The organism is Paracoccus sp. N5, assembly GCF_000371965.1.
Lineage (GTDB): Bacteria > Pseudomonadota > Alphaproteobacteria > Rhodobacterales > Rhodobacteraceae > Paracoccus.
Genome location: NZ_AQUO01000001.1, coordinates 1310001 through 1363767, shown reverse-complemented (window position 1 = coordinate 1363767; position 53767 = coordinate 1310001). Strand labels below are relative to the sequence as shown.

The window sequence follows — 53767 nt, the reverse complement described above, 5'->3', positions numbered from 1 at the left end:
AATCGCTTCGGCAGGCCATTCAAGCCCTGGCGGCGATGATTGGCCGGATCGGCGCGGAAGATTATCTGGACGAGATCTTCAGCTCGTTCTGCATCGGAAAGTAGGGTTTCACGTGAAACAATTCGATGTCGTAGTAATTGGTGGCGGCCATGCCGGGGTCGAGGCGGCAATGGCTTCGGCCCGCATGGGCGCGGAGACGGCGCTGGTTACGCTGCGCCTGGAAGACCTTGGCACGATGTCTTGCAATCCGGCGATCGGCGGTCTGGGCAAGGGCCATCTGGTGCGTGAAGTGGACGCGCTGGACGGCGTCATGGGCCGACTGGCTGATGCTGCCGGGATCCAGTTTCGCTTGCTGAACCGCCGCAAGGGGCCGGCGGTGCAAGGCCCGCGCGCTCAGGCGGATCGCCAACTTTACCGTTCTGCCGCCCAGGCGGTTGTGATCTCGCAGCCCAATCTTTCGCTTGTCACGGGCGAGGTGGCCGAGTTGCTGCATGAGAAAGGGCAGATTCACGGTGTCCGGCTGGCCGACGGCAGAGAACTCGCCGCCCGGCAAGTGGTGCTGACGACAGGAACATTCCTGAATGGGCTCATCCATATCGGCGATGTAACGCGCCAAGCAGGCCGCTGGGGCGATCCGGCTTCGCAATCCCTTGCCGCCTCGCTTCGCCCGCTGAATTTGCCTTTGGGGCGCCTGAAGACTGGCACGCCACCAAGGCTCGAACGGCACAGCATCGACTGGGATATTCTCGAGCAGCAGCCCGGGGACGAAGAGCCGGTCGTATTCTCCTATTTGAACAGCGGCCCGCAAGTGCGGCAGATCAGTTGCTCGATTACCCATACCAACGCCGGGACGCACCGGATCATACAGGATAATCTGAGCCGCTCTGCGATGTATGGCGGCCGCATCGACGGGGTTGGGCCGCGCTATTGCCCTTCAATCGAGGATAAGGTCGTCCGCTTCGCCGACAAGGAATCTCACCAGATTTTTCTGGAGCCTGAGGGCTTGGACAGTCACCTCGTCTATCCCAACGGCATTTCGACCTCGTTGCCTGAGGAAGTCCAGCTGGCTTATGTCCGCTCCATTCGGGGGCTTGAGGACGCAGTCATCGCGCAGCCCGGTTATGCCGTCGAATATGACTATGTCGACCCCCGCGCCTTGACGCCGAGTTTGCAAGTCAGATCGCTGGCCGGTCTGTTCTTGGCAGGACAGATCAACGGTACGACGGGATATGAGGAAGCCGCGGCACAGGGGCTCGTCGCCGGATTGAATGCGGCCCTGCTTGCGCAAGGCCGGCCGGCCCAGGTCTTCAGTCGTTCGCAAAGCTACATCGGCGTCATGATCGACGATCTGGTGACACGCGGGGTCAGCGAACCCTATCGCATGTTTACGTCCCGGGCCGAGTTCAGACTTTCCCTGCGCGCGGATAATGCCGACCAGCGCCTTACGCCGTTGGGACTGGAGATCGGCTGCGTCGGACAGGTCCGACGCGACGCCTTCACCGAAAAGATGCGGCGGTATTCTGCGGCGCGAACCCGTGCCGAAGCTGTCAGCTTCACGCCCACCGAATTGGCGCGGTTGGGCCTGGAGGTTCGGCGTGATGGAGCCCGGCGCAGTGTGTTTGCCTTGCTCGCGCAGCAGGAGTTTTCGACAGAGCAGGTTATGCAGCTGGATGAACAGCTTGCGCGCGAAGACCGGAGCATCCTCATGCAATTGGCAACCGACGCGCTGTATCAGCAATATACGCAGCGGCAGGAACGTGACGCAGAGATGCTTCGCAAGGAGGAAGCCGTGCGCATCCCGGAGAATTTCGACTATGCCGCGATTTCTGGGCTTTCCAACGAACTCAAGGCGAAGCTGCAACTTTTCCGCCCGCAAACCTTAGCGGCAGCGGGACATATCGAGGGGATGACGCCCGCCGCCTTGACGCTCATTCTAGCGCTCGTTCGGGCCGAGCAGCGGCGCAGTGCATGACTGTTTCACGTGAAACAGAGCGCCTTGAGGCGTTCGCGGGACTGCTCAGAAAGTGGAATCCGGCTATCAATCTGATCGCGCCGAGCACGGTGGATCAGCTCGAATCCAGACACATCGCCGATGCGCTTCAACTCGCGCGCCTTTCGCGACCGACGGATGGCCTCTGGCTGGATCTCGGGTCTGGTGGCGGCCTGCCAGGCTTGGTCCTTGCCATTGCACATCCCGAGAGTCCGGTGCGGCTGCTTGAAAGCGACCGCCGAAAAGCGGCATTTCTGCGCAACGCGATTCGAGAACTGGCGCTTGGGCATGCTGACGTGATTTGTCAGCGCATCGAAGTGACTGACGGGCAGAATGCCGCGAATATCAGTGCGCGGGCGCTTGCCCCGCTGCCCCAGCTCATGGCATATGTGGATCGGCATCTTTTGCCACAGGGGACGGCTTGGCTGATGAAGGGCCGGAATTGGCAGAAGGAAGTCGCTGAAGCTCGTCAAGCCTGGAGTTTCGACATGAAGGCGCATCAAAGCAGCACTGATCCAGATGCTGCCATTCTGGAGATCACGGGAATCCGCCATGTCTGAAGCTCGCATCGTCGCGGTGGCAAACCAGAAGGGTGGGGTCGGCAAGACCACCACCGCGATCAACCTGGGGGCTGCCTTGGCCGAGCAGGGCCAAAGGGTGATTATCATCGACCTTGACCCGCAAGGAAATGCCTCTACCGGTCTCGGCGTTCCATTGGAAGAGCGCCAGACCAATGCCTATGATCTGCTGTCCGGCGAGCAGGATCTGGCGCAGACGCTGCAGGACACGGATATCAACAATCTGCGTATCGTGCCGTCGAACCATGATCTCGCCTCGGCCGATTTCCAGCTTTCCAGCCGCCCGGGCCGCACCCAGCTTTTGCGTCGCAAACTGTCGCAAGCCACTGGATTCGATTACATTCTTATTGATTGCCCGCCGGCACTGGGTCTGCTGACCGTGAACGCCATGGTGGCCGCCGACAGCGTGTTGGTGCCCCTTCAGGCCGAGTTCTATGCATTGGAGGGTCTCTCGCAGCTGTTGATGACTGTGCGCGAAGTCAGGCAAGCGGCCAATCCCGATCTGCGGATCGAGGGCATCTTGCTGACCATGTCAGACAGTCGCAACAACCTCTCGCAGCAGGTCGAGGCGGACGCCCGCAGCACATTGTCCGGCCTGGTCTACAAGACCGTCATCCCGCGGAACGTGCGCCTGTCCGAGGCGCCGTCGCATGCCATGCCGGTCTTGCAATACGATCCGCATTCCAAGGGCAGCGCCGCCTATCGCGAACTCGCCAAGGAATTTCTGTCTCGTCAACTCGCCACGGCCTAGGGGGGATCATGTCCGATCATAAACTGGAAAAGCGCGGCCTTGGTCGCGGCCTGTCGGCGCTGATGGCGGATGTCGATCTGATTCCGTCGGAACGACCGGCGCCGCGGCAGGTCATTCCGGTCGAGCAGCTGACGCCCAATCCCGACCAGCCGCGGCGCAGCTTTGCGCCGGAGGCCTTGCAGGAACTGGCGGATTCGTTGAAGGCGCGGGGCATGCTGCAACCCCTGATCGTGCGGCCGCATCCGACCGATCAGGGCCTTTACCAGATCGTCGCCGGAGAGCGGCGCTGGCGGGCCGCGCAGATCGCGCAACTGCATGAGGTTCCGGCCATCGTGCGCGACTTCAGCGATACCGAGGTGCTGGAGGTGGCGATTGTCGAGAATATCCAGCGCGCCGACCTGAATGCGATCGAGGAGGCGGCCTCTTATCGCCAGCTCATGGACCGTTTCGGCCACACCCAGGAAAAGCTGGGCGAAGCTCTGAACAAGAGCCGGAGCCATATCGCCAACCTGCTGCGCTTGCTGAACCTGCCCGAACAGGTGCAGGCGTGGCTCAAGGAGGGCAAGCTGACTGCGGGCCACGCCCGTGCCCTGATCACCGCGCCGAATGCGGTGGAACTGGCGCGCAAGGTGATCGAGAAGAACCTCTCGGTGCGAGAGACCGAGGAACTCGTTCGCCGCCAAGCCGAAGGCACGCCTGCGAAACCCAAGGCCGTGAAGCCGGAAAAGGATGCCGATACCCGCGCGCTCGAGGGCGATCTTTCCGCGCATCTCAAGATGAAAGTGGCGATCAACCATGCCGGGAACGACGGCGGGCAGCTGGTCATCACCTATCGCGACCTGGATCAACTGGATCGGCTGTGCCAAGTGCTGGCCGGCAACTGAACCACATTTTGTATTCTGGCGAAAAGCCAATACAAGATAAACAAAAACCCCGGAGAAATCCGGGGTTTTTTCTGTTTCAGCGATCTCAGCTTGCCGGTGTCGAACTGACCCCGACCTTGGCCGGCCTCAAAAGCCGATCATGCAGCATGAAGCCATTGTCCATGACCTGGATGATGCTGCCCGCCACCGTGCCGGGAACCGGCGCCTCGAACATCGCCTCGTGCTGCTGCGGGTCGAACTTGTCGCCCACGGCCGGGGTGATGACATGGATGCCATGCTTGGCAAAGACGTTGTTCAGCTCGCGCAGCGTCAGTTCGACGCCCTCGATCAGCGCGGCAGCGGCGGCACGTTGCTCGTCGCCGGCGGCGTCCAGGGCGCGGCTCAGCGCGTCATGCACCGGCAGCAGGTCGCGGGCCAGGCGCGAGCCGCCATATTGCTCGGCGTCGCGGCGTTCCTTGTCGGCGCGCTTGCGGGCATTCTCGGCGTCGGCCAGCGCGCGCATGAACCGGTCGCGATATTCGTCCCGTTCGGCCACCAGCGCCTCGACATCGGGCGAGGGCACCTCATCGCTCAGCGGGTCAACGAAATCCTCGTCCAGCGGGCTGCCGTTCGGGTTGTCCTTGGTCATGTCCTTCATCCTTTCCGGCCAGAGATCATCCGGCCGACAAGCTGCGCAGTGTAATCGACGATCGGCACGATCCGGCCATAGTTCAGCCGCGTGGGCCCGATGACGCCGACCGCACCGACAATTTTTCGGTCAGCATTCATATAGGGCGAAACCACCAGAGAGGAACCGGAAAGTGAAAAAAGCTTGTTCTCGGAGCCGATGAAAATCCGCACCCCCTCGCCATGTTCGGCCAGCTCCAGGAATTCGGCGATGTCGCGCTTGCGCTCCAGGTCGTCGAACAGCGACCGCACCCGGTCGAGATCGGCCACCTCGTCCTCCAGCAGGTTGGCGCGGCCGCGCACGATCAGCCGCGCGTCCGACCCGTCGCCGTCCCACATCGCGAGGCCATGCGCGATCATCTGCGCCGCCATCAGGTCCAGCTTCTGCCGGCTCGCCTCGATCTCCTGGGCGATGCCGCGGCGCAGGTCGGCCAGGGTGCGGCCTTCGGCGACGGCGTTCAGGAAATTCGCCGCCTCGCGCATCGAGCTGGCGGTATGGCCGGGCGGCGGGGTAAAGACCCGGTTCTCGACCCGGCCATCGGCAAAGACCAGCACCACCAGCGCGCGGTCCGGCGCCAGGCTGACGAATTCGATATGGCGCACCGGCGCCTCCTGCTTCGGCATCAGCACCAGCGAGGCGCCATGCGTCAGCGCCGACAGCGCCGTGCTGACCCGGTCCAGCATGGCGCCGGTGTCGCCGCTGTCCTGGCCCAGGGTTTCCTCGATCATCTCGCGGTCGGTGGCCGAGACGGGGCCGGCCTCCATCAGCCCGTCGACGAACAGCCGCAGCCCCAACTGTGTCGGCATGCGCCCGGCCGAGACATGCGGATGGTCTAGAAGCCCCAGGTATTCCAGATCCTGCATCACGTTGCGGATCGTCGCGGCACTGACCTTTTCGGTCATGTCGCGGGTCAGGGTGCGCGAGCCGACCGGCTCGCCGGTGGCCAGATAGGATTCGACGACGCGGCGAAACACCTCGCGCGAACGGTCGTTCAGGTCGGAAAGCAGGGCGGTTTCTGGCATCGGCGGCGGTCGGGCGTTCTCGGGTTGCGGTTGGGGGGCTCTGGCCTGTATTTGAACAGCAAAACCCCCGAAAGGAATGACGGATGCGCCCCTCTGGCCGGAATTTAAGTGATATGCGACCGATTTCAATCGAAACCGGGGTGATGCGCCATGCCGAGGGCTCCTGCCTGATCTCTTGCGGCGATACCAGGGTGCTGTGCTCGGCCACCATCGAGGAAAAGGCGCCGCCCTTCCTGAAGGGCTCGGGGCAGGGCTGGGTCACGGCCGAATACGGCATGCTGCCGCGCGCGACCAACAGCCGCAACCGGCGCGAGGCAGCGGCGGGCAAGCAATCCGGCCGCACCCAGGAAATCCAGCGCCTGATCGGCCGCGCTCTGCGCGCCGGCGTCGACCGCCGCGCCCTGGGCGAGCGGCAGATCGTCATCGACTGCGACGTGATCCAGGCCGATGGCGGCACCCGCTGCGCCTCGATCACCGGCGGCTGGGTGGCGCTGCGGCTGGCGGTGAATCGGCTCCTCAAGGCCAATATCATCACGACCGACCCGATCATGGACCATGTCGCGGCGGTCTCCTGCGGCATCTATGCCGGCCAGCCGATCCTGGATCTCGACTATGCCGAGGACAGCGAGGCCGGCACCGACGGCAATTTCATCCTGACCGGCGCCGGCCGGCTGATCGAGGTGCAGATGTCGGCCGAGGGCGCCACCTTCTCGCGCCCCGAGATGACCCAGCTGCTGGACCTGGCCGAAGCCGGCGTCGCCACGCTGGTCGCCGCGCAAAAGGCCGCCGTGGCATGAGGGCCTTCACCGGGAAGAAGCTGCTGGTCGCCACCCACAACGCCGGCAAGCTCGACGAAATCCGCGCCATGATGGCGCCGCATGGCATCGAAGTGACCAGCGCCGGCGAGATGGGCCTGCCCGAGCCGGCCGAGACCGAGTCGAGCTTCATCGGCAACGCCCGCATCAAGGCCCGCGCCGCCATGCAGGCGACCGGGCTGCCGGTGCTGGCCGATGACAGCGGCATCACGGTGGACGGGCTCGACGGCGCGCCGGGCGTCTATACCGCCGATTGGGCGGAAACCCCGAACGGCCGCGACTTCCTGCAGGCCATGACCCGCACCTGGCGCGAGCTGGACGAACGCAACGTCCCCGAACCGCGCACCGCCCAGTTCCGCGCCACGCTGATCCTGCTATGGCCGGACGGGCATGAGGAGATCTTCGAGGGCATCGCCCCCGGCCATCTGGTCTGGCCGCCGCGCGGTCCGCATGGCCACGGCTACGATCCGATCTTCGTCCCCGACGGCCACACCCGCACCTTTGCCGAGATGCCGGCCGAGGAAAAGAACCGTATCAGCCACCGCGCCGACGCCTTCCGCAAGCTCGAGGCGGCCTTTGCGTAGGATCTCGACCGGCTCGCCCTTCGAGACCGCCTTCGGCTACAGCCGCGCGGTGGTGAAGGGGCCGTGGTGCTTCGTCTCGGGCACCACGGGCTATGATTACGCCGCCATGGCGATGCCCGACAGCCCGGCCGAGCAGGCCCGCAACGCCTTTGCCACCATCTTCGCGACCCTGGCCGAGGCCGGTTTCGCGCCCGAGGACATCGTGCGCGTGCAATACACCATCACCGACACCGCCTTCCTGGACGAGGTGGTGCCGATCTTGGGCGAGGCGATGAAACATGCGTTACCCGCCGCCACCATGGTTGTCGCCGGGCTCATCAAGCCCGAAATGAAGATCGAGATCGAAGTCACCGCATATCGGGAATGACCGCCACGGCCGCAGCCCTCGCCACGGATCCGAACCTCACCGACGATTGGCGGGCGGGGGGGTTTGCGCTTTACGTGCATTGGCCGTTCTGCGCCGCGAAATGCCCCTATTGCGACTTCAACAGCCATGTCACCGCCAGCATCGACCAGGGCCGCTGGCTGGCCGCCTATCGCTCCGAGATCGCCCGGCTGGGCCGCGAGACCCCGGGCCGGGTGCTGAACAGCATCTTCTTCGGCGGCGGCACGCCCAGCCTGATGGCGCCCGAGACCGTGGCCGGCGTGATCGAGGCCGCCCGCGTCGCCTGGCCCTTTGCCAATGACATCGAGATCACGCTGGAAGCGAACCCGACCAGCGTCGAGACCGGCCGCTTTCGCGCCTATGCCGAAGCCGGGGTGAACCGGGTCTCGATGGGCGTGCAGGCGCTGAACGACGACGACCTGCGCCGGCTCGGCCGGATGCATTCGGTGGCCGAGGCCCGCGCCGCCTTCGACATCGCCCGCGACTGTTTCGCGCGGGTCAGCTTCGACCTGATCTATGCCCGCCAGGACCAGGACCGCGCGCATTGGCGCCGCGAGCTGTCGCAGGCGCTGGCCATGGCCGTCGATCACCTCTCGGCCTATCAGCTGACCATCGAGCCGGGCACCGCCTTCGGCGCCCGCCATGCCAGGGGCGGGCTCAAGGGCCTGCCGGACGACGATCTTTCCGCCGATATGTATCTGGATACGCAGGAGATCTGCGCCGCGGCGGGAATGCCGGCCTATGAGATCTCGAACCACGCCCGGCCGGGTGCCGAAAGCCGGCACAACCTGGTCTATTGGCGCCAGGGCGACTGGGCGGCGGTGGGACCGGGCGCGCATGGCCGCCTGACGCTGGGCAATGGCCGCTGGGCGACCGAGGCGCATCGGGCGCCGGGCGAATGGCTGGCGGCGGTGGAAGCGCGCGGCGATGGCGACAGCCTGCGCGATGCGCTGACGCTGTCCGACCGGGCCGTAGAATACCTGCTGATGGCGATGCGGCTGGCCGAGGGGATGGAGATCCCGCGCTATCTTGCCCATGGCGCGCGGCTGCCGCAGCGGCAGCTTGCGGATCTGATCGGGCTCGGCCTCGTTACCCATCGGGGCGACCGTCTGGCCGCGACCGCGACCGGCCGCCCCGTCCTGAATGGTATCCTGCGCGAACTGGCGGAGTAAGATGCGTTTCCTGTTGCTTGCCCTGGGCTGGCTGTCCCTGACCGTGGGGGTGATCGGGGCCTTCCTGCCGGTCATGCCGACGGTGCCCTTCCTGCTGATCGCGGTCTGGGCCTTTGCGCAATCCTCGCCCCGGATCAGCGCGCGCATCATGCGCAACCCGACCTTCGGCCCGCAGATCCGCGCCTGGCGCAAGAACGGCACCATCGGCCGGCGCGCCAAGATCTGGGCCGTCGCCGCCATGGCCTGCGGTGTCGGCTGGGCGCTGTGGCTGGGGCTCGACCCGCGGCTGATCGCGGTGCAGGCGCTGTGCTGCACCGCCGTCGGCGCTTGGCTGGTGACGCGGCCCGAGCCGTAAGCCGCCTGGGGTTACAACCTTTTGCCCACTTGCCGCAAATCCGCCCCGGCGCCAACCTGCCGCTGAAGAAGGTTCATCGGAGGAGGGGACCATGGCAGACACATCCGGGGTGAAGATTCATCCGGCCGTCGACAACGGCATCAAACCGGCAAAGCCCGGCTTTTCGGGCGGAGAGCTGCACTGCAAATGTGCCAGCAATCCGGTGCGGGTCAAGGTGAACGCCCAGACCGCGCATAACCACGTCTGCGGCTGCACCAAGTGCTGGAAGCCCGACGGCGCGATCTTCTCGCAGGTCGCCGTGGTCGGCCGCGATGCCGTCGAGGTGGTCTCGGGCGCGGAAAAGCTGGAAATCGTCAACAAGGACGCGCCGATCCAGCGCTATCGCTGCAAGGATTGCGGCGTCCATATGTATGGCCGGATCGAGAACAAGGACCATCCGTTCTATGGCCTCGATTTCGTCCATACCGAACTGTCGGACGAGGACGGCTGGGCCGAGCCGCAATTCGCGGCCTTCGTCAGCTCGGTGATCGAATCGGGCGTCGATCCCTCGCGCATGGACGGCATCCGCGCCCGGCTGCGCGAGCTGGGGCTGGAGCCCTATGACGCGCTGTCGCCGCCCCTGATGGATGCCATCGCGACGCATATCGCCAAGCGTTCGGGCGCATTGCCGGCTTGACCGGGACCGCCTGACAGGAAACAGCTTCGGGGCCGGTCCGCCGGCCCCAACGACATGGAAAGACGCGATACAAGGCCTGGCCCATCCCGGCCCCACGCAAGGAGAGCAAGTCATGAGAACACGCGCCGCCGTCGCCCTCGAGGCCGGGAAGCCGCTGGAGGTCATGGAGGTCAACCTGGAAGGCCCCAAGGCCGGCGAGGTTCTGGTCGAGATCAAGGCCACCGGCATCTGCCACACCGACGAATTCACCCTGTCGGGCGCGGACCCCGAGGGGCTGTTCCCCTCGATCCTGGGCCATGAGGGCGCGGGCGTGGTGGTCGAGGTCGGCCCCGGCGTGACCACGGTGAAGCCGGGCGACCATGTGATCCCGCTCTATACCCCGGAATGCCGCCAGTGCCCGTCCTGCCTGTCGCGCAAGACGAACCTCTGCACCGCGATCCGCAATACCCAGGGCCAGGGCCTGATGCCCGACGGCACCAGCCGGTTCAGCATGCTCGACGGCACGCCGATCCATCACTACATGGGCTGCTCGACCTTCTCGAATTACACGGTTCTGCCGGAAATCGCGGTGGCCAAGGTGCGCGAGGACGCGCCCTTCGACAAGATCTGCTATATCGGCTGCGGCGTGACCACCGGCATCGGCGCGGTGATCTATACCGCCAAGGTGGAGATCGGCGCCAAGGCGGTGGTCTTCGGCCTGGGCGGCATCGGCCTGAACGTGATCCAGGGCCTGCGCCTGGCCGGTGCCGACATGATCATCGGCGTCGACCTGAACGACGGGAAAAAGGACATGGCCGAGAAATTCGGCATGACCCATTTCATCAACCCGAAGAACTGCGACAACGTGGTGCAGGAGATCATCAACCTGACCAAGACGCCCTTCGACCAGATCGGCGGCGCGGATTACAGCTTCGACTGCACCGGCAATGTGAATGTCATGCGCCAGGCGCTGGAATGCACCCACCGCGGCTGGGGCCAGTCCATCGTCATCGGCGTGGCGCCGGCCGGGGCCGAGATCAGCACCCGTCCGTTCCAGCTGGTCACCGGCCGGGTCTGGAAGGGCTCGGCCTTCGGCGGCGCCCGCGGCCGGACCGACGTGCCGAAGATCGTCGACTGGTACATGGACGGCAAGATCCAGATCGACCCGATGATCACCCACACGCTGAAGCTCGACGACATCAACAAGGGCTTCGACCTGATGCACGCGGGCGAGTCGATCCGCGCGGTCGTCCTTTACTGATCCGTAACGGCTGCTTAGTTAAAAGGACGGCGGGGGCGGGCGACCGTGCCCGCCGTCAACATGAAAGGACCGATCATGGCACAGCACTTCCATCTGGACGACGATGACGACGACGACGAGCGCCCGCAAGAAGGCCAGAAGGACGAAGGGCTGGGCCTGCCGGAAGGCGACAAGATCGGCAAGCTGTATTTCAAGTCGCGCACGGTGATCGTCGCCGGGCCGATCAACGACAAGCTGGCGCAGCGCACCGTGGCGCATCTGCTGGCCCTGGCCGAGGACAGCGACAAGCCGATCAACATGCTGATCTCCTCGCCCGGCGGCCATGTCGAATCGGGCGACATGATCCATGACGTGATCAAGTTCATCCGCCCGACGGTGCGCACCATCGGCTCGGGCTGGGTCGCCAGCGCCGGCGCGCTGATCTTCGTCGCGGCGAAGAAGGAAAACCGCTTCTGCCTGCCGAACACCCGCTTCCTGATCCACCAGCCGTCCGGCGGGATCGGCGGCACCTCGTCCGACATGATGATCCAGGCCGAGCAGGTCCGGCTGATGCGCGATCGGCTGAACCAGATCTTCGCCGAGGCGACCGGCCAGCCGATCGAGCGCATCGAGAAGGACACCCAGCGCGACTTCTGGCTGAACACGCAGGAGGCGCTGGACTACGGGCTGCTCGGCAAGGTGATCCGCTCGGTGGACGAGCTGGCATGACCGGCGGCGGGACCGCGATCCGTCCCGCCACCTCCGAGGACCACGAGGCGATCTGGCGGATCCTGGAGCCGGTCTATCGCGCGGGCGAGACCTATTGCATCCCGCCCGACATCACCCGGGACGAGGCGCTGGCGGACTGGTTCGCCGCGCCCTTCACCGCCTTCGTGGCCGAAGCGGACGGGCGCGTGCTGGGCACCAGCCATGTCGGCCGCAACCGGCCCGGTCCGGCGGCCCATGTCGCCAACGCCAGCTTCGCGACCCTGCCTTCCGCCCGCGGCCGCGGCATCGCCCGCGCGCTGGTCGCCCATGCCAAGGATTGGGCGCGGGCGCAGGGGTTCCGGGCGATGCAGTTCAATTTCGTCGTCGCCACCAATGCCGATGCCGTTCATTCGTGGCAAAAGGCCGGTTTCGATATTGTCGGCCGCCTGCCGGGCGCGTTTCTTCATCCGCAACATGGCTATGTCGATGCGCTGGTCATGTTCCACGACCTGACAGGAGGACAGCCATGACCCTGGCTTACGAGACCGTTTCCGAGAACCGCAGCTTCGGCGGCACGCAGGGCGTCTATCGCCACAAGTCGCAGGCCACGGGCACCGACATGACCTTCGCCATCTACCTGCCGCCGCAGGCCGAACATGGCCGCGTGCCGGTGCTGTGGTATCTGTCGGGCCTGACCTGCACGCATGAGAATGCGATGACCAAGGCCGGGGCGCAGGAATGGGCGGCGGAATATGGCATCGCGGTGATCTTTCCCGACACCTCGCCGCGCGGCGAGGGCGTGGCCAATGACGAGGCCTATGACCTGGGCCAGGGCGCCGGCTTCTATGTCGATGCGACGCAAGAGCCTTGGGCGCCGCATTTCCGCATGTGGCACTATGTCACCCACGAACTGCCCGAGCTGGTCTTCGACAATTTCGCGCTGGACCGCGACGCGCAGGGCATCACCGGCCACTCGATGGGCGGCCATGGCGCGCTGACCATCGCCATGACCTTCCCCGAGCGCTATCGCTCGGTCTCGGCCTTCGCGCCGATCGCGAACCCCTCGGAAAGCGACTGGGGCAGGAAGCAGTTCACGGCCTATCTGGGCGAGGACAAGGCCGCCTGGGCCCGGCACGATTCGACCCTGCTGATGCGGACGCGCGGCTATCCCGGCGAGGTGCTGATCGACCAGGGCGCCAGCGACCAGTTCCTGGACCTCTTGAAGCCCGAATCCCTGGCCCAAGCCATGATCGAGCGGCGCCAGCCCGGCGCGTTCCGCATGCAGGAAGGCTATGATCACAGCTATTTCTTCGTGCAGACCTTCATGGGCGACCACATCCGCTGGCATGCCGAGCGGCTGGGCTGATCGGGCCTGGGGAAATTCGGGCGATTGATCCCATACTTATTGCCGAATTTCCCTAATACTTTGGTCTGGCGACCCGACCGCTCGCGTTGACGTGAACCCGGTCGGGTCCGAACCTTCCGAACAGGTCGGCGTTCACGCCCGAGGGGGTGCCGTGGCCGACGAGGGAGGAAAACTCATGAAAAATCTGCTGAACGGCGTCTGTCTTGCGCTGCTCATGTCCGGGTCGGCCGCGCTGGCCAATGACAGCGTCATGGCCGAGATCGCCAAGCCCCAGCAATGGGCGATCCAGACCGGCGATTATGCCAACACCCGCTATTCGACGCTCGACAAGATCAACAAGGACAACGTCAAGGACCTGCGCGTCGCCTGGACCTTCTCGACCGGCGTGCTGCGCGGCCACGAGGGCGCGCCGCTGGTCATCGGCGACGTCATGTATGTCCACACGCCCTTCCCGAACAACGTCTTCGCGCTGGACCTGAACGAGGGCGGCAAGATCCTGTGGCGCTATCAGCCGCAGCAGGATCCGAACGTGATCGCGGTGATGTGCTGCGACACGGTGAACCGGGGCCTGGCCTATGCCGACGGCATGATCCTGCTGTCGCAGGCCGATACCACCGTCGTCGCGCTGGATGCGAAAAGCGGCGAGGTGAAATGGTCGACCAAGGTCGGCGACCCCGCCATCGGCGAGACGCTGACCGCGACCACGATGCCGGTCAAGGACAAGCTCATGGTCGGCATCTCGGGCGGCGAATACGGCGTGCGCGGCCGCATGACCGCCCTGAACCTTGCGGACGGCAGCGTGGCCTGGAAGGCCTATTCGACCGGCCCGGACGAGGAGATGCTGGTCGATCCCGAAAAGACCACCCATCTGGGCAAGCCGATCGGCAAGGACAGCTCGCTGCAAAGCTGGGAAGGCGACCAGTGGAAGATCGGCGGCGGCACGATCTGGGGCTGGTTCTCGTATGATCCGGAGCTGAACCTGATCTATTACGGCACCGGCAACCCCTCGACCTGGAACCCGGCCCAGCGTCCGGGCGACAACAAGTGGTCGATGACGATCATGGCCCGCGATGCCGACACCGGCATGGCGAAATGGTTCTACCAGATGACGCCGCATGACGAATGGGACTTCGACGGCGTCAACGAGATGATCCTGACCAACCAGCAGGTCGATGGCAAGGACCGCAAGCTCCTGACCCACTTCGACCGCAACGGCCTGGGCTATACGCTGGACCGCGAGACGGGCGAGCTGCTGGTGGCCGAGAAGTTCGACCCCGCCGTGAACTGGACCACCGGCGTGGACATGGACCCGAATTCGGAAACCTATGGCCGCCCGGCCGTGGTGGCCGAATATTCGACCGACCAGAACGGCGAGGACGAGAACACCACCGGCGTCTGCCCGGCGGCGCTGGGCAGCAAGGACATGCAGCCGGCGGCCTTCTCGCCCAAGACCAACCTGTTCTACGTGCCGACCAACCACGTCTGCATGGATTATGAGCCGTTCCGCGTCGCCTATACCGCCGGCCAGCCCTATGTCGGGGCCACGCTGTCGATGTATCCGGCCCCGAACAGCCATGGCGGCATGGGCAACTTCATCGCCTGGGACAACACCAAGGGCGAGATCAAGTGGTCGCTGCCGGAACAGTTCTCGGTCTGGTCGGGCGCGCTGGCGACCGCGGGCGACGTGGTCTTCTACGGCACGCTGGAAGGCTATCTGAAGGCCGTGGACGCCGAGACCGGCAAGGAGCTCTACAAGTTCAAGACGCCCTCCGGCATCATCGGCAACGTCATGACCTATGAGCATGGCGGCAAGCAGTACATCGGCATCCTGTCGGGCGTCGGCGGCTGGGCCGGCATCGGCCTGGCGGCCGGCCTGACCAACCCGAACGAGGGCCTGGGCGCCGTGGGCGGCTATGCCTCGCTGTCGCAATACACCGAATTGGGCGGCCAGCTGACCGTGTTCGAGCTGCCGGGCTAATACTTTGGTGCAGAAAAGCGAACTGTGACTCGTCAGGCTCCGCCCGGGGAAAATACCCTTGGGCGGAGCAGCCATTTTCACGGGTGCCAGTCAGGGAGGGATTCATGACCAGCAAGACGACCGCCAGCTTGATGGCGATCTGCATCGCATGTGCGACAGCCGCCGTCGGCCAGACGGCCATCGCGCAGACGACCAGCGAACAGCCGCCGGCCCAGGCCGGCGCCGGTGCCGCCGCCGCCGTTTCGGGCGATGCGCAGCAGCAGCAACCGGCCGACGCCGCACCCGCAGCCGAGGAGGGGCTGGAGGTCAAGGATCAGGGCGGCCAGCTCGTGCTGCCCAACGGTCAGGACATCACCCCCGACCACATGGAGAACGGCCGCTGGTATACGGCCGAGGACATCCCGACCTTCAAGATCGCCGAGGACGGCACCCTGGATTACGCCGCCTTCTCGGGCTACCGGCGCTATTCGGCGGAATGCCACGTCTGCCACGGCCCGGACGGCGAGGGCTCGACCTATGCGCCGGCGCTGAAGAACTCGGTGCTGAAGCTCGACTATTACGAGTTCCAGGAGATCGTCGCCTCGGGCAAGCAAGAGGTGAACACGGCCGCCAACCTGGTCATGCCGGCCTTCGGGACGAACAAGAACGTCTGGTGCTATATCGACGACATCTATGCCTATCTGCTGGCCCGGGGCGCGGGCGACCTGCCGCGCGGCCGACCGGCGAAAAAGGAAAGCAAATCCGATGAATTCGCGGCGCAGGAAGATTCCTGCATGAACGGATGAGACGCCCAGCCCTCCTGGCCGGGATCCTGGCCGCGCTGCTGGCCTGCGCCGCGCTGCCCGCGTCGGCGCAGGTCGCCGACCTGCATTCCACGACCGAGTTCCGGGTCTGCGCCGACCCGGCCGCCGTGCCGATGTCCGCAGAGGACGGCTCTGGGTTCGAGAACCGCATCGCCCAGCTTTTCGGTGAAAAGCTGGGGGTGCCGGTGGTCTATACCTGGTTCCCGCAGGGCTCGGGCTTCATCCGCAAGACCCTGCGCGCCGGGCTGTGCGATGTGGTCATCGGCTATGCCCAGGGCGACGAGCTGGTGCAGAACACCAACCATTACTACACCTCGGCCTATGGCATCGTGACGCGCAAGGACAGCCCGCTGGCATCGGTCGAGACGCTCGAGGATCCGGCGCTGAAGGGCCATCCCATCGGCGTGGTGGCCGGCACGCCGCCCGCGACCAACATGGCCCGCGCCGGCCTCGCCAAGGACATGCGCGGCTGGGATCTGTTCGTGGACCGCCGGGTGGAAAACCCGGTCGGCGACATGCTGGCGCAGGTGAAGTCGGGCGAGCTGGCGGCGGCCGTGGTCTGGGGACCGCTGGCCGGTCCGCTGGTCAAGGCCGACCCCGACCTGCAGTTCACGCCGCTGCTGAAAGAGACCTCGGGGCCGCGCATGTTCTTTCGCATCACCATGGGCGTGCGGCTGGGCGAGGATGAATGGAAGCGCCAGCTGAACAGCCTGATCCGCCGGCATCAGGACGAGATCGACGCCATCCTGCGCGATGCCGGCGTGCCGATCCTGGACGATTACGGCAAGGGGCTGAAGCCATGAAAGCCTGGCTGCTGGCGCTGGTCCTCAGCACGGGCGCCGCGCTGGCGCAGGTGCCCGAGCCGCAGGATTTCCGGGGCGAGCCCTATCGCGCCCCGGTCCCCGCCACCCTGGCCGGCGCCCAGGTCATCGACGGGCCGCGGGCCAAGGCGCTGCATGACGCCGGCGTGCCTTTCCTCGACGTGCTGCCGCGGCAGAAGCGGCCCGACAACCTGCCCGAGGGCACGATCTGGGCCTCGCCGCCGCATCAGACCATCCCCGGCGCGACCTGGCTTTACGACACCGGCTATGAAAAGCTCGCCCCGGCCGAAGCGCAGCGCCTGGCGGACGGGCTCGCCGCCGCCACCCATGGCGACAAGGCGGCGCCGGTGGTGATCTTTTGCAAGAGCGACTGCTGGATGAGCTGGAATGCCGCCAAGCGCGCCGTGGCCTTGGGCTACAGCGGCGTGAACTGGTATCCCGAGGGCGTCGACGGCTGGGTGGCGATGGGCGGCACGCTGGTCAACGCGACCGACCCGTGAACGCGCCAAAGGCACGCGGGCCGTCCGGCAGCGCGATCTCGCGCGTGATCTCCAGGCTGGCGGCGTCGATCCAGACCAGCGTGTTGCTGTCCCAATGCGCCACCACCACGCCCGAGCCGTCGGGCAGGGCGGCGATGCCCTCGGGGTAATCCCCGGTCTCCAGGCTTGTGATCACAGCCAGCGTCTCGGGGTCGAAGACCGTCACCGTGCCGGCATATTGGTCGGTGACGAAGCCGCGCCCGCCGGCGAAGGCCACGCCATAGGGGTGGCTGCCGGTCGGCACCTGGCCCAGCAACGTGCCGGCCTGCGGGTCGATCACGCTGACCGTGTCGCTTTGCACATCCGCCGTCCACAGCCGCCCGCCGTGAAAGGTGACGGCATAGGGGTGCTGGCCGACCTTGACCCGCGCCCGCAAGGCGCCGCTTGCCGCGTCATAGATCGAGACGCTGTCGCCGTCGCGATCCGCCGTCGCGACCAGCGCGCCGTCGCTGGCGACGCCCGCCGGCGCCTTGCCGGTCGCGACCGACCACAGCTCGCGCAGATCCGCGTCCAGCCGCAGCAGCCGGCCCTGATACCATTCGGTGACGAAGACCCCGCCGCCCGGCGCCACCGCGATGCCGAAGGCGCCCTCGGGCAGATCGCGGCCGCCGACGGCCCTGCCGGATTCGTCCAGCACCGTCAGCCGGCCGGTCTCGGCCGCGACCACATAGGCCCGGCCCGTCCCGGGGTCATAGGCCACCGGCGCCGGTGCGCCGGGCAGCGGCAGTTCGGCCCGCACCGCGCCCGAGGCCAGGTCGATCACCGTGACCGCCCCGGCATTCTGCGAGGTGACGAAGCCCAGGTCGGCGGCTCCCGCGGGTCCGGCCAACACCGCCAGCAGGGCCAGGCGCCGGATCATTCCGCCTTGCCGAACCTTTCGGCCAGCGCGTCCAGCCCGGCCTGATAGACTCCGGTGACGGCCTTGGTCGCGGCCTCGTCATTCTGGTCGGCGGGCGGGTTGTTGTTCGGGAAGCCGCGATAGAAGCCGCCCTTCCAGCTGACCAGCGCCTTGCCGCCCTCGTCCTTGACGCAAAGCGTCGAGGCATAATTCGTCACCGGCAGCACGGCCACATCGACCTTTTCGATGCGATAGGCATAGCAGCGCTTCTCGGGCTGCCATTTCGACAGGACCTCGGTGATGGTCGGATCGCCGGCATCGGCCTTCAGATGCAGCACGCGCTCGGAGGTCTCGGGCTGGTCGGTCGAGCCGTCGCCGGTGATCTCGGTCTTGGCGATGGCGGGGTGCCAGCTCATGTCGTCGAACTTGCCGATCACCGCCCAGACCTCGTCCGGGGTTGCGTCCAGCTTCTGATCCAGTTCCAGCTTCAGCCGCACCGGCCCGTGGGCCTGGGCCGCGCCGGCCAGCATCACGACCGCCGCAAGGCTTGCGGCCATCACTCGTCTCATCCGTCTCTCCCCTTCATCGCGAATGGCGGGGCGCGCCGGCCTCCGCCGCTATGGGCGACCATGCGCCCAGCCGGGGATGGCGTCCATAAGACAAACGTATCGGGGCATTTTCCCCGGGTGAAATCGGGTGATTTGTCGGGTTGGCGAAGCCAGACTTGCCCGCCATGATACCGGGGGGAGGAAGGGCATGACAGGCAGAATCATCATACTTTTGGCTGGTTTGGCCGCCGCTGGCCCGGTTTTGGCGCAGCAGGCGGCGCAAAAGCCCGTGGAAACCGTGCGCGCCGCCGTGCTGCGCGTGGACGTGCCGCACCTGCCGCCGATCTCGCGGCTGGACACGCCGCCGGGCGACCTGGGCTTTGCCGGCGCGCGGCTGGCGATCCTGGACAACGACACCACCGGCCGCTTCATGGGCCAGGACTTCGAGGCGCTGGAGGTGACCGCCACGCCCGAGACCGCCGCGGCCGAGATGGAGAAGCTGCTGGCCGCGGGCGTGCCCTTCATCGTGACGCTGGCCGATGACGCGACGACCCTGGCGCTGGCCGATCAGGCCGGCGACAAGGCGCTGGTGCTGAACGCCCGGGCGCGCGGCGACGCCCTGCGCGGCAAGGATTGCCGGGCCAATGTCATCCATACCGCGCCCAGCCAGGCCATGCTGACCGATGCGCTGGCGCAGTTCCTGATGTGGAAGAAATGGCCGAACTGGTTCCTGGTCGCCGGCAGCCACCCCGAGGATATCGCGCTGGCCGACGCCTATCGCCGGGCCGCGACCAAGTTCGGCGCCAGGATCGTCGAGGAACGGACTTATGAGGATACCGGCGGCAGCCGGCGCAGCGATTCGGGCCATGTCCAGGTGCAGCAGCAGATGCCGGTCTTTACCCAGCGCGCGGCCGAGCATGACGTGCTGATTGCTGCGGACGAGAACGGCGTCTTTGCCGAATGGCTGCCCTATGAGACCTGGGACGCGCGCCCGGTCGCGGGTTCGGCCGGGCTGGTGCCGCGCAGTTGGGCGCCCTCGCTGGAGGCCTGGGGCGCGACGCAGTTCCAGAACCGCTTCGAAAAGCTCGCCACCCGGCCGATGCGCGAAGAGGATTACCAGACCTGGATCGCGCTGCGCATGATCGGCGAGGCGGCGACGCGGGCCCAAGCCACCGATCCGGCGGTGCTGAAGCAGTTCATCCTGTCCGACAAGTTCGAGGTCGCGGGCTTCAAGGGCCAGAAGCTGACGATCCGCGACTGGGACCACCAGCTGCGCCAGCCGATCCTGCTGGCGACGCCGACCGTGACCGCCTCGGTCAGCCCGCAGGACCAGTATCTGCACCAGAGCTCGGCGCTGGATACGCTGGGCATCGACCGTCCCGAAACCGAATGTCAGTTCTGAGGTGAACGATGAAAGCCGCAACCGCCATCCTGACCTCGGCCCTGTGCCTGGGTTTCGCCCTGCCGGCCGCCGCCAACCGGGTCTTCGTCAGCAACGAAAAGGGCAATGACGTCACCGTGCTGGACAGCGAGACGCTGGAGGTGATCGGCACCTATCCGGTCGGCGCCCGCCCGCGCGGCATCACCATCAGCCCCAACGGGTCCGAGCTTTACGTCTGTGCCTCGGACGACGACCTGGTGCGGGTCTTCAACCCCGAGACCATGGAGGAAATGCACACGCTGCCCTCGGGCCCCGACCCCGAGCTTTTCGTGCTGCACCCCTCGGGCAACCCGCTTTATATCGCGAACGAGGACGACAACCTTGTGACTGTGGTCGACACACAGACGCACAAGGTGCTGGCCGAGATCCCGGTCGGGGTCGAGCCCGAGGGCATGGGCGTCAGCCCCGACGGCAAGGTGGTCATCAACACCTCGGAAACCACCAACATGGCGCATTTCATCAATTCCGAGACCTTCGAGATCTTCGGCAACGTGCTGGTCGATTCGCGCCCGCGCTTCGCGCAATACAACGACCAGGGCACGAAACTGTATGTCAGCAGCGAGATCGGCGGCACGGTCAGCGTGATCCACCCGGAAAACCAGACCATCGAGACGAAGATCAGCTTCGAGATCCCCGGCGTGCTGCCCGAGGCGATCCAGCCGGTCGGCATCCGTATCACCAAGGACGGCAAGAAGGTCTTCGTCGCGCTGGGCCCGGCGAACCGCGTCGCCGTCATCAACGGCGAGACCGACGAGGTCGAGGATTACCTGCTGGTCGGCCAGCGCGTCTGGCAACTGGCCTTCACCCCGGACGAGAAATACCTCTTCACCACCAACGGCAATTCCAACGACGTGTCGGTGATCGACGTGGCGGCGAACAAGGTCGTCAAATCCGTGCCCGTGGGCCAGCAGCCCTGGGGCGTGGTCGTTGCGCCGAACTGAAACCAACAACGGAGGAAAACCATGACCCGCCTGCTGACCATCCTGCTGCTCTCGCTGGGCCTTGCCGCCCCGGTCGCCGCGCAGGAGCAAAAGCCCGCGCCCAAGCCCGAGGCCGCCGCCGGCGCCGAGACCACCGCGCCCGCGGCCGAGGAGGATGACGACGACGGCGACGAGGCCGGGGCCGCCGAGGAAGGCACGCATGAGGCGGGCGCCAAGTTCGACTATGGCTTCTCGGGCATGCTGGCGCGCGACAACCGCATGCAGCTTGCGCCGCTGACGCTGGCCTCGGGCAAGCCGGTGGCGAGCGCGGAATACAAGCTGAAATCCGGCGGTTTCTACCGCATTGACATCAATGCCGACGGCAGCCAGGAACTGGCGCTGTCCGGCGGCGATTTCTTCCGCGCCGTCTGGATCAACGAAATCGTCATCAACGACATCGAAATCCGGCCGATGGGCGTTCACTCGCTGGAATTCGACGATGCCGGCACCGCGACGATCAGCTTCGTTGCCATCGTCCCGGGCCGCTATACCCTGTCGATTCCCGGCTCGCATGGCGAAACCCAGCAGGCCGTGTTCAACATCCAGTAGGAGCGTCCGATGCTGAAACCCATCCTTTGCGCCGCCGTGCTGGCCTGGGCCGTGACCCCGGCCCTGGCCGCCGATGACGACGCGGCCTCGGCCGAGGAAACCGCCAAGGTCACCGAGGCCATCGCCAGGATCGGCTGCAAGCCCGACCCGCAAGCCGGGGTCGAAAAGGAGCGCGACGATCTTTACGAGGTCGACGACGCGCAATGCGAGATCGGCCAGTATGACATCAAGCTGAACGCCGATTTCGTGATCACAAGCATCACGCTCGACTGAATGCAGGCCGGGCGCGGGCCAGCCCGCGTCCCTTTTGCCATGAACGATGCGCTTTCGATCCAGCATGTCAGCCACGCCTTCGGCCGCTTCCAGGCGCTGAAGGACGTGTCGCTGTCGGTGCCGCGCGGCGGCTTCACCGCGCTTCTGGGGGTGAACGGTGCCGGCAAGACCACGCTGTTTTCGCTGATCACCCGGCTCTACGACAACAACTCGGGCCGGATCGAGGTCGCGGGCCATGACCTGCGCCGCCAGCCCGGCGCGGCCCTGGCCCGCTTGGGCGTGGTGTTCCAGTCCCGTGCGCTGGATGCCGACCTGACCGTGGCGCAGAACCTGGAATATCACGCCGCCCTGCACGGCATCCCGCGTCGCGCCGCGCGGGCGCGCGCCGCCGAGGTGCTGGCCCAGGTCGATCTGGCCGACCGGCTGGACGCGCGGGTCGCGGCGCTGTCGGGCGGCCAGAGCCGCCGGGCCGAGATCGCCCGCGCCCTGATGCACCGCCCCGAGATCCTGCTTCTGGACGAGCCGACCGTGGGCCTCGACGTGAAATCCCGCGCCGAGGTGGTGGCGCTGACCCGGGCGCTGACCGCGACCGGGGTCTCGGCGCTGTGGGCCACGCATATCCTGGACGAGATCCGGCCCGAGGACGGGCTGGTGATCCTGCATCGCGGCGAGGTTCTGGCCCAAGGCACCGCCCAGGGCATCGGCGGCGACGACCTGACCGGGACCTTCCTGCGGCTGACGGGGGAACAGGCATGACGCCCCGCATGTGGCTGACCTGTTTCCTGGGCATCGCGCGGCGCGAGACGCTGCGCTTCGTCACCCAGCGCGGCCGCTTCCTTGCCGCGCTGGTCCGGCCGCTGGTCTGGCTCTTCATCTTCGCCGCCGGCTTCCGCGCCGTGCTCGGCCTGTCGATCACGCCGCCCTACCAGACCTATGTCCTCTATGAGGTCTATGTCACGCCCGGCCTTTGCGCGATGATCCAGCTGTTCAACGGCATGCAGTCGTCGCTGTCCATGGTCTATGACCGCGAGACCGGGGCGATGCGCACCCTGCTGGTCAGCCCCTTTCCGCGCTGGTTCCTGCTGGCCTCGAAGCTGGTCGCGGGCGTGCTGGTCTCGATCATCCAGGTCTATACCTTCCTGGCCATCGCCTGGTTCTGGGGCGTCGATCCGCCGCCCGTCGGCTATCTGACCGTGCTGCCGGCGCTGTTCCTGTCGGGGCTGATGCTGGGGTCGATGGGGCTTTTGCTGTCCTCGGCCATTCGCCAGCTGGAAAACTTCGCCGGGGTGATGAATTTCGTCATCTTCCCGATGTTCTTCGCCTCGACCGCGCTCTACCCGCTGTGGCGGATGCGCGAAAGCTCGACGCTGCTGCATGACATCTGCGCCGCCAATCCCTTCACCCATGCGGTTGAGTTGATCCGCTTTGCCCTTTACGGCCGCTTCGATCTCATGTCCTTCTTGGTGGTGGCCGGGTGCCTGGTGCTGTTCTTTGCCGGTTCCGTCATCATGTATGATCCGGCCAAGGGGCTCTGGGCCCGGCGAAAGGGGGGAGCATGAAATACCTGGTTCTGGCCATGGCCCTGGCGGCGGCGGGCGCCGCCCATGCCGAAGGCGGCACCGATCCCGACTGGCCCTGCGTGCAGCGCAAGCAGCCGCATCTGTCGCTGGGCCAGATGTGGACCGGGCCCGAGCCCGACGAGGCCGCCCGCAGCCTGGCCGAGACGCCCGAGATCGCCGCCCTGGCCGACCGGCTCGAGCAGCGCCGCCTGCCGATGGAGCAGGCCGAGGCCGAGATCGCCGAGTTTTCCAAGGGCGCCGACAATCAGAAACTGACCGCGCTGATGCTGGCGATCTTTCAGCGCATCGAGCCGGATCGCAGCGCGCTGATCTCGGGCATCGCGCGCTATGGCCACAAGCAGGTCGATCTGGCGAAGCGCATCCAGGAGCGGCGCGACCGCATGGAGTCGCTGCAAAAGGCCGAGCAGCCCGATTTCGACGCTATCGACGCCGAGGAGGAAAAGCTCGACTGGGACAGCCGCATCTTCCAGGACCGCCACCAGTCGCTGACCTATGTCTGCGAGACGCCGGTCATCCTCGAGCAGCGGGTCTTTGCGCTGGCCCGGGCGATCGCGGCGCATCTGCAATGACGCCGGTGCCCGCCGTCATCCTGGCCGGGGGCCTGTCGACCCGGATGGGCGGCGGCAACAAGGGCCTGCGGGTGCTGGGGGGCGAGACGCTTCTGGCGCGGGTGATCGCCCGGCTGGCGCCGCAATGCGGTGCGCTGGCGATCAACGCGAATGGCGAGCCCGAGGTCTTGGCCGATTACGGGCTGCCGGTGATCGCCGACGGTTTCGGCGGCTTTGCCGGGCCGATGGCCGGGGTGCTGGCCGGGATGGAATGGGCGGCGGCCGAGGGCGCGGATTGCGTGGTCAGCGTCTCGGTCGACACGCCCTTCCTGCCCGAGGATCTGGTGCACCGCTTGCGCGAGGCGCGCGGCCGCAGCGGATTGGCCGTCGCCGCCAGCCCGGACGAAAGCGGCCGGCTGCGCGACCATCCGACCTGCGCGCTGTGGCCGGTGGCCTTGCGGGACGACCTGCGCGCGGCGCTGGAATCGGGGCTGCACCGCATCGGCCAGTTCGCCGCCGCCTACGACCCCGGCCGGGCGGTCTTCGACAGCCGGCCGCTGGACCCGTTCCTGAACCTGAACACGCCCGAGGACCTGGCCCGCGCCGCGCGCCTGGTCTAGACGCCGTAGCGCCGCCAGGCCCGGTGCAGCGCCAGCGCGACCGCCCGGGCAAAGATCACCGTCATCACCGACAAGACCAGCAGCGCCGCGAAGACCAGGTCGGTCTTCATCCTGCCGTTGGCGTGGATCATCAGCGCGCCCAGGCCGCGGGCGCCGCCGACCCATTCGCCGATCACCGCGCCGATCGGTGCATAGACCGCCGCCAGCCGCAGCCCGGTGGCAAGGCTGGGCAGCGCCGCTGGGATGCGCAGGTGGCGCATGATGCGGATGCGGCTGGCGCCCATCACCTGCGCCAGGTCCAGCGCCGCCTGCGGCGTGCGCATCAGCCCGTCCAGGAAGGCGCTGGCGACCGGGAAGAACACGATCAGCACGGTCACGGCGATCTTGGGCGCCATGCCGAAGCCCAGCCACAGCGTCAGGATCGGCGCCAGGGCAAAGACCGGGATGGTCTGGCTGAAGGTCAGGATCGGCCGCAACACGCCGGTCAGCCGGTCCGAGAAGCCCATGGCGATGGCCAGCGCCGCGCCAAGCGCCGCGCCGAGGACAAAGCCCAGCACCACCTCGGCCAGGGTAAAGCCGGCGTGGCGGGTGATCTCGGCGCGGTTGAGCCACAGCGCCTCGGCCACGGCTTGGGGCGAGGGCAGCAGGAAGGGCGGCATCTGCGCCAGCCAGATCAGCCCCTGCCACAGGCAGAGCACGGTCAGGATCAGGGCGAGCGCGGTTCTCATGCCATCATCCCGCGCATCAACTCGGCCTGCAGCGCCAGCACCTCGGGCGCGTCGAAGGGCCGGGCGGCGGCTTCGGGCCGGGGCAGGGGCACCGGCCAGTCGGTCAGCCCGGTTTCGCGCAATAGCAGGATGCGGTCGCCCAGCCGGGCGGCCTCGGCCGGGTCATGCGTGACCAGCAGGATGCTGCGGCGGTGCAGCAGGCGGGCCGACAGGTCCTGCATCTGCGCCCGGGTGCGCGCATCCAGCGCCGAGAACGGCTCGTCCAGCAGCACCAGCGACCGGTCCTCGAACAGCGTGCGGGCCAGGGCGACGCGCTGGCGCTGGCCGCCGGACAGGTTCGCGGGCAGGTGATGGATGCGGTCGGCAAGGCCCACGGCCTCGATCAGATGCGCGGCGCGGGCGGCGGGGTCCAGGGGGGGCTCTGCCCCCCGCGAGACCGACCCCTCGACGGGGTCGGTCTCGCGCCCCCCGGGATATTTCGACAAGAAAGAAGCCGGGAGCGTGCCGCGCAGCCGGGCGCCCAGCGCGACATTGCCGGCGACGTCGAGCCAGGGGATCAGCCCCGGATCCTGCGCCATCAGCGCGACGGGGGCGTCCCGCGTGACCTCGCCCTGAAAGCGCGCGCCGGTTTCCAGCCCGGCGAGCAGGCGCAGGATGGTGGATTTGCCGACGCCCGAGGGGCCGAGCAGGCAGGTCCACCGGCCCGGCGCCACCGTCAGGTCAATGGGGGCGAACAGCGGCGTCTCGCCGACCCAGGCCTGTCCCCGCACCCGTGCCGTCATGCCCGGCCCAGATCCCAGAAGGCGGCCTCGAGCCGGGTTGCGGTGGCGAAGCGGTCCGTCAGCGCGTTCCAGCGCGGGCTGTCCTGCGGGGTGTCGCCCAGGCGCCTGCCGACCGCCGCGTCCAGCAGCGCGCCGGCGTCGCGGCAGGCCTGCTGGTATTCGGTGCCGGCATAGGTGTCGATCCAGGCGCGATAGGGCGTGTCCGGCGCGGCCTCGGCCGCAAGGCGCAGGCCGATCTCGCCATAGCCCAGCACGCAGGGCATCAGCGCCGCCAGCAGGTCGAGGAAATCGCCCGCGAGCCCGGCGTCGAGCACATAGCGGGTATAGGCGATGTTCGTCACCGCTTCGGGCGTCGCCAGCATCGCCGCCGTGTCGATCCCCGCCGCGGCGCAGGTCTGCACATGCAGCGCCATTTCGTGGTCGAGCAGCGTATGCACGGTGGCGGCGCAGGCCCGCATCTCGTCCAGATCGCCCGCCTTGACCACCGCCAACGCCCAGGCGCGGCTGAACTGGATCAGGAACAGATAGTCCTGCACCAGATAGGCGAGGTATTCCGCGCGCGGCAGGCTGCCGTCGCGCATGCCCTCGACGAAGCCGTGGCGGGTATAGGCGTCCCAGTCGGGCGCGGCCGCGCGCAGCCGGGCGAAGCTTTCACCGTAGCTCATGGCGCCCCCACATCCATCGCCAGGTCCGAGACCGGCAGCACGCTGTCCACCAGCCCGGCATCCTTGAGGAACTGCTCGAACCGCGCATAGCGGCCCTGGTCCAGCGCCGCCGGCGATTGCGAAAAGCGCGGCAGGGTTTCCTTCCAAGCCTCGGCGTTGAGCTCGTCCCCGAGATCGGGGGCGGTGGCCGAGAACAGTTCCCAGGCCTCGTCCGGGTGGTTGACCATATATTGCGCGCCGCGCTCGACCGCATGCAGCAGGCGGGTGGTGCGGTCCTTGTCCATGGTCTGCGGATTGGCGACGAAGATCAGCTCGTCATAGGTCGGCACGCCGCTTTCCTCGACAAAGAAGCAGCGACCCTCGGCGCCTTCCAGCCGCATCTGCGTCAGCTCGAAATTGCGATAGGCGCCGATGGTGGCATCGACCTGGCCGGCGATCAGCGCCGGCGACAGCGACCAGTTGACGTTGACCATCTCGACGTCAGCCATGGTCAGGCCGGCGGTCTTGAGGATCTGGCCGACCAGCGCATCCTCGACCCCCGAGACCGAATAGCCGATCTTCTTGCCCTTGAGGTCCGCAAGCTGCTGCACCGGCCCGTCGGCCTTGACCATCAGACAGTTCAGGGGCGTCGCGACCAGGGTGCCGACGCGCTTCAGCGGCAGGCCCTCATGCACCTGCAGGTGTAGCTGCGGCTGGTAGCTGATGGCGTAATCGGCCTTGCCCGCCGCGACCAGCTTGGGCGGGTCCGAGGGATCGGCGGGGGCGACGACCTCGACCTCCAGCCCCGCGTCGGCGAAGAAGCCCTTTTCCTGGGCGACGATGATCGGGGCATGGTCGGGGTTCACGAACCAGTCCAGCATCAGCGTCACCTTGTCGGCGGCAAGGACGGGTTGCGCCAGCAGGGCCAGCGCGGCGGCGGCAAGGGGCAGGTGCTTCAAGTCTCGTCTCCCAGGGCTAGAAGGGTGATCTCGCCGTCCCAGCGGCGCGAAAGGGCGTCGGCGGCACGCCATGAGCGCAGCCCCGAGCGGCAGGCCAGCACCGCGCGCTGGCCGGGTTCGGGCAGCGGGCCGATCGGGCCATAGCCGGGCATGCGCAGCGCCTTGGGCGTGGCCTTGCGCGGCGCCTCGTCCTTGGGGCGCAGGTCGACGACCAGGTCGCCCGGGCGGATGTCCTGCCGGGCGATGAAGCGGGGCCCCGGGCTTTCCGGCGCGCCGTCAAAGCGGAATTGCGTGAAACGGCCATTGTCCAGGCGGATGAACTCGCCCAGGGGCGAGGGCGTGGTGCCCAGAAGCAGCCGCAGCGCCATCTGCGCCTGCAGGCAGCCGAGCAGGCCGACCACCGGCCCCAGCACGCCCGCCGTGGCGCAGGTCTGGCCGCTGTCGGGCGGGTCGGGGAACAGCGCCCGCAGGCTGGGGGCGCCGCCTTGGCCGGGATCGCCGCAGAAGCCGCCGACATAGCCCGCCATCCCCAGCGCCGAGGCCGAGATCAGCGGCTTGCCCACGGCAAGGCAGGCGTCGGACAGCGTATAGCTGGCCGCGTAGCTGTCGGCGCAGTCCAGCACCACATCGGCCGCGGCGACCAGCGCCGGCGCATTGGCCGGGGTCAGCGCCTCGCGCCGGCCCTCGAGCAGGACCCCCGGGTTCAGCCGCGTCACCGCCAGCGCCGCGGCCTGCACCTTGGGCCGGCCCAGATCCTTCATGCGATAGAGCGGCTGGCGGTGCAGGTTGGTTTCCTCGACCGTGTCGGGGTCCATCAGCGTGATGCGGCCGATGCCGGCACCTGCCAGATATTGCAGCACCGGCACGCCCAGGCCCCCGGCACCGACGACCAGGACATGGGCGGCTTCGATGCGCTCCTGCCCCTCGGCGCCGACTTCGGGCAGGACCATCTGGCGCAGATAGCGGCTCATGCCGTCGCCGCCAGCCATTCGCGGATGCGCGCCTCGGGGTCGGGGTTCAGCGTGATGTCGGTCACCGCCGAGGCCAGGTCGGCGCCGGCCGCGAAGGCTTCGCGGGCGCGTTCCGGGGTGACGCCGCCGATGGCGACCAGGGGCGTGGCGCCGACCAGCTTGCGCCATTCCCGCACCCGGTCCAGGCCCTGCTGTTCCCATTTCATCTTCTTCAGGATCGTCGGCCAGACCGGGCCCAGGGCGACGTAATCGGGCGCCAGCGCCAGCGCCCGGTCCAGCTCGGCATGGTCATGGGTCGAGATCCCCAGCCGCATGCCGGCGCGGCGGATGGCGGCGATGTCGGCCGTGTCCAGATCCTCCTGCCCCAGGTGGATGAAATCGCAGCCCAGTTCGATGGCGGCCTGCCAGTGGTCGTTCACGACCAGCGTGGCGCCATGTTCGCGGCACAGCTCCTGCGCCAGCGCCAGCTCGCCCAGCAGGCGCGCGGCGGGCTGGTCCTTGATGCGGATCTGCACCAGCTTGACGCCGAGGGGCAGGGCGCGGCGCAGCCAGGCGGCGCTGTCGAAGATCGGGTAGAAACGCGGCAATCTCATCCCAGCACCGCCATGCCGAACAGCGGGGTCGAGGGCGCGGCCATGTCGCGCGCCTCGATGGGATTGGCGCCAGCCGCCAGCCGGCCGGCCTCGATCGCCAGCGCCATGGCGCGGGCCATGGCCACTGGGTCGCCGGCCTTGGCGACGGCGGTGTTCAGCAGCACCGCGTCATAGCCCAGTTCCATCGCCTGCGCCGCATGGCTGGGCAGGCCGATGCCCGCGTCCACCACCAGCGCCACGTCCGGGAAATGCGCGCGCAGGCTGCGCAGCCCATAGGGGTTGTTCAGCCCGCGGCCCGAGCCAATGGGCGCGCCCCAGGGCATCAGCACCTCGCAGCCCGCGTCCAGCAGCCGGCCGCAGACCGACAGGTCCTCGGTGCAATAGGGAAAGACCTGGAAGCCGTCGTCCGACAGGATCCGCGCCGCCTCGACCAAGGCGATCACGTCGGGGCAAAGCGTGTCGTCGTCGCGGATGACCTCCAGCTTGATCCAGGGAGTCCCGAACAGTTCGCGCGCCATCTGGGCGGTGGTCACCGCCTCGCGCACGGAATGGCAGCCGGCGGTGTTGGGCAGGACCGGGACATTCAATCCCTTGATGAGATTGTGGAAATCCTGGCCCGCCCCGCCCTCGCGGCGCAAGCTGACCGTGGCGATGCCGGCGCCCGAGGCGCGGAAGGCCTCGGCCATGATCGCGGGCGAGGGGTAAAGCGCCGTGCCCAGCATCAGCGGGCTTTCGACATGGGTTCCGTAGAATCGCGGCATCTCAGCCCCCCTGCATCGGCGCCACGACTTCCAGCGCGTCGCCATCCTTCAACCTGGTCCCGGCGCGGGCGGCGGCGGGCAGGAAGGCGCCGTTCAGCGCCGTGGCGACCTTGGCCGCGCCCAGGCCGATTTCTTGCAGCGCATCCTGGACCGAGGGTCCGGCAAGGCTGCGGCTTTCGCCGTTAAGGGTGATTTTCATCCATGAACTCCGGTATCTGGCCGTCCAGCAGGTGGTCGGCAGCCATGCGGGCCACGGCGGGGGCCAGAAGATAGCCGTGGCGATAGAGGCCGTTGGCAAACAGCGTGCTTCCGCGCCGCCGCAGCCGCGGCAGGTTGTCGGGGAAGGCCGGGCGAGCGTCCGAACCGAGTTCAAGGATCTCGGCCTCGGCAAAGCCCGGATGCAGCGCATAGGCGGCCGACAGCATCTCGACCGCCGAGCGGGCGGTGACGCGATATTTGCCGCCGGTTTCCAGCATCGTGGCGCCGATCATGTATACGCCGTCTCCCCTTGGAACAAGATATAGGGGGATGCGCGGGTGCAGCAGGCGGATGGTGCGGGTCAACTGGACCTCGGGGCAGCGGATCACCAGCATCTCGCCCCGCACGCCGCGCAGGTCGGGCAAGGCGTCGCGGGCGGCAAAGCCGCGGGCGTCCACGGTCAGGCCGCTCGGCTCGCCTTCGGTCTCGATGGTCACGCCGGCAGCGGCCAGCCGGTCGCGCAGCGCCATGAGGGCGGCGCGGGGGTTCAGATGCGCCTCGCTTTCGAAGAACAACCCGCGCGCGAAACGGCCCTGCAACTCGGGCTCCAGCGCGGCGATGGCGTCGGCGTTGACCGGGCGATGCGCCTCTGTCATCCGGGCAAAGCGGTCCAGTTCCGCCCGGTCGCGCGAGGGGGCAAGCACCAGCGTGCCGCGCCGGACGACCTCGGCGCCATGCGCCTGCCACCAGTCGGCGGCGTCGAGACCCAGGCGCAGGACCACCGGCTCGGCGCTTTCGGCCTCGCACCAGGGGGCCAGCATGCCGCCGGCGCGCCAGCTGCAAGCCTGCGCGCCAGGCTTGCCGGCAGGATCGATGATGCGCGGGGTGATGCCGCGATCCAGCAGGGTCGAGGCAATGGCCAACCCCATCACGCCGCTACCAAGAATTGTTATCTGGGTCATTCAGCGCCCCACATCTTGTAGAAGTGATGCACCGGCCCATGGCCCAGCCCGATCCCCAGCCCGTCGGCGGCGCCGATGGCGCCTTGCAGCCAGCCATGGGCGCGGGTGATCGCATCGGGCAGGTCCAGCCCCAGCGCCAGCCCCGCCGCGATGGCCGAGGACAGCGAGCAGCCGGTGCCATGGGTATTGCGGGTTTGCTGGCGCGGCGCCGACAGCGGAAAGCCCTGCGGCCCGACCAGCAGGTCGGTGCAGGTTTCGCCCTCGGCATGGCCGCCCTTCATCAGCACATGGCCCGCGCCCAGGGCACGCAGCGCCTCGCCCTGTTCGGCCATCTCCGCGGGCGTGCCGGCCGGGGCGCGGCCCAGCAGCCGGGCGGCCTCGGGCAGGTTCGGGGTCAGGACGGTCGCCAGCGGCAGCAGCCGGTCGCGCAGCGCCTGGACCGCCGCGTCGGGCAGCAGCGCGTCGCCGGATTTCGCCACCATGACCGGGTCCAGCACCACCGGGACCGGATCGGCCTGCAGCGCGATGCGCAGCCGGTCCGCGACGGCTGTGATCACATCCGGGCCGCCGACCATGCCGATCTTGATCGCGCGCACGTCCAGATCGCCGAAAACCGCGTCGATCTGCGCCGCGACCATGGCGGGCGAGACCGCCTCGACCGCGGCGACGGTGCGGGTGTTCTGGGCGGTGATGGCTGTGATCACGGACGCGCCATAGACCCCCAGCGCCGAGAAGGTCTTGAGGTCGGCCTGGATGCCGGCGCCGCCGCCGCTGTCCGAGCCGGCGATGGTCAGCGCGATGCGAGCTGGTCCCGCCATGATCCGCCTTTCATTGTCCGGTCGAGGCGGCGGAGAGGGGGGTGGCGGCTGATGTGGTCTGCGTGCCGCGACACTCTACCCTTCCCTCCGCCGGTATGAGCCGGATCAGGTTCGATGGGTCGGTGCCTGGCACCTCTCAGCCCCGTTCGGGGCACCCCAAGTGTATGAGTCGTGGGCGGGACACTAGGGCCGGCGCGCGGCTTTGGCAAGCTCAGTCGCGGGCGAACAGGTCGCGGGTGTAAACCTTGTCCTGCACGTCGGCCAGTTCGGGCGCCTGGCGGTTGGCGATGATCAGGTCGGCCTGGGCCTTGAAGGCGCCGAGGTCGCGCACCACCGGGCTGTTGAAGAAATGGTCCTGTTCCAGCACCGGCTCGTAGACGATGCAGGGGATGCCTTTGGCCTTGATCCGCTTCATGATGCCCTGGATCGAGCTGTCGCGGAAATTGTCCGAGCCGGATTTCATCACCAGCCGATAGACGCCGACCAGCTTCGGACGGCGGGCGATGATTTCCTCGGCGATGAAATCCTTGCGGGTGCGGTTGCTGTCCACCACCGCGGCGATCAGGCTTTGCGGCACCTGATCGTAGTTCGCCAGCAATTGCTTGGTATCCTTGGGCAGGCAATAGCCGCCATAGCCGAAGCTGGGATTGTTGTACTGATCGCCGATCCGCGGGTCGAGGCCGACGCCCTCGATGATCTCGCGCGTGTTCAGCCCGCGGGCGACGGCATAGCTGTCGAGCTCGTTGAAATAGGCCACGCGCATGGCAAGATAGGTGTTCGAGAACAGCTTGATCGCCTCGGCCTCGGTCGAGCCGGTGAACAGCACCGGCATGTCCTTGCGGATCGCGCCTTGGGCCAGCAGGTCGGCCAGCCGATGCGCGGCCGGGCCGTGGTCGCCCACCACGATGCGCGACGGGTGCAGGTTGTCCTGCAACGCCCGGCCTTCGCGCAGGAATTCGGGCGAGAACAGGATGCCGTCATGGCCGGTCTCGTCGCGCATGCGCTGGGTGAAGCCGACCGGGACCGTGGACTTGATGACGATGGTCGCCTGCGGCGCGTGCTGGCGGGCCAGCGCGATCACGCTTTCCACGCTGGAAGTGTCGAAGCGGTTCGAGCGCGGGTCGTAATTCGTCGGCGTGGCGACGATGACGAATTCGGCGCCGGCCATGGCCTCGGCCGGGTCGGTGGTGGCGCGCAGCTGCAGCGGCTTTTCCGCCAGCCACCGGCTGATCTCGGCATCCTCGATGGGCGAGCGGCGGGCGTTCACCTGGGCCACCCGCTCGGCGCTGATGTCCAGCGCCACCACCGCGTCGTGCTGCGCCAGCAGCACCGCGATCGACATGCCGACATAGCCCAGCCCAGCAACCGATATGGTCATGCGGTTTCCCCTTCCTGCGGTTTCCCCGCCTCTAGCACGGCTTGGCGCCCGGCAGAAGCGCGCCGGCTTGCCGGGCCGGCCGTGTTTCGGCACGATCCGGCCGGATGGCAAAGGAGGCCGGCGATGAAAAGCGTGATCTTCGACCTGGGGGCGGTGCTGATCGAATGGGATCCGGCGCTGGCCTTTGCCGATGTCTTCACCAGCCGCGCCGCGGCCGAGGCCTGGATGGCGCGCATCGGCTTCGACGGCTGGAACCGGTTGCAGGACGGCGGGCGCAGCTTTGCTAAGGGTCTCGAGGCCGCGCGCGAGGCGCATGGCGACGAGGCCCGGCATCTGGCGGGCTATCTGGCCGCCTTTCCGCTGACCATCGAAAAGACCGTGCCCGGCGCCTGGGAGATCGCCGAGGCGCTGCTGGCGCGGAATGTGCCGCTCTATGGCTTGACGAACTGGGCGGCCGAGACCTGGCCCCATGCGCTGGAAATCCATCCCCGGCTGGGCCAGCTGTTCCGCGACATCGTGGTTTCGGGGCGGGTCGGGGCGCTGAAGCCCGAGCCCGCGGTCTATCGCATCCTGATGGACCGCAACGGGCTGCGCCCCGAGGATTGCATCTTCATCGACGACAACCCGGACAACGTCGAGGGCGCCCGGGCGCTGGGCATCGACGGCATCCATTTCACCGGCGCCGACGCCCTGGGCCAGGCGCTGGCGCGGCGCGGGCTGTTCTGACGCGATCGTGACGGCGGCCGTCAGCCAATTGTAAGCTGGAGCGCGTTAGGAGGGCACGCCCGAACTGACCTAGGATGCCAGCTTGCCTCTTGTCGTGACCCTGTCCTCGATCCCGCCGCGCTTTGCCGGGCTGGGACCCACCCTGAAATCGCTGCTGAAACAGAAGGTTCGCCCCGACGAGGTGCGGCTTTACCTGCCGCGCCGCTATCGCCGCTTTCCCGACTGGGACGGCAGCCTGCCGGCGGTGCCCGAGGGCGTGCGCATCGTCACGGTCGAGGACGACCTGGGCCCGGCGACCAAGATCCTGCCGGCGGTGCGGGATTTTCGCGGGCAGGATTGCGAATTGCTGCTCTGCGACGACGACCGGCTTTATGATCCGCTGTGGACCAGCCGCTTTCTGGCGGCGCGGCGCGCGCAGCCGGATTGCGTCATCGCCGAGGCCGGCGGATTCGTGCCCGGCCATGACGGCGGGCCCGAGCCGCGCGCGGTGCTGCGGCGCAAGGACTGGCGCTATCGCCTGCTGCGTGCGGCCTCGCTGGGGCTGGTCAAGCCGCATGCCTGGCTGCGCTCGGGCTACGTCGATGTGCTCAAGGGTTATGGCGGCGCCATGCTGCGGCCCGAATTCATGCCCGACAGCGCCTTCGACATCCCCGAACTGCTGTGGACGGTGGATGACCCCTGGCTCTCGGGCAACCTGGCGCTGAACGGCGTGCCGATCTGGCTGAATGCCGAGGGCCGGGTGCCGGGCGAGTGCCGGGTCGCGCGCTGCCATGCGCTTCTGGACTTTGCCTTGCAGGGCAAGGGCCGGGGCGAGGCCAATGGCGCCTGCTACGAATGGTTCCGGCAGAACCTGGGCATCTGGCCGGCCGGGCCTAGCCGACCATCTTCGCCGCCTGCTGCAATGCCAGCAGATAGCCGTTGACGCCGAAGCCGGCGATCACGCCCTCGGCGCGCAGGCTGACATAGGAATGGTGGCGGAAGCTCTCGCGCTTGTGCACGTTCGAGATATGCACCTCGAGCACCGGCCCGTCGAAGGTGTTAAGCGCGTCGAGGATCGCGACCGAGGTATGGGTGAAGGCGGCCGGGTTGATGACGATGGCCTGGGCCCGCAGCCGCGCCTCGTGAATCTTGTCGATGATCGCGCCTTCGTGGTTCGACTGGAAGAAGTCGATCTCCAGCCCCAGCTCGGCCCCCAGCGCCTTGCAGTCGCGCTCCACGTCGGCCAGCGTGGTGCTGCCATAGATCTCGGGCTGGCGCTGGCCCAGCAGGTTCAGGTTCGGGCCGTTCAGGACATAGACGGTGGGCATGGCAATCTCCGCGACGATGGGGGCAATCTAGCCCAGTTCGGCCAGAAAGATATAGCCGGCGCCATAGATCGTCTTGATCAGGCGCGGGTTCTTGGGATCCTCGCCCAGCTTGGTGCGCAGGCGCGAGATGCGCACGTCCATCGCCCGGTCGAAACTTTCCCCCGCCGTGCCGCCCAGCGTCTCCAGCATCTGCGCGCGCGAGATCAGCCGGCGCGGGTTGTCGAGAAACAGCCGCAAGACCTCGGCCTCGGCGTGGGAGATCGGCGTCTCGGCCCCCTCGGGCGAGGTCAGCGTGTAGCGGTCGAAATCCGCGGACCAGCCGGCAAAGCGGATCTGCTGGCGGCCGGGGCCGGCGTCGCGCTGCGGCTTGCGCAGCCGGGCGCGGATGCGGGCCACCACCTCGGCCGGCTCGAAGGGCTTGATGATATAGTCGTCGGCGCCCAGTTCGAGGCCGGTCACCCGATCCTGCACCTGCGCCCGGCCCGAGATGATGATGATCGCCGCGCCGGATTGGCTGGCCAGCCGGTGCACCAGCGCCAGCCCGTCGCGGTCGGGCAGGCCCAGGTCGATCAGGCAGGCATCGGGCTGGATGCGGCGCAGCGCCGCCTCGAATTCGGTGGCGCGGCCGAAGCCCAGGGTGCGGAAGCCCGCCTCCTCCAGCGCCGCGGACAGCAGGCGGCGGATCTCGGGCTCGTCGTCGAGGATGGCGATCAGGGGCGCGTCAGTCATCGGTTTCTGCCAGGGCCAGGGCCAGTTCGGTGTCGCCAAAGGGCTTGGTCAGCACCGTGCCGTCAAGCCCCGATCTGCCCGCATCGCCCGGCGGCAGCGCCGTCATCAGCACCAGCGGCAGGCCGCGGCCCCGCAGATCGGCGCCCGAACCGTCGCCCAGTTGCAGGTCGGACAGGATCAGCGTCAGGCCGGACAGGTCGGTCAGGCCGCGCGCCTCACTGAGCGAGCCGGCCTCGATCACCGAATGGCCCTGGGCGGTCAGCATCTGGCGGATATGGCTGCGGATGGCGTCGTCATCCTCGACCAGCAGGACCAGATGCGGGCGGGCGGCGCGCAGGGGCAGGCGGATCGCGACCTGCGCGCCCTGGGCGAGGTTCGCCAGCCGCAGCGTGCCGCCGGCCAGCTTGACCTGGTCATAGACCATCGACAGGCCCAGCCCGCTGCCCTTGCTGCCCTTGGTGGTGAAGAAAGGCTGCGTGGCGCGGGCCAGGGCCTCGTCCGAAAAGCCGGGGCCGCTGTCGGTGACGGTGATTTCCAGCCAGCGCCCGGCCGTGCGGGCCTGCAAGCCGATGCGGCCCTTGCCCTGCATGGCGTCGCGGGCGTTCAGGATCAGGTTCAGCAGCGCGTCCTGCAGCGCGCCGGGGTCCAGCATCAGCCGCGCCGGCAGGTTGGTCGTGGCGTGTTCCAGCGTCACGGCGGCGCCCAGCGTCGGCCGGGCCATGGCGGCCAGATGCTCGAAGAGCGCGTCGAGGTCAACCGGCTGCGGGTGCTGTTCGCGCTTGCCGGTCAGCGCGGCGATGCCGTCCAGCAGCGTCGCCCCGCGCCGGGCGGCGGCGAGGGTCGCCTGCACGTCCTCGGCCTGTTCCGGCGGCAGGCCGGCGCGCGCCAGCCGGGTTTGCAGGCCAAGGATGATGGTCAGAAGGTTGCCGAAGTCATGCGCCAGCCCGGAGGTCATCTGCGCCGCCAGCGCGCGCTTGGCGGCATGGGTCAGCGCCTCGCGCGATTGCACCTCGGCGGTCACGTCGGTGGAAAGCACATAGGCGCCGCGCCCGTTGGGGTCCGGGGTCAGGGCGATGCGGATGCGGCGCCCCGAGGGTGGGTGCGTGATCTCGAACACCTGCGGCTGGCCGGCGACGGCGCGGTCCATATGCGGGCGGATGCGGTCGAAGGTCTCGCGGCCCAGCACCTCTTCGCCCGCGCGGCCGATGATGCCGCGGTCGGCACCGGGAAACACCGCCGCGATCTGGTTGTTGGAAAAGGTATAGCGATAATCGCGGTCCATATGCGCGATATGGGCCGGGACCATGGCGGTAACATGGCGGGTGCGGGCCTCGGATTCGGTCAGGATGCGCTTGGCCTCCTCCAGCGCGGCATTGGTCGCGGCCAGCGCCCGGTTCGCGGCCGACAGCCGCTCGGCATGGTCCAGCACCAGTTCGGACAGCTCCTCGGAGCGGGCGCGCAGCAGTTCCTCCTGCCGCTTGATCTGGGTGATGTCGGTATAGACCGCGATCCAGCCGCCCTGCGACAGCGGCGCCCCCTCGACCGAGATCCAGCGGCCGTCGGCGCGCTTTCTTTCCATGTAATGCGGCTGGAAGGTGCGGGCCTGGTCCACGCGCTCGCGAATCGCGGCCTCGGTATCCTCCTGCGGCCCGTATTCGCCGCGATGCACCAGATAGCGGATCGTATCCTCGAAGGTGGTGCCGGGCCGGGTCAGTTCGTCCGGCAGGCCGAACATCGCCTGATAGGGCCGGTTGCTGACCGCCAGCCGCAGGTCGGCGTCGAAGATCGAGATCGCCTGCTGGATCAGGTTCAGCCCCGAGCGGGTCAGCGCGGCATGTCGGTCCGGGGTGGTGGTCGCCATGGCTGTTGCCTTGCAGTTGTAACAATTCGTAGGATTCGGGCAAAACTGACGCAAGGATTGCCGCAGTAAGCTGCGATTGCCAGAGGGGAAGAGGAGCCCGGACGGCAAGGGGAGGATCTATGCAGAACCAGCCGGACCGCAGCGGACCGCCGTCGATTCCCGCGCTGCTGGCGCGCAATGCCGCGACCTGGGGCAACCGGCCGGCCTATCGCGAAAAGGAATTCGGCATCTGGCAAAGCTGGACCTGGGCGCAGGCGGCCGAGGAAATCCGCGCGCTGGCGCTGGGCTTCCTGCACATGGGCCTGGCGCCCGGCGACCATGTCGCCATCGTCGGCCGCAACCGCCCGGCGCATTACTGGTCCATGGTCGCGGCGCAGATGTGCGGCGCGGTGCCGGTGCCCCTGTATCAGGACGCCGTGGCCGACGAGATGGCCTATGTGCTGGGCCATTGCGGCGCGCGTTTCGTGGTCTGCGGCGATCAGGAGCAGGTGGACAAGGTGCTGGAGGTCGGCGACCGCGCCCCGAAGATCGAGCAGATCGTCTATACCGACAAGCGCGGCATGCGGAAATACGACCACACCGCGATGAACGCGCTGGCCGATGTGCAGACCGAAGGTCGCGCCGCGCATCAGCGCCACGAAGAGGAACTGGACCGCCGCATCGCGGCCCTCGGCTACGACGACACCTGCGTGATGTTGTATACCTCGGGCACCACCGGCAAGCCCAAGGGTGTGGTGCTGTCGAACCGCAACATCATCGAGACGGCCAGGAACACCTGCGCCTTCGACCACCTGACCGAGGCCGAGGAGGTGCTGGCCTATCTGCCGATGGCCTGGGTCGGCGATTTCATCTTCTCGGTCGGCCAGGCCTATTGGGCCGGCTTCACGGTGAACTGCCCCGAAAGCGCGCAGACCATGATGACCGACCTGCGCGAGATCGGCCCGACCTATTTCTTTGCCCCGCCCCGCGTCTTCGAGGGCCAGCTGACCTCGGTGATGATCCGCATGGAGGACGCCGGGCGCATCAAGCGCGGGCTGTTCCACCATGCCATGAACCTGGCCCGCCGCATCGGCCCGGACCTGCTGGACGGCAAGCGGGTCGGGCTGCTGGACCGGCTGCGCTACGCCCTGGGCGACCTGCTGGTCTATGGCCCCCTGAAGAACACGCTGGGCTATTCCCGCATCCGCGTGGGCTATACCGCGGGCGAGGCGATCGGCCCCGAGATCTTCGATTTCTACCGCAGCCTCGGCATCAATCTGAAACAGCTCTACGGCCAGACCGAGGCCTCGGTCTTCATCACCCAGCAGCCGGACGGGCAGGTGCGCTCCGACACGGTGGGCGTGCCCTCGCCGGGGGTGGAGCTGAAGATCGCCGAGAGCGGCGAGGTGTTCTATCGCTCGCCCGGCACCTTCGTGGAATATTACAACAACGCGGAAAGCACCGCCTCGACCAAGGATGCCGAGGGCTGGGTGGCGACCGGCGACGCCGGTTTCTTCGAGGAAGGCTCGGGCCACCTGCGCATCATCGACCGCGCCAAGGACGTGGGCCGCATGGCCGACGGCCGGATGTTCGCGCCGAAATATGTCGAGAACAAGCTGAAGTTCTATCCCAACATCCTGGAGGCCGTGGTCTTTGGCGCCGGGCGCGGCATGTGCACCGCCTTCATCAACATCGACCTGACGGCGGTCGGCAACTGGGCCGAGCGCAACAACATCGCCTATGCCAGCTATCAGGAGCTGGCCGGCCATCCGCAGGTCTATGCCGCCATTCGCGAGCATGTCGAGGCGGTGAACGAATCCGTCGCCGCAGACCCGATGCTCTCGGGCTGCCAGATCCACCGCTTCCTGGTGCTGCACAAGGAGCTGGATCCCGACGACGGCGAGATGACCCGCACCCGCAAGGTCCGCCGCAACATCATCGCCGAGAAATACGCCGACCTGATCGCCGCGCTCTACGACGGAAGCGATACGGTCAGCACCCGCACCGAGGTGACCTACGAGGACGGCCGCAAGGGCGAGATCCGCGCCACGCTGCGGATCGAGGACGCCCGCACCTTTCCCACCGCCGAGCCGCAAAGGGTGGCCGCAGAATGACCCATGACCCGACCCCCGACGCCCGCCGCATCGGCCCGGTGCTGATGGACTTGAAGAACATCACCCTGCGCTTCGGCGGCGTGACCGCGATCAAGGACATCAGCTTCGACATCCGCGAGGGCGAGATCCGCGCCATCATCGGCCCGAACGGTGCCGGAAAGTCCTCGATGCTGAACGTGATCTCGGGCTTCTACGTGCCGCAGGAGGGCGAGATCTGGTTCGAGGGCAAGCGCCGCCCGGCGATGAAACCCTATGAGGTGGCGCGGCTGGGGCTGGCCCGCACCTTCCAGAACATCGCGCTGTTCGACGGCATGTCGGTGCTGGACAACATCATGACCGGCCGGCTGAACAAGATGAACGCGCCGATCTGGAGCCAGGCGCTGTGGTGGGGCCGCGCCGAGCGCGAGGAGGTCGAGAACCGCGCGCAGGTCGAGAAGATCATCGACTTCCTGGAAATCCAGAACATCCGCAAGACCCCGGTCGGGCGGCTGCCCTACGGGCTGAAGAAGCGCGTCGAACTGGCCCGGGCGCTGGCGGCCGAGCCGCGCATCCTGCTGCTGGACGAGCCGATGGCCGGCATGAACGTCGAGGAGAAAGAGGATATGTGCCGCTTCATCCTGGACGTGAACGACGAATTCGGCACCACCATCGCGCTGATCGAGCACGACATGGGCGTGGTCATGGATCTGTCGGACCGGGTGGTGGTGATGGATTACGGCAAGAAGATCGGCGACGGCACCCCGGACGAGGTGCGCAACAATCCCGAAGTCATCAGCGCCTATCTGGGCGTGGAACACGCATAGGGGGCGCGGATGGAATTCCTTTACGCAAGCGAGGTGCTGGTCAACGGGCTGATGGCCGGGGTGATGTATTCGCTGGTCGCGCTGGGCTTCGTGCTGATCTACAAGGCCTCGGGCGTCTTCAACTATGCCCAGGGGGTGATGGCGCTCTTCGCGGCCATGACGCTCGTGGGCATCATGGAGGGCCGGGTGCCCTTCGCCCATCTGATCAACGCGGCTTTCGGAACGCATGTCTCCAGCTTCGGCTGGACCGTGCCGGCGCTGCTGGGCATCGCGCTGACGGCGCTGGTCATGGTCGGCCTCGCCATCGCCATCGAGAAGCTGGTGCTGAAGCATCTGGTCGGGCAGGAGCCGATCATCCTGTTCATGGCCACCATCGGCCTCGCGTGGTTCCTGGAAGGCCTGGGCGACGTGATGTGGGGCGCCGACGTCAAGACGCTGGACGTGGGCCTGCCGCAGGGCATCTCGGAAACCGCCGAGGCGCTGACCAACGACTGGCTGGGCTACGGTTTCTTCATCGACCGGCTGGACATCTGGGCCGCGGTCATCGCGGCGCTTCTGGTCGCGGCGCTGGTCGGCTTCTCGCAATATACCAAGCAGGGCCGGGCGATGCGAGCCGTGGCTGACGACCACCAGGCGGCGCTGTCGGTGGGCATCAGCCTGCAATTCATCTGGATCATGGTCTGGTCCATCGCCGGCTTCGTGGCGCTGGTCGCGGGCATCATGTGGGGCACCAAGTCCGGCGTGCAGTTCAGCCTGTCGCTGATCGCGCTGAAGGCGCTGCCGGTGCTGATGCTCGGCGGCTTCACCTCGATCCCCGGCGCCATCGTCGGCGGCCTCATCATCGGCATGGGCGAGAAGCTGTTCGAATATTTCGTCGGCCCGATGGTCGGCGGCGCGACCGAGAACTGGTTCGCCTATGTGCTGGCGCTGCTCTTCCTCGTCTTCCGGCCGCAGGGCCTGTTCGGCGAGCGCATCATCGAGCGGGTCTGAAATGATGAAAAGATTCTATGCCTCCGGCGGGGATATTTGGACAAGAAAGAAGCCGGGCGCGGCTTCGGCCTTCTTTCTTGTGAAAATATCCCGCGGGGGTGTGGGGGCGCGAAGCCCCCACCAGCCAGCAGCGAAGCCGGGAGGGGCAGATGTTCTATCGTGAGGCGGGCGACTTCAAGACGAGCTATCGCGACGATGGCCAGACCTTTCCGATCCGGCTGGATCGCTGGGGCTATTACGCGATCCTGGCGGTGGCCTTCCTGGTCGTGCCCCTGGTCATCGACAGCTACTGGGCCAATGCGGTGCTGGTGCCCTTCCTGATCTATGCCATCGCGGCCATCGGCCTGAACATCCTGACCGGCTATGCCGGGCAGGTCAGCCTGGGCACGGGCGGCTTCATGGCCGTGGGGGCCTATGCGGTCTACAAGCTGATGACCGCCTTCCCGGGCGTGCCGATCGTGATCCTGATCGTGGTCGCGGGCGCCGTTACCGCGGTGGTGGGCGTGCTCTTCGGCCTGCCCAGCCTGCGGATCAAGGGCTTCTACCTGGCGGTGGCGACGCTGGCGGCGCAGTTCTTCCTGGTCTGGCTCTTCAACAAGGTGCCGTGGTTCTACAACCATTCCGCCTCGGGCCAGATCAACGCGCCCGAGCGCACCATGTTCGGCTGGGCGATCACCGGGCCCGCCACCACGGCCTCGGCGAAATACCTGACCTGCCTGGTCTTTGCCGTCGTGCTGGCCTGGGTGGCGCGCAACCTGACGCGCGGTAGTGTGGGCCGCAAGTGGATGGCGATCCGCGACATGGACATCGCGGCCGAGATCATCGGGGTGAACCCGCTGACCGCCAAGCTGTCGGCCTTCGCTGTCTCCAGCTTCTTCGTCGGCATCGCCGGGGCGCTGTTGTTCTCGGTCTATCTGGGCGCGGCCGAGGCCAGCGAGGCCTTCGGCATCAACAAGAGCTTCCTGATCCTGTTCATGGTCATCATCGGCGGCCTGGGCAGCATCTTCGGCAGCTTCGCCGGCGCCGCCTTCCTGGTGCTGCTGCCGGTGTTCCTGAAGAACGTGCTGGTGGCGCAACTCGGCTGGCCCACCGACCTGGCCGCCCATATCGAACTGATGATCGTCGGCGCGCTGATCGTCTTCTTCCTGATCGTCGAGCCGCATGGCCTCGCGCGCCTGTGGCGGCTGACGAAGGAGAAGCTGCGGCTCTGGCCGTTCCCGCATTAACGACCGGAAATCCGGCGCATGAAACCCCTTGGGGAGGAGACCAAGATGAAACTGAAACTCGCGAGCCTGGCGCTGGGCGCCGTCATGGCGGCGGCGCCGGCCATGGCCGACCTGGTGGTGCCGAACCTCAGCTATCGCACCGGCCCCTATGGCGCGAACGGCACGCAATATGCCGACGGCTTCAACGACTATTTCACCCTGCTCAACGAACGCGACGGCGGCATCGGCGGGCAGAAGGTTCTGACCCCGGAATGCGAGACAGCCTATAACACCGAAAAGGGCGTCGAATGCTACGAGGCGACCAAGGGCAATGGCGCGCTGGTCTATAACCCGCTGTCGACCGGCATCACCTATCAGCTGATCCCCAAGGTCTCGGCCGACAAGATCCCGCTTTATACGCCGGGCTACGGCCGGACCTCGGCCAAGAACGGCAAGGTCTTCGAATGGATCTTCAACGCGCCGGCGAACTATTGGGACGGCGCCTCGGTCGCGGTGAAATACCTGCTGGACCAGAATGGCGGCGACCTGAACGGCAAGAAGATCGCGCTGGTCTATCACAACTCGGCCTATGGCAAGGAGCCGATCCGCACCCTGCAGGAACTGGCCAAGAAGCACGGCTTCAGCCTGACCGAGCTGCCCATCGACCCGCCCGGGCAGGAGCAGAAAAGCCAGTGGCTGCAGATCCGCCGCGACAAGCCGGATTACGTCATCATGTGGGGCTGGGGCGTGATGAATCAGACCGCGATCCAGGAGGCCGCCAACATCCGCTTCCCGATGGAGAATTTCATCGGCATCTGGTGGTCGGGCTCGGAGGTTGACGTGCTGCCGGTCGGCGCCGCCGCGAACGGCTACAAGTCGCTGACCTTCAACGGAGTCGGCACCGATTATCCGCTTTACGCCGACATGCAGAAATTCGTCGTCGAGCCCGGCAAGGCCTCGCAGGGCGGGCAGTTCGTCGGCTCGGCGCTTTATTCGCGCGGCATGTATGCGGCCGTGGTCATCGCCGAGGCGATCAGGAAGGCGCAGGAGCTGGCCGGCACCGCCGAGATCAACGCAGCCCAGCTGCGCGACGGGTTCGAGGCGCTGGACATCACCCCAGAGCGCCTGACCGAGATCGGCCTGCCGGACTTCGGCCCCGAGATCAAGATGAGCTGCGACAACCACGGCGGCAGCGGCATGGCGCGGCTTCAGCAATGGGATGCGACGGCCAAGAAATGGACGCTGATCACCGAGTTCACCGCGCCGGATCAGGAAATCCTCGACCCGCTGATCGCCGAGGACAGCGAGGCCTATGCCAAGGAGGCCGGCATCACGCCGCGCTGCTGAACCCGCACCCCGGCGGTTCGCCGCCGGGGCCACCCACGCAAGGGAAAAAGCCATGTTCGACGCATCGCCCGACCGCGAGACCCTGCTCGAGGTCAACAATATCGAGGTGATCTACAACCACGTCATCCTGGTGCTGAAGGGCGTCAGCCTGTCGGTGCCCAAGGGCGGCATCACCGCGCTGCTGGGCGGCAATGGCGCCGGCAAGACCACGACGCTGAAGGCGATCTCGAACCTGCTGCATTCCGAGCGGGGCGAGGTCACCAAGGGCGCGATCAGCTATCGCGGCCAGCGGGTGCAGGACATGGACCCGGCCAGCCTGGTCAAGAAGGGCGTGATCCAGGTGATGGAAGGCCGGCATTGCTTCGAGCACCTGACCATCGAGGAAAACCTGCTGACCGGCGCCTATACCCGCAGCGACGGCCGGGCCGAGATCGCCCGCGACCTGGAGATGGTCTACAACTATTTCCCCCGCCTGAAAGAGCGGCGGAAGAGCCAGGCCGGCTATACCTCGGGCGGCGAGCAGCAGATGTGCGCCATGGGCCGGGCGCTGATGTCGCGGCCGGAATGCATCCTGCTGGACGAGCCCTCGATGGGGCTGGCGCCGCAGCTGGTCGAGCAGATCTTCGAGATCGTCCGCGCGGTCAACGAGGGCGAGGGCGTGACCTTCCTGCTGGCCGAGCAGAACACCAATGTCGCGCTGCGCTATGCCCATTACGGCTATATCCTGGAAAGCGGCCGGGTGGTGATGGACGGGCCGGCGGATGCGCTGCGCGAAAACCCGGACGTCAAGGAATTCTATCTCGGCATGTCGGATCAGGGCCGCAAGAGCTTTCGCGACGTGCGCAGTTATCGCCGGCGCAAGCGCTGGCTGGCCTGAGTTCGGAAAGGCACCCCATGAGCTTCTATGACCAGTTGGAAACCCGCAGCCCCGAGGCGCGGGACAGGGATCTGGCGGCCGAACTGCCGCGCGCCGTGGCCCGGGCGCAATCGGCGCCGGGCCTGGCCGCGTTGCTTTCCGGCGTCGATGCGCCATCGGTGACCGGTCGCGCGGCGCTGGCCCGGCTGCCGGTGCTGCGCAAGTCCGAGCTTTCGGCCGCGCAGAAGGCGGCGCCGCCCTTCGGCGGCTTCACCACCCGCCCGGCCGCGGATTTCGAGAACATCTTCCAGAGCCCCGGCCCGATCTATGAGCCGGGCCGCCGCGACGGCGACTGGTGGCGACTGGGCCGCTTCCTGCATGCCGCTGGCATCGGCCCGGGCGACATCCTGCAGAACTGCTTCGGCTATCACCTGACCCCGGCCGGGATGATGTTCGAAAGCGCCGCCCGCGCGGTCGGCGCCGCGACCCTGCCGGCCGGCACCGGCCAGACCGAACTCCAGGTCCGCGCCGGCGTCGATATCGGCACCACCGCCTATGCCGGGACGCCCGACTACCTGAAGATCATCCTCGACAAGGCCGAGGAGCTGGGCGAGCGCATGCGGTTCTCGTGCGCCGTGGTCTCGGGCGGGGCGCTGTTTCCCAGCCTGCGCCAAGGCTATGCCGAGCGCGGCATCGCCTGCACGCAATGCTATGCCACCGCCGACCTGGGGCTGATCGCCTATGAATCGCCGGCGCTCGACGGCATGATCGTGGACGAGCGCGTGATCGTCGAGATCGTCCGCCCCGGCACCGGCGACCCGGTCCCCGAGGGCGAGGTCGGCGAGGTTCTGGTCACCACGCTGAACCCCGATTACCCGCTGGTCCGCTTCGCCACCGGCGACCTTTCCGCGGTGCTGCCCGGCACCAGCCCTTGCGGTCGCACCAACATGCGCATCAAGGGCTGGATGGGCCGCGCCGACCAGACCACCAAGATCAAGGGCATGTTCGTGCGCCCCGAGCAGGTCGCGGCCCTGGTCGCCCGCCACGCCGAGATCACCCGCGCCCGGGTCGTGGCCGATCGCGCCGGCGACATGGACGTGATGACGGTGCTGCTCGAGACCGGCGCCCAGGACGCGGCGCGCTACGAGGGCACGGTCCTCGACACGCTGAAGCTGCGCGGCCGCATCGAGCTGGTCGCGCCGGGTTCGCTGCCGAACGACGGCAAGGTGATCGAGGACCGCCGCAGCTACGACTGACGCCGGCGGCGCAAGGCTGGCCCTCCGGCCCGGCAGGGGTTATTCCCGCGCAGGACATGCGTCGCGAAGGGAAAAGCCATGCCATATCTGCTGCTCGCCGGGCTGGTGACGCTGGCCGGGGTCTGCATCGCGGTCCAGGCGCCGATCAACGCGGCGCTGGGGCGCGGCGTGCAAAGCCCGCTGGCGGCCGCCGCCATTTCTTTCGGGGTCGGCTTCAGCATCCTGGCGCTGGCCGCCATCGGCCTGGGGCAGGGGCGGGCCTTCCTGCGCGCCGGTTCGATGGAATGGTGGATGTGGGCCGGCGGCGCGCTCGGCGCCTTCTATGTCTGGACCATGGTCTGGACGCTGCCGCGGCTCGGTGCGCTGACGGCGCTTTGCGCGCTGGCGCTGGGCCAAATCCTCGCCGCCATCATCCTCGACCGCACCGGTGCCTTCGGCCTGCCGCTGCGCGAGATCTCGCTGCCGCGCGTGCTGGCGGCGCTGATGGTGGGCGGCGGCCTGATCCTGTCGCGCTTCTAGGATTTCTTTCTTGGAAAAATATCCACGGGGGTGTGGGGGCAGTCGGCCCCCACCAGCGGCCGCACCACCCGGAACGGCAGAACGCCCGCCGCACAACCGCGCGACGGGCGTTCGAACTCGGCGATCAAGCCGCGGATCAGCCCTGGCGGGCCTTGAAGCGCGGGTTGGTCTTGTTGATCACATAGATCCGGCCCTTGCGGCGCACGATCTGGCAATCGCGGTGGCGGCTCTTGAGCGAGCGGAGCGAATTGCGAACCTTCATCGGTCTTCTCCTATCGCGGCGCATCGCTAGGTCGCGCCTTGAAAACGAAATACCGCCGGCAGGCACCGGCGGCGCGAAACAGAATGGTGGGCGGTACTGGGATCGAACCAGTGGCCACTACGATGTCAACGTAGTGCTCTACCGCTGAGCTAACCGCCCACGAACAGGTGATTCTGCGAGAAAACCCGCCGGATCGCCTTGGTCCGCGTGTCTATAGCCACGTCCTTCGGGGGTTTCAAGCCCTCAATCGCCGGCTTTCGCGCTTGCGGTTCGCGGGCGAATGGCTTTCAGTCTTTCTGCCCGGAATCGACGCCGGGGCCACGCGCGGAACCCTCGGGAATGGACAGCGAAGACAGCGTATATGACCTGACAAGGCCGGACCGCTGGCAGGGCGGGGTGATCTTTGCCTCGCCGCATTCCGGCTGCGCCTATCCCGACTGGTTCCTGGCCGAATCGCGGCTGGACGCGCAGCAGCTGCGTTCCTCCGAGGATGCCTTCGTCGACCGGCTGATTCGGCGCGCGCCCGACCATGGCGCGGCGCTGCTGACCGCGCGGGTGCCGCGCTCGGTGGTGGACCTCAACCGCGGGCCCGAGGAAATCGACCCGCTGGTGGTGCAGGGCGGCATGCCGCCGGCGATGAACCCGCGCATCATGGCCGGGCTGGGGGTGATTCCCCGCGTCGTCTCGCAGGGGCGTTCCATCCACGACCGGCCGATGCCGCGGGCCGAGGCCGAAAGCCGGCTCGCGCGCTTCTGGCATCCCTATCACCGCGCGCTTTCGGGCCTGATCGACGAGGCGGTGGGGCGCTTCGGCGGCGCGGTGCTGATCGACATGCATTCCATGCCGCGCGATGCGCTGGCGCATCTGCCGCGCCCGCGCCCGGACATGGTGCTGGGCGACCGCAACGGCGCCTCGGCCGCCCCCCGCATCAGCGCCGCCGTGGCCGAGGCCGCCACGGCCGAGGGCTTCCGCGTCCGCCGCAACTCGCCCTTTGCCGGCGCCTATGTCACCGCGACCTATGGCCGGCCGCGCGACAATATCCATGTCGTGCAGCTGGAACTGGACCGCTCGCTTTACATGGACGAGGGCCGGATCGAGCCGCGCGCCGATTTCGCGCAGTTCGAGGCCCGCTTCGCCCGCGTCGTCGAGCGGCTGGCCCGGTTGCGCCCGGATGCGACCGACGGCGCCATCGCCGCCGAATAGAAAGGACCACGGATGCCGCCCGAACTCTCGGACCTGCTCAGCCGGAACATCGCCCTGATCGTGCTGGCGGTGGTGATCTTCCTTGCCGTCAGCCGCGCCGTCCGCATCGTGCCGCAATCCGAGAAATACGTCGTCGAGCGCTTCGGCCGGCTGCATTCGGTGCTGGGGCCGGGGATCAACTTCATCGTGCCCTTCCTCGACCGGGTGGCGCATCGCATCTCGGTGCTGGAACGGCAGCTGCCGACCTCGCGCCAGGATGCGATCACCGCGGACAACGTGCTGGTGCAGGTCGAGACCAGCGTCTTCTATCGCATCATCGAGCCGGAAAAGACCGTCTATCGCATCCGTGACGTCGATGCGGCGATCACCACCACCGTCGCCGGCATCGTGCGGTCCGAGATCGGCACGATGGAGCTGGACCAGGTGCAGTCGAATCGCGCGCCCCTGATCGAGCGCATCCGCGAATCGCTGGCCAATATCGTCGACGACTGGGGCATCGAGGTAACGCGGGCCGAGATCTTGGACGTGAACCTGGACGAGGCGACCCGCGCCGCCATGCTGCAGCAGCTGAACGCCGAACGCGCCCGCCGCGCCCAGGTGACCGAGGCCGAGGGCCGCCGCCGCGCGGTGGAACTGGCCGCCGACGGCGATCTTTACGCCGCCGAGCAGCAGGCCAAGGCCAAGCGCGTCCTGGCCGATGCCGAAGCCTATGCCACCAATGCCATCGCCGCCGCCATCCGCGACGGCGGCATCGAGGCCGCGCAATACCAGGTCGCGATGAAGCAGGTCGAGACCCTGGCCGAGGTCGGCAAGGGCCAGGGCAAGCAGACGGTGATCCTGCCGGCCGCGGCCGTCGAGGTCATGGGCGACGCCTTCAAGCTGTTCCGGGGCCCGCGGCCATGATGAACGGCTGGATCTGGATCGCCGTCGGGCTGGCGCTGGCGGCGCTGGAACTGGCGCTGCCGGGCTGGTTCTTCCTGGGCGCCGCCATCGCGGTCGGGCTGATGGGCCTGGCGCTGCTGCTCGGGCTCTGGACCGGCGGGCTGCCGCTGGCGCTGGTCGTGACCGCGGTGCTGACCGGGGCGATCTGGCTGGCCCTGCGCCGCATCTTTGGCACCAGCCGGGGCGAGGTGCGGCGCTGGACCCGCGACATCAACGACAACTAGGCTTCATCGGCGCCAAGCTGGTGCTGACCCATGCCGGCTGCCTGCTGGCCTGCCTGCGCGACGACGTTCCGCATATCCCGTTTCCGGCGCATTGGGACCTGCCCGGCGGCGGGGCCGAGCCGGGCGAGACGCCGCTGGCCTGCGGCTTGCGCGAGCTTCACGAGGAATTCGGCCTGCGCCTGCCGCCCGGGCGGCTGACCGGCCGCGCCTTTGCCGCCTGGAACGACCCCGGCCGGCAAAGCTGGATGTTCCACGGCCAGCTTCGCCCCGAGGAAATCGCCGCCATCCGCTTCGGCGACGAGGGGCAGGAGTGGCGCATGATGCCTGTCCAGGAATTCATCGCCCATCCTCGCGCCGTGCCGCATTTCCGGCAGCGGGTGCGGCTGATCCTTGCCGAGGCCGGCGCGGATCTTTGAGAATCGGCGCCGGCCGTGCATGATCCGCCCCGAATCGCATGGGCGAGCCAGCGTGGAGCATGTCATGTCCGTGATGCAGCTTTACCGGCGCGGCGGTTGGGGCTCGGCCATCGTCGAGATGCAACTGGCGCATTACGGGATCGGCTTCGAGCCGGTCGAGGTCGCCGATCTGTTCATCGACCAGCAGGCGCGCGAGGCGCTGATGCGCATCAGCCCGGCCGGGCAGATCCCGGTGCTGATCCTGCCCGACGGTCGGGTGATGTCGGAGACCGCCGCGATCACGCTGCACCTGGCCGACCTGACCGGGCGCGACGATCTGGTGCCCAGGCCGGATGCGCCCGAGCGGCCGCAGTTCCTGCGCTGGCTGATCTTCCTGGTGGCGCAGGTCTATCCCTGCTTCACCTTCGGCGACGATCCGGCGCGCTTCCTGGCCGAGGAGCCGGCGCAGAAGCAACTGGCCGAGGCCACCACCGCGCGATTGCAGGCGCTTTGGTCGATCCTGGAAAGGGCGGCCGGCACGCCTTGGCTGCTGGGCGAACGCTTCTCGGCGCTGGATCTTTACGCAGCAGCGATGACCAATTGGCGGCCCGGCCCGGAGTGGTTCCAGGCCCAGGCGCCCAAGGTCTGGGCCAGCGCCCAGGCGACCGCGGTGCGGCCCGGGATCGCCCCGGTCTGGCAGCAGAATTTCGCCTGATCAGGCCGAGGCGAGCTCGGCCTGGATCGCCTGCGCGGCGGCGCGCGGGTCGTCGGCCTGCCAGATCGGCCGGCCGACCACGATATGATCGGCGCCATTGGCGATGGCGGTGGCGGGGGTCTCGATCCGCTTCTGGTCGCCCGCGTCGGCGCCCGCCGGCCGCACGCCGGGGGTGACGATCAGCCGGCCCGCCGATTCGGGCAGGGCGCGGATCAAGGCCGCCTCGCGCGGGCTGGCGATGACGCCATCGGCCCCGGCCTCGAAGGCGCGGGCGGCGCGGGTGGCGACGATCTCGGCCACGTCGCCCGGCACGATCAGCCCGGCATCCAGGTCGGCGCGGTCCAGCGAGGTCAGGATGGTCACGGCGAGGATCTTCAGGTTCGACCCGGCCGCGCCCTGTTTCGCCGCCCGCACCACATGCGGGTCGCCATGCACGGTCAGGAAGTCGAGGTCGTATTGCGCGATGCCCTTGACCGCCGCCTGCACGGTCGCGCCGATGTCGAAGAATTTCATGTCCAGGAAGATGCGCTTGCCATGTTCCTGCTTCAGCTCGTTGGCGAGCGCCAGGCCGCCGCCGGTCAGCATTCCCAGCCCGATCTTGTAGAAGCTGGCGGCGTCGCCGATCTTCTCGGCCAGCTCCAGCCCGGCCAGCGCATTCGGCACGTCCAGCGCCACGATCAGACGGTCATCCATGTTTCACCCAAGGCTGCGACAAACGGCGCGGTTATAAGGGGGAACCGGCCGTCTTGAAACCCCGTTTGTCCTTGCCCATGTCACAGGCAGACCCGAGCCGGATCGTGCCAATGCGGGCGATCCAAAGCGGGGGCTAAGGAAAGGATTTTCATATGGATATGGAAAAATTCACGGAACGCTCGCGCGGCTTCCTGCAGGCCGCCCAGACCATCGCGATCCGCGAGGAAAACCAGCGCGTGATGCCCGAGCATCTGCTGAAGGCGCTGATGGATGACGACCAGGGTTTCGCCAGCAACCTGATCGCGCGCGCCGGGGGCGATGCCCAGGCGGTGCGGCAGGCGGTCGATCTGGCCGTGGGCAAGCAGCCCAAGGTCAGCGGCGGGCAGGGCCAGGTCTATGTCGACCCCTCGATGGTGCGCGTGCTGGACGAGGCCGAGAAGCTGGCCAAGAAGGCCGGCGACAGTTTCGTTCCGGCCGAGCGCATCCTGACCGCTCTGGCGGTCGTCAACACCAATGCGCGCGATGCGCTCAGCGCCGGCAAGGTCACGGCGCAGGCGTTGAACGCCGCGATCAACGATGTCCGCAAGGGCCGCACGGCGGATACCGCCAGCGCCGAGGACAGCTATGAGGCGCTGTCGAAATACGCCCGCAACCTGACCGAGGCCGCGGCCGACGGCAAGATCGACCCCATCATCGGCCGGGACGAGGAAATCCGCCGCGCCATGCAGGTGCTGTCGCGCCGCACCAAGAACAACCCGGTGCTGATCGGCGAGCCCGGCGTCGGCAAGACCGCCATCGCCGAGGGTCTGGCGCTGCGCATCATCGACGGCGACGTGCCCGAGAGCCTGCGCAACAAGCAGCTCTGGGCGCTGGACATGGGCGCGCTGATCGCCGGCGCGAAATACCGCGGCGAGTTCGAGGAGCGGCTGAAGGCGGTGCTGAAGGAGATCGAGAACGCCGCCGGCGAGATCGTGCTGTTCATCGACGAGCTGCATGTGCTGGTCGGCGCCGGCAAGACCGATGGCGCCATGGATGCCGCGAACCTGATCAAGCCGGCGCTGGCCCGGGGCGAGCTGCATTGCGTCGGCGCCACCACGCTGGACGAATACCGCAAGTATATCGAAAAGGACGCGGCGCTGGCCCGGCGCTTCCAGCCCGTCATGGTGCTGGAGCCCACGGTCGAGGACACGATCAGCATCCTGCGCGGCATCAAGGAGAAATACGAACTGCACCACGGCGTGCGCATCTCGGACGCGGCGCTGGTCGCGGCGGCGCAGCTGTCGCATCGCTATATCACCGACCGCTTCCTGCCCGACAAGGCCATCGACCTGGTGGACGAGGCGGCATCCCGGCTGCGCATGGAAGTGGACAGCAAGCCCGAGGAGCTGGACCAGCTCGACCGCCAGATCCTGCAGATGCAGATCGAGGCCGAGGCGCTGAAGAAGGAAGACGACGCCGCCAGCAAGGACCGGCTGGAGAAGCTGGAAAAGCAGCTTTCGGAACTGCAGGAGCGTTCGGCCACGATGACCGCGCGCTGGCAGGCCGAGCGTGACAGGCTGGAAGGCTCGCGCAACCTGAAGGAGCAGCTGGACCGCGCCCGCGCCGAACTGGACCAAGCCAAGCGCGAGGGCAACCTGGCCCGCGCCGGGGAGCTGTCCTATGGCATCATCCCGGGGCTGGAGAAGAAGCTGGCCGAGGCCGAGGGCCCCGACGAGGGTCCGATGGTCGAGGAGGCCGTGCGCCCCGAGCAGATCGCCGAAGTGGTCGAGCGCTGGACCGGCATCCCGACCAGCAAGATGCTGGAGGGTGAGCGCGAGAAGCTCCTGAAGATGGAAGAGGTGCTGGGCAAGCGCGTCATCGGCCAGTCCGAGGCGGTAACGGCGGTGGCCAATGCCGTGCGCCGTGCCCGTGCCGGGCTCAATGACCCGAAACGGCCGCTGGGCAGCTTCCTGTTCCTGGGCCCGACCGGCGTCGGCAAGACCGAGCTGACCAAGGCCATCGCCGAATATATGTTCGACGACGACAATGCGATGGTGCGCATCGATATGTCCGAGTTCATGGAGAAGCACTCGGTCGCCCGCCTGATCGGCGCGCCTCCGGGCTATGTCGGCTATGACGAGGGCGGCGTGCTGACCGAGGCGGTGCGGCGCCGGCCCT

General features: G+C 67.6%; 63 protein-coding genes, 1 tRNA gene and 1 riboswitch (2 of these 65 only partly in view). Of the genes, 43 read left to right on the top strand and 21 right to left on the bottom strand.

Going from position 1 to position 53767, the window contains the following annotated elements:
• The 5 genes in view from mnmE to PARN5_RS0106795 are tightly spaced (at most 8 nt apart) and all read left to right on the top strand, a layout consistent with a single transcriptional unit that may run on beyond the window.
• Positions 1-104 carry the end of a tRNA uridine-5-carboxymethylaminomethyl(34) synthesis GTPase MnmE gene (gene mnmE / locus PARN5_RS0106815; protein ID WP_026155230.1) on the top strand. Its footprint begins 1153 nt before the window's first position, so only the last 104 of its 1257 coding nucleotides appear in the window; its start codon lies off the left edge, out of view; it ends in the stop codon at positions 102-104.
• Positions 105-112: 8 nt separating this feature from the next.
• The gene (mnmG, locus tag PARN5_RS0106810) at positions 113-1972 is read left to right on the top strand and encodes a tRNA uridine-5-carboxymethylaminomethyl(34) synthesis enzyme MnmG (protein WP_026155229.1); all 1860 of its coding nucleotides are present in this window, start codon (positions 113-115) and stop codon (positions 1970-1972) included.
• On the top strand, positions 1969-2550 hold the full coding sequence (gene rsmG / locus PARN5_RS23380; protein ID WP_081614942.1) for a 16S rRNA (guanine(527)-N(7))-methyltransferase RsmG: 582 nt from the start codon (positions 1969-1971) through the stop codon (positions 2548-2550). Before mnmG ends, rsmG begins: the two co-directional genes overlap by 4 nt.
• Positions 2543-3319 carry a ParA family protein gene (locus PARN5_RS0106800; RefSeq protein WP_017999019.1) on the top strand — a complete coding sequence of 259 codons (777 nt, stop codon included), beginning with the start codon at positions 2543-2545 and terminating at the stop codon, positions 3317-3319. Before rsmG ends, PARN5_RS0106800 begins: the two co-directional genes overlap by 8 nt.
• An 8-nt stretch (positions 3320-3327) precedes the next feature.
• Positions 3328-4203, top strand: a complete 876-nt coding sequence (locus PARN5_RS0106795; RefSeq protein WP_017999018.1) for a ParB/RepB/Spo0J family partition protein — start codon at positions 3328-3330, stop codon at positions 4201-4203.
• A gap of 85 nt (positions 4204-4288) precedes the next feature.
• On the opposite strand, the gene PARN5_RS0106790 is transcribed toward PARN5_RS0106795, so the two are convergent.
• Complete coding sequence (locus PARN5_RS0106790; RefSeq protein WP_026155228.1) at positions 4289-4831, bottom strand: nucleotide exchange factor GrpE; 543 nt, start codon at positions 4829-4831, stop codon at positions 4289-4291.
• 5 nt (positions 4832-4836) lie between these two features.
• Entirely contained in the window at positions 4837-5892 is a 1056-nt protein-coding gene (hrcA, locus tag PARN5_RS0106785; RefSeq protein WP_017999016.1) for a heat-inducible transcriptional repressor HrcA, read from the bottom strand.
• Between the two features lie 83 nt (positions 5893-5975).
• On the opposite strand from hrcA, the gene rph reads away from it, so the two are divergent.
• The 14 genes from rph to PARN5_RS0106715 all read left to right on the top strand — a co-directional run bounded on the left by rph (position 5976) and on the right by PARN5_RS0106715 (position 17274).
• Complete coding sequence (gene rph / locus PARN5_RS0106780; protein WP_026155227.1) at positions 5976-6689, top strand: ribonuclease PH; 714 nt, start codon at positions 5976-5978, stop codon at positions 6687-6689.
• Positions 6686-7291, top strand: coding sequence for an RdgB/HAM1 family non-canonical purine NTP pyrophosphatase (rdgB, locus tag PARN5_RS0106775; protein WP_017999014.1), 606 nt, complete (start codon positions 6686-6688; stop codon positions 7289-7291). Before rph ends, rdgB begins: the two co-directional genes overlap by 4 nt.
• On the top strand, positions 7284-7658 hold the full coding sequence (locus PARN5_RS0106770; protein WP_017999013.1) for a RidA family protein: 375 nt from the start codon (positions 7284-7286) through the stop codon (positions 7656-7658). The genes rdgB and PARN5_RS0106770 overlap by 8 nt, the downstream gene beginning before the upstream one ends.
• Positions 7655-8848: a radical SAM family heme chaperone HemW gene (hemW, locus tag PARN5_RS0106765; RefSeq protein ID WP_017999012.1), complete on the top strand. Its 1194-nt coding sequence runs from the start codon at positions 7655-7657 to the stop codon at positions 8846-8848. The genes PARN5_RS0106770 and hemW overlap by 4 nt, the downstream gene beginning before the upstream one ends.
• Position 8849: 1 nt before the next feature.
• Positions 8850-9203: a YbaN family protein gene (locus PARN5_RS0106760; RefSeq protein WP_017999011.1), complete on the top strand. Its 354-nt coding sequence runs from the start codon at positions 8850-8852 to the stop codon at positions 9201-9203.
• A gap of 91 nt (positions 9204-9294) precedes the next feature.
• A complete protein-coding gene (gene gfa / locus PARN5_RS0106755) occupies positions 9295-9879 on the top strand; it encodes an S-(hydroxymethyl)glutathione synthase (RefSeq protein WP_017999010.1) in 585 nt (194 codons plus the stop codon).
• Between the two features lie 112 nt (positions 9880-9991).
• Positions 9992-11119 carry an S-(hydroxymethyl)glutathione dehydrogenase/class III alcohol dehydrogenase gene (locus PARN5_RS0106750; RefSeq protein WP_017999009.1) on the top strand — a complete coding sequence of 376 codons (1128 nt, stop codon included), beginning with the start codon at positions 9992-9994 and terminating at the stop codon, positions 11117-11119.
• A 75-nt stretch (positions 11120-11194) separates the two neighbouring features.
• Positions 11195-11827, top strand: a complete 633-nt coding sequence (locus tag PARN5_RS0106745) for an ATP-dependent Clp protease proteolytic subunit (RefSeq protein ID WP_017999008.1) — start codon at positions 11195-11197, stop codon at positions 11825-11827.
• On the top strand, positions 11824-12336 hold the full coding sequence (locus tag PARN5_RS0106740) for a GNAT family N-acetyltransferase (RefSeq protein WP_017999007.1): 513 nt from the start codon (positions 11824-11826) through the stop codon (positions 12334-12336). The genes PARN5_RS0106745 and PARN5_RS0106740 overlap by 4 nt, the downstream gene beginning before the upstream one ends.
• The gene (gene fghA / locus PARN5_RS0106735) at positions 12333-13172 is read left to right on the top strand and encodes an S-formylglutathione hydrolase (protein WP_017999006.1); all 840 of its coding nucleotides are present in this window, start codon (positions 12333-12335) and stop codon (positions 13170-13172) included. Before PARN5_RS0106740 ends, fghA begins: the two co-directional genes overlap by 4 nt.
• 175 nt (positions 13173-13347) lie before the next feature.
• On the top strand, positions 13348-15150 hold the full coding sequence (locus PARN5_RS0106730; protein WP_017999005.1) for a methanol/ethanol family PQQ-dependent dehydrogenase: 1803 nt from the start codon (positions 13348-13350) through the stop codon (positions 15148-15150).
• A 104-nt stretch (positions 15151-15254) separates the two neighbouring features.
• Positions 15255-15935, top strand: coding sequence for a c-type cytochrome, methanol metabolism-related (locus PARN5_RS24820; protein WP_017999004.1), 681 nt, complete (start codon positions 15255-15257; stop codon positions 15933-15935).
• The gene (locus tag PARN5_RS0106720; RefSeq protein ID WP_017999003.1) at positions 15932-16756 is read left to right on the top strand and encodes a substrate-binding domain-containing protein; all 825 of its coding nucleotides are present in this window, start codon (positions 15932-15934) and stop codon (positions 16754-16756) included. The genes PARN5_RS24820 and PARN5_RS0106720 overlap by 4 nt, the downstream gene beginning before the upstream one ends.
• The gene (locus PARN5_RS0106715; protein ID WP_017999002.1) at positions 16753-17274 is read left to right on the top strand and encodes a PQQ-dependent catabolism-associated CXXCW motif protein; all 522 of its coding nucleotides are present in this window, start codon (positions 16753-16755) and stop codon (positions 17272-17274) included. The genes PARN5_RS0106720 and PARN5_RS0106715 overlap by 4 nt, the downstream gene beginning before the upstream one ends.
• Here the strand turns inward: PARN5_RS0106715 and PARN5_RS0106710 are convergent.
• The gene (locus PARN5_RS0106710) at positions 17255-18172 is read right to left on the bottom strand and encodes a YncE family protein (RefSeq protein WP_017999001.1); all 918 of its coding nucleotides are present in this window, start codon (positions 18170-18172) and stop codon (positions 17255-17257) included. The two genes, PARN5_RS0106715 and PARN5_RS0106710, sit on opposite strands and share 20 nt — an antisense overlap.
• On the bottom strand, positions 18169-18720 hold the full coding sequence (locus tag PARN5_RS0106705; RefSeq protein WP_026155225.1) for an SRPBCC family protein: 552 nt from the start codon (positions 18718-18720) through the stop codon (positions 18169-18171). Before PARN5_RS0106705 ends, PARN5_RS0106710 begins: the two co-directional genes overlap by 4 nt.
• 187 nt (positions 18721-18907) lie before the next feature.
• On the opposite strand from PARN5_RS0106705, the gene PARN5_RS0106700 reads away from it, so the two are divergent.
• Genes PARN5_RS0106700 through mobA form a run of 8 tightly spaced genes read left to right on the top strand, consistent with a single transcriptional unit; the run spans position 18908 to position 24690 of the window.
• Positions 18908-20101 (top strand): ABC transporter substrate-binding protein, encoded by a 1194-nt coding sequence (locus PARN5_RS0106700; protein WP_036744575.1) that lies wholly within the window; start codon positions 18908-18910, stop codon positions 20099-20101.
• 8 nt (positions 20102-20109) lie between these two features.
• Positions 20110-21081, top strand: a complete 972-nt coding sequence (locus PARN5_RS0106695) for a YVTN family beta-propeller repeat protein (RefSeq protein WP_017998998.1) — start codon at positions 20110-20112, stop codon at positions 21079-21081.
• 21 nt (positions 21082-21102) lie between these two features.
• A complete protein-coding gene (locus tag PARN5_RS0106690; RefSeq protein ID WP_017998997.1) occupies positions 21103-21669 on the top strand; it encodes a hypothetical protein in 567 nt (188 codons plus the stop codon).
• A gap of 9 nt (positions 21670-21678) precedes the next feature.
• Positions 21679-21942 (top strand): hypothetical protein, encoded by a 264-nt coding sequence (locus PARN5_RS0106685; RefSeq protein WP_017998996.1) that lies wholly within the window; start codon positions 21679-21681, stop codon positions 21940-21942.
• Between the two features lie 39 nt (positions 21943-21981).
• Positions 21982-22698 carry an ABC transporter ATP-binding protein gene (locus PARN5_RS0106680; RefSeq protein WP_017998995.1) on the top strand — a complete coding sequence of 239 codons (717 nt, stop codon included), beginning with the start codon at positions 21982-21984 and terminating at the stop codon, positions 22696-22698.
• Positions 22695-23501 carry an ABC transporter permease gene (locus PARN5_RS0106675; RefSeq protein WP_026155222.1) on the top strand — a complete coding sequence of 269 codons (807 nt, stop codon included), beginning with the start codon at positions 22695-22697 and terminating at the stop codon, positions 23499-23501. Before PARN5_RS0106680 ends, PARN5_RS0106675 begins: the two co-directional genes overlap by 4 nt.
• The gene (locus PARN5_RS0106670) at positions 23498-24091 is read left to right on the top strand and encodes a hypothetical protein (protein WP_017998993.1); all 594 of its coding nucleotides are present in this window, start codon (positions 23498-23500) and stop codon (positions 24089-24091) included. The genes PARN5_RS0106675 and PARN5_RS0106670 overlap by 4 nt, the downstream gene beginning before the upstream one ends.
• Positions 24088-24690 carry a molybdenum cofactor guanylyltransferase MobA gene (mobA, locus tag PARN5_RS0106665; RefSeq protein ID WP_017998992.1) on the top strand — a complete coding sequence of 201 codons (603 nt, stop codon included), beginning with the start codon at positions 24088-24090 and terminating at the stop codon, positions 24688-24690. Before PARN5_RS0106670 ends, mobA begins: the two co-directional genes overlap by 4 nt.
• Here the strand turns inward: mobA and PARN5_RS0106660 are convergent.
• From PARN5_RS0106660 to PARN5_RS0106610, 11 genes are all read right to left on the bottom strand, one after another.
• Entirely contained in the window at positions 24687-25418 is a 732-nt protein-coding gene (locus PARN5_RS0106660) for an ABC transporter permease (RefSeq protein ID WP_017998991.1), read from the bottom strand. The two genes, mobA and PARN5_RS0106660, sit on opposite strands and share 4 nt — an antisense overlap.
• The gene (locus tag PARN5_RS0106655) at positions 25415-26200 is read right to left on the bottom strand and encodes an ABC transporter ATP-binding protein (RefSeq protein ID WP_198289572.1); all 786 of its coding nucleotides are present in this window, start codon (positions 26198-26200) and stop codon (positions 25415-25417) included. Before PARN5_RS0106655 ends, PARN5_RS0106660 begins: the two co-directional genes overlap by 4 nt.
• Entirely contained in the window at positions 26197-26865 is a 669-nt protein-coding gene (locus tag PARN5_RS0106650) for a TenA family protein (RefSeq protein ID WP_017998989.1), read from the bottom strand. The genes PARN5_RS0106655 and PARN5_RS0106650 overlap by 4 nt, the downstream gene beginning before the upstream one ends.
• Positions 26862-27803 carry an ABC transporter substrate-binding protein gene (locus PARN5_RS0106645; protein ID WP_017998988.1) on the bottom strand — a complete coding sequence of 314 codons (942 nt, stop codon included), beginning with the start codon at positions 27801-27803 and terminating at the stop codon, positions 26862-26864. The genes PARN5_RS0106650 and PARN5_RS0106645 overlap by 4 nt, the downstream gene beginning before the upstream one ends.
• Positions 27800-28792 (bottom strand): HesA/MoeB/ThiF family protein, encoded by a 993-nt coding sequence (locus PARN5_RS0106640; protein WP_017998987.1) that lies wholly within the window; start codon positions 28790-28792, stop codon positions 27800-27802. Before PARN5_RS0106640 ends, PARN5_RS0106645 begins: the two co-directional genes overlap by 4 nt.
• Complete coding sequence (locus PARN5_RS0106635; protein WP_017998986.1) at positions 28771-29367, bottom strand: thiamine phosphate synthase; 597 nt, start codon at positions 29365-29367, stop codon at positions 28771-28773. Before PARN5_RS0106635 ends, PARN5_RS0106640 begins: the two co-directional genes overlap by 22 nt.
• The gene (locus PARN5_RS0106630; protein ID WP_017998985.1) at positions 29364-30128 is read right to left on the bottom strand and encodes a thiazole synthase; all 765 of its coding nucleotides are present in this window, start codon (positions 30126-30128) and stop codon (positions 29364-29366) included. Before PARN5_RS0106630 ends, PARN5_RS0106635 begins: the two co-directional genes overlap by 4 nt.
• A 1-nt stretch (position 30129) precedes the next feature.
• Positions 30130-30327: a sulfur carrier protein ThiS gene (thiS, locus tag PARN5_RS0106625; protein ID WP_017998984.1), complete on the bottom strand. Its 198-nt coding sequence runs from the start codon at positions 30325-30327 to the stop codon at positions 30130-30132.
• Entirely contained in the window at positions 30311-31288 is a 978-nt protein-coding gene (locus tag PARN5_RS0106620) for an FAD-dependent oxidoreductase (protein WP_026155220.1), read from the bottom strand. The genes thiS and PARN5_RS0106620 overlap by 17 nt, the downstream gene beginning before the upstream one ends.
• Positions 31285-32106: a bifunctional hydroxymethylpyrimidine kinase/phosphomethylpyrimidine kinase gene (gene thiD, locus PARN5_RS0106615; RefSeq protein WP_017998982.1), complete on the bottom strand. Its 822-nt coding sequence runs from the start codon at positions 32104-32106 to the stop codon at positions 31285-31287. Before thiD ends, PARN5_RS0106620 begins: the two co-directional genes overlap by 4 nt.
• A gap of 65 nt (positions 32107-32171) precedes the next feature.
• Positions 32172-32275: riboswitch (TPP riboswitch) on the bottom strand.
• 42 nt (positions 32276-32317) lie between these two features.
• Positions 32318-33484, bottom strand: coding sequence for a nucleotide sugar dehydrogenase (locus PARN5_RS0106610; protein ID WP_017998981.1), 1167 nt, complete (start codon positions 33482-33484; stop codon positions 32318-32320).
• 123 nt (positions 33485-33607) lie between these two features.
• On the opposite strand from PARN5_RS0106610, the gene PARN5_RS0106605 reads away from it, so the two are divergent.
• The gene (locus tag PARN5_RS0106605) at positions 33608-34210 is read left to right on the top strand and encodes an HAD family phosphatase (protein WP_017998980.1); all 603 of its coding nucleotides are present in this window, start codon (positions 33608-33610) and stop codon (positions 34208-34210) included.
• A gap of 82 nt (positions 34211-34292) precedes the next feature.
• The gene (locus PARN5_RS0106600) at positions 34293-35132 is read left to right on the top strand and encodes a glycosyltransferase family 2 protein (RefSeq protein WP_157403939.1); all 840 of its coding nucleotides are present in this window, start codon (positions 34293-34295) and stop codon (positions 35130-35132) included.
• On the opposite strand, the gene aroQ is transcribed toward PARN5_RS0106600, so the two are convergent.
• The 3 genes from aroQ to PARN5_RS0106585 are packed head-to-tail and all read right to left on the bottom strand — an operon-like array spanning position 35083 to position 38107.
• The gene (aroQ, locus tag PARN5_RS0106595) at positions 35083-35517 is read right to left on the bottom strand and encodes a type II 3-dehydroquinate dehydratase (RefSeq protein ID WP_017998978.1); all 435 of its coding nucleotides are present in this window, start codon (positions 35515-35517) and stop codon (positions 35083-35085) included. The genes PARN5_RS0106600 and aroQ overlap by 50 nt on opposite strands.
• Before the next feature lie 27 nt (positions 35518-35544).
• Entirely contained in the window at positions 35545-36246 is a 702-nt protein-coding gene (locus tag PARN5_RS0106590) for a response regulator transcription factor (RefSeq protein WP_017998977.1), read from the bottom strand.
• Positions 36239-38107, bottom strand: a complete 1869-nt coding sequence (locus tag PARN5_RS0106585; RefSeq protein ID WP_017998976.1) for a PAS-domain containing protein — start codon at positions 38105-38107, stop codon at positions 36239-36241. Before PARN5_RS0106585 ends, PARN5_RS0106590 begins: the two co-directional genes overlap by 8 nt.
• A 119-nt stretch (positions 38108-38226) precedes the next feature.
• Between PARN5_RS0106585 and PARN5_RS0106580 the strand changes: the two genes are divergently transcribed.
• The 8 genes from PARN5_RS0106580 (at position 38227) to PARN5_RS0106545 (ending at position 47176) form a co-directional block, all read left to right on the top strand.
• Entirely contained in the window at positions 38227-40200 is a 1974-nt protein-coding gene (locus PARN5_RS0106580) for an AMP-binding protein (protein ID WP_017998975.1), read from the top strand.
• Complete coding sequence (locus PARN5_RS0106575; protein ID WP_017998974.1) at positions 40197-41003, top strand: ABC transporter ATP-binding protein; 807 nt, start codon at positions 40197-40199, stop codon at positions 41001-41003. Before PARN5_RS0106580 ends, PARN5_RS0106575 begins: the two co-directional genes overlap by 4 nt.
• Positions 41004-41012: 9 nt before the next feature.
• Positions 41013-41993: a branched-chain amino acid ABC transporter permease gene (locus PARN5_RS0106570; protein ID WP_017998973.1), complete on the top strand. Its 981-nt coding sequence runs from the start codon at positions 41013-41015 to the stop codon at positions 41991-41993.
• A gap of 149 nt (positions 41994-42142) precedes the next feature.
• Positions 42143-43219: a branched-chain amino acid ABC transporter permease gene (locus PARN5_RS0106565; protein ID WP_017998972.1), complete on the top strand. Its 1077-nt coding sequence runs from the start codon at positions 42143-42145 to the stop codon at positions 43217-43219.
• Positions 43220-43264: 45 nt separating this feature from the next.
• Positions 43265-44545: an ABC transporter substrate-binding protein gene (locus PARN5_RS0106560; protein WP_026155219.1), complete on the top strand. Its 1281-nt coding sequence runs from the start codon at positions 43265-43267 to the stop codon at positions 44543-44545.
• Positions 44546-44597: 52 nt separating this feature from the next.
• On the top strand, positions 44598-45422 hold the full coding sequence (locus tag PARN5_RS0106555; protein WP_017998970.1) for an ABC transporter ATP-binding protein: 825 nt from the start codon (positions 44598-44600) through the stop codon (positions 45420-45422).
• Positions 45423-45439: 17 nt separating this feature from the next.
• Positions 45440-46657: a phenylacetate--CoA ligase family protein gene (locus tag PARN5_RS0106550; protein WP_017998969.1), complete on the top strand. Its 1218-nt coding sequence runs from the start codon at positions 45440-45442 to the stop codon at positions 46655-46657.
• Positions 46658-46735: 78 nt separating this feature from the next.
• A complete protein-coding gene (locus PARN5_RS0106545) occupies positions 46736-47176 on the top strand; it encodes a DMT family transporter (RefSeq protein WP_017998968.1) in 441 nt (146 codons plus the stop codon).
• A 136-nt stretch (positions 47177-47312) separates the two neighbouring features.
• Here the strand turns inward: PARN5_RS0106545 and ykgO are convergent, their stop codons facing one another.
• A complete protein-coding gene (gene ykgO, locus PARN5_RS0106540; protein ID WP_017998967.1) occupies positions 47313-47438 on the bottom strand; it encodes a type B 50S ribosomal protein L36 in 126 nt (41 codons plus the stop codon).
• Between the two features lie 84 nt (positions 47439-47522).
• Positions 47523-47597, bottom strand: a tRNA-Val gene (locus PARN5_RS0106535).
• Between the two features lie 180 nt (positions 47598-47777).
• Here PARN5_RS0106535 and PARN5_RS0106530 point away from each other — a divergent pair.
• From PARN5_RS0106530 to PARN5_RS0106510, 5 genes are all read left to right on the top strand, one after another.
• Positions 47778-48641, top strand: a complete 864-nt coding sequence (locus tag PARN5_RS0106530) for an N-formylglutamate amidohydrolase (RefSeq protein WP_017998966.1) — start codon at positions 47778-47780, stop codon at positions 48639-48641.
• Positions 48642-48653: 12 nt separating this feature from the next.
• Complete coding sequence (locus PARN5_RS0106525; RefSeq protein ID WP_017998965.1) at positions 48654-49544, top strand: SPFH domain-containing protein; 891 nt, start codon at positions 48654-48656, stop codon at positions 49542-49544.
• Positions 49541-49807 (top strand): hypothetical protein, encoded by a 267-nt coding sequence (locus PARN5_RS24815; RefSeq protein WP_017998964.1) that lies wholly within the window; start codon positions 49541-49543, stop codon positions 49805-49807. The genes PARN5_RS0106525 and PARN5_RS24815 overlap by 4 nt, the downstream gene beginning before the upstream one ends.
• A 20-nt stretch (positions 49808-49827) precedes the next feature.
• A complete protein-coding gene (locus PARN5_RS0106515) occupies positions 49828-50223 on the top strand; it encodes an NUDIX hydrolase (protein ID WP_017998963.1) in 396 nt (131 codons plus the stop codon).
• A 64-nt stretch (positions 50224-50287) separates the two neighbouring features.
• A complete protein-coding gene (locus PARN5_RS0106510; RefSeq protein ID WP_026155218.1) occupies positions 50288-50917 on the top strand; it encodes a glutathione S-transferase family protein in 630 nt (209 codons plus the stop codon).
• On the opposite strand, the gene pyrF is transcribed toward PARN5_RS0106510, so the two are convergent.
• The gene (pyrF, locus tag PARN5_RS0106505; protein WP_017998961.1) at positions 50918-51610 is read right to left on the bottom strand and encodes an orotidine-5'-phosphate decarboxylase; all 693 of its coding nucleotides are present in this window, start codon (positions 51608-51610) and stop codon (positions 50918-50920) included.
• 152 nt (positions 51611-51762) lie between these two features.
• On the opposite strand from pyrF, the gene clpB reads away from it, so the two are divergent.
• Positions 51763-53767, top strand: partial view of an ATP-dependent chaperone ClpB gene (gene clpB, locus PARN5_RS0106500; RefSeq protein WP_017998960.1) — the 5' portion only. Its footprint extends 623 nt past the window's final position; 2005 of the gene's 2628 nt are visible here — the first part of the coding sequence; its start codon is at positions 51763-51765; the stop codon falls past the right edge of the window.

Bases quoted from the DNA above. Each gene is read 5' to 3' on its own strand.
- rsmG (WP_081614942.1), top strand. From the start codon at position 1,969: ATGACTGTTTCACGTGAAACAGAGCGCCTTGAGGCGTTCGCGGGACTG.
- PARN5_RS0106800 (WP_017999019.1), top strand. From the start codon at position 2,543: ATGTCTGAAGCTCGCATCGTCGCGGTGGCAAACCAGAAGGGTGGGGTC.
- PARN5_RS0106795 (WP_017999018.1), top strand. From the start codon at position 3,328: ATGTCCGATCATAAACTGGAAAAGCGCGGCCTTGGTCGCGGCCTGTCG.
- PARN5_RS0106790 (WP_026155228.1), bottom strand. From the start codon at position 4,831: ATGACCAAGGACAACCCGAACGGCAGCCCGCTGGACGAGGATTTCGTT.
- hrcA (WP_017999016.1), bottom strand. From the start codon at position 5,892: ATGCCAGAAACCGCCCTGCTTTCCGACCTGAACGACCGTTCGCGCGAG.
- rph (WP_026155227.1), top strand. From the start codon at position 5,976: ATGCGCCCCTCTGGCCGGAATTTAAGTGATATGCGACCGATTTCAATC.
- rdgB (WP_017999014.1), top strand. From the start codon at position 6,686: ATGAGGGCCTTCACCGGGAAGAAGCTGCTGGTCGCCACCCACAACGCC.
- hemW (WP_017999012.1), top strand. From the start codon at position 7,655: ATGACCGCCACGGCCGCAGCCCTCGCCACGGATCCGAACCTCACCGAC.
- PARN5_RS0106760 (WP_017999011.1), top strand. From the start codon at position 8,850: ATGCGTTTCCTGTTGCTTGCCCTGGGCTGGCTGTCCCTGACCGTGGGG.
- gfa (WP_017999010.1), top strand. From the start codon at position 9,295: ATGGCAGACACATCCGGGGTGAAGATTCATCCGGCCGTCGACAACGGC.
- PARN5_RS0106750 (WP_017999009.1), top strand. From the start codon at position 9,992: ATGAGAACACGCGCCGCCGTCGCCCTCGAGGCCGGGAAGCCGCTGGAG.
- PARN5_RS0106745 (WP_017999008.1), top strand. From the start codon at position 11,195: ATGGCACAGCACTTCCATCTGGACGACGATGACGACGACGACGAGCGC.
- PARN5_RS0106740 (WP_017999007.1), top strand. From the start codon at position 11,824: ATGACCGGCGGCGGGACCGCGATCCGTCCCGCCACCTCCGAGGACCAC.
- fghA (WP_017999006.1), top strand. From the start codon at position 12,333: ATGACCCTGGCTTACGAGACCGTTTCCGAGAACCGCAGCTTCGGCGGC.
- PARN5_RS0106730 (WP_017999005.1), top strand. From the start codon at position 13,348: ATGAAAAATCTGCTGAACGGCGTCTGTCTTGCGCTGCTCATGTCCGGG.
- PARN5_RS24820 (WP_017999004.1), top strand. From the start codon at position 15,255: ATGACCAGCAAGACGACCGCCAGCTTGATGGCGATCTGCATCGCATGT.
- PARN5_RS0106720 (WP_017999003.1), top strand. From the start codon at position 15,932: ATGAGACGCCCAGCCCTCCTGGCCGGGATCCTGGCCGCGCTGCTGGCC.
- PARN5_RS0106715 (WP_017999002.1), top strand. From the start codon at position 16,753: ATGAAAGCCTGGCTGCTGGCGCTGGTCCTCAGCACGGGCGCCGCGCTG.
- PARN5_RS0106710 (WP_017999001.1), bottom strand. From the start codon at position 18,172: ATGATCCGGCGCCTGGCCCTGCTGGCGGTGTTGGCCGGACCCGCGGGA.
- PARN5_RS0106705 (WP_026155225.1), bottom strand. From the start codon at position 18,720: ATGAGACGAGTGATGGCCGCAAGCCTTGCGGCGGTCGTGATGCTGGCC.
- PARN5_RS0106700 (WP_036744575.1), top strand. From the start codon at position 18,908: ATGACAGGCAGAATCATCATACTTTTGGCTGGTTTGGCCGCCGCTGGC.
- PARN5_RS0106695 (WP_017998998.1), top strand. From the start codon at position 20,110: ATGAAAGCCGCAACCGCCATCCTGACCTCGGCCCTGTGCCTGGGTTTC.
- PARN5_RS0106690 (WP_017998997.1), top strand. From the start codon at position 21,103: ATGACCCGCCTGCTGACCATCCTGCTGCTCTCGCTGGGCCTTGCCGCC.
- PARN5_RS0106685 (WP_017998996.1), top strand. From the start codon at position 21,679: ATGCTGAAACCCATCCTTTGCGCCGCCGTGCTGGCCTGGGCCGTGACC.
- PARN5_RS0106680 (WP_017998995.1), top strand. From the start codon at position 21,982: ATGAACGATGCGCTTTCGATCCAGCATGTCAGCCACGCCTTCGGCCGC.
- PARN5_RS0106675 (WP_026155222.1), top strand. From the start codon at position 22,695: ATGACGCCCCGCATGTGGCTGACCTGTTTCCTGGGCATCGCGCGGCGC.
- PARN5_RS0106670 (WP_017998993.1), top strand. From the start codon at position 23,498: ATGAAATACCTGGTTCTGGCCATGGCCCTGGCGGCGGCGGGCGCCGCC.
- mobA (WP_017998992.1), top strand. From the start codon at position 24,088: ATGACGCCGGTGCCCGCCGTCATCCTGGCCGGGGGCCTGTCGACCCGG.
- PARN5_RS0106660 (WP_017998991.1), bottom strand. From the start codon at position 25,418: ATGAGAACCGCGCTCGCCCTGATCCTGACCGTGCTCTGCCTGTGGCAG.
- PARN5_RS0106655 (WP_198289572.1), bottom strand. From the start codon at position 26,200: ATGACGGCACGGGTGCGGGGACAGGCCTGGGTCGGCGAGACGCCGCTG.
- PARN5_RS0106650 (WP_017998989.1), bottom strand. From the start codon at position 26,865: ATGAGCTACGGTGAAAGCTTCGCCCGGCTGCGCGCGGCCGCGCCCGAC.
- PARN5_RS0106640 (WP_017998987.1), bottom strand. From the start codon at position 28,792: ATGGCTGGCGGCGACGGCATGAGCCGCTATCTGCGCCAGATGGTCCTG.
- PARN5_RS0106635 (WP_017998986.1), bottom strand. From the start codon at position 29,367: ATGAGATTGCCGCGTTTCTACCCGATCTTCGACAGCGCCGCCTGGCTG.
- PARN5_RS0106630 (WP_017998985.1), bottom strand. From the start codon at position 30,128: ATGCCGCGATTCTACGGAACCCATGTCGAAAGCCCGCTGATGCTGGGC.
- thiS (WP_017998984.1), bottom strand. From the start codon at position 30,327: ATGAAAATCACCCTTAACGGCGAAAGCCGCAGCCTTGCCGGACCCTCG.
- PARN5_RS0106620 (WP_026155220.1), bottom strand. From the start codon at position 31,288: ATGACCCAGATAACAATTCTTGGTAGCGGCGTGATGGGGTTGGCCATT.
- thiD (WP_017998982.1), bottom strand. From the start codon at position 32,106: ATGGCGGGACCAGCTCGCATCGCGCTGACCATCGCCGGCTCGGACAGC.
- PARN5_RS0106610 (WP_017998981.1), bottom strand. From the start codon at position 33,484: ATGACCATATCGGTTGCTGGGCTGGGCTATGTCGGCATGTCGATCGCG.
- PARN5_RS0106605 (WP_017998980.1), top strand. From the start codon at position 33,608: ATGAAAAGCGTGATCTTCGACCTGGGGGCGGTGCTGATCGAATGGGAT.
- aroQ (WP_017998978.1), bottom strand. From the start codon at position 35,517: ATGCCCACCGTCTATGTCCTGAACGGCCCGAACCTGAACCTGCTGGGC.
- PARN5_RS0106590 (WP_017998977.1), bottom strand. From the start codon at position 36,246: ATGACTGACGCGCCCCTGATCGCCATCCTCGACGACGAGCCCGAGATC.
- PARN5_RS0106585 (WP_017998976.1), bottom strand. From the start codon at position 38,107: ATGGCGACCACCACCCCGGACCGACATGCCGCGCTGACCCGCTCGGGG.
- PARN5_RS0106580 (WP_017998975.1), top strand. From the start codon at position 38,227: ATGCAGAACCAGCCGGACCGCAGCGGACCGCCGTCGATTCCCGCGCTG.
- PARN5_RS0106575 (WP_017998974.1), top strand. From the start codon at position 40,197: ATGACCCATGACCCGACCCCCGACGCCCGCCGCATCGGCCCGGTGCTG.
- PARN5_RS0106570 (WP_017998973.1), top strand. From the start codon at position 41,013: ATGGAATTCCTTTACGCAAGCGAGGTGCTGGTCAACGGGCTGATGGCC.
- PARN5_RS0106565 (WP_017998972.1), top strand. From the start codon at position 42,143: ATGTTCTATCGTGAGGCGGGCGACTTCAAGACGAGCTATCGCGACGAT.
- PARN5_RS0106560 (WP_026155219.1), top strand. From the start codon at position 43,265: ATGAAACTGAAACTCGCGAGCCTGGCGCTGGGCGCCGTCATGGCGGCG.
- PARN5_RS0106555 (WP_017998970.1), top strand. From the start codon at position 44,598: ATGTTCGACGCATCGCCCGACCGCGAGACCCTGCTCGAGGTCAACAAT.
- PARN5_RS0106550 (WP_017998969.1), top strand. From the start codon at position 45,440: ATGAGCTTCTATGACCAGTTGGAAACCCGCAGCCCCGAGGCGCGGGAC.
- PARN5_RS0106545 (WP_017998968.1), top strand. From the start codon at position 46,736: ATGCCATATCTGCTGCTCGCCGGGCTGGTGACGCTGGCCGGGGTCTGC.
- ykgO (WP_017998967.1), bottom strand. From the start codon at position 47,438: ATGAAGGTTCGCAATTCGCTCCGCTCGCTCAAGAGCCGCCACCGCGAT.
- PARN5_RS0106530 (WP_017998966.1), top strand. From the start codon at position 47,778: ATGGACAGCGAAGACAGCGTATATGACCTGACAAGGCCGGACCGCTGG.
- PARN5_RS0106525 (WP_017998965.1), top strand. From the start codon at position 48,654: ATGCCGCCCGAACTCTCGGACCTGCTCAGCCGGAACATCGCCCTGATC.
- PARN5_RS24815 (WP_017998964.1), top strand. From the start codon at position 49,541: ATGATGAACGGCTGGATCTGGATCGCCGTCGGGCTGGCGCTGGCGGCG.
- PARN5_RS0106510 (WP_026155218.1), top strand. From the start codon at position 50,288: ATGTCCGTGATGCAGCTTTACCGGCGCGGCGGTTGGGGCTCGGCCATC.
- pyrF (WP_017998961.1), bottom strand. From the start codon at position 51,610: ATGGATGACCGTCTGATCGTGGCGCTGGACGTGCCGAATGCGCTGGCC.